A 57,671-nucleotide genomic window follows, 5' to 3' on the forward strand; every position below is an offset into this window, starting at 1 on the left:
CGCCAAGCCCGGCCGGGTCCGGCCGCGTGGTGTGTGTCCGGCAGGTGACGGCGCGGTCCGCGGCCCCGCTGGCAGGTCGCCGTGCGTCCGCCGGAGCGCCGCGGTCCGGCCGTACCCTCGGCACATGAGCGGGCACACGGGGCGGGCGGACGATGCGCACGCGGACGCCGCGGCGCCGGCCGACCGCGTCCTGCTCGCGGGTGCCGCCGACGACCTGCCCGAGATCCGCCTGCTGCTCGACGCCCTGCCCGACACCGCGTACGGCCAGGTCGTCGTCGAGGTGGCCTTCGCCGAGCAGGTCCGCATCCTGCCGGCACCGCCCCGGCTGAGCGTCACCTGGCTCGTCCGGTGCGAGCGCCCGTCGCTCCTGCCGTTGCTCGTCTTCGCCGACCACGGGGAACTCCTCGCCGAGGCCGTCACCGCGTGGGCGTCCGAGTGGGGCGTCTCGGGCGCCGAACCCCGCACCGCCGTCTGGATCGGTTGCGCCGACAGCCCGTGGGTCGAGCGCGCGCGCTCGATCGTCCAGCTCGGACTCGCCGACGCGGGTCAGCAGGTCCAGGTCGAGTCCGGCAGCTGACGCCGGCCTGGAGGCACGTGGCGGTGTGGTCCGCCTGGGCGCCCATCCGCAAGACGCAACGTCGGCGGTTCCTCGCAGCGACGCGACATACCGCTGCGAGGAGCCGCCGACGTTGCGTTTCGCGGAACCGCTGGATCGTCGAGCAGCGGGGCGGGCGTCAGTGGGCGGCGTCGGCGTGCTCGGGGAACAGCACGTCGGGGGCGTCGACCCGGCGGTCCGTGACGGTCGTCGGGCTCTCGAGGTGCACGGCCCCGGACGGCAGGATCCCGGCGCCGCCGAAGCGCTCCATGACCCGCCACTGGGCGACGACGTCCTCGCCGGCGTGCTCTGTGGGCAGCACGGGCCAGAAGCCGAACCCGCCGACGGCCTCGAGCGCCGCGCGGTCGTACAGGACGCAGGCCCCGACCCAGGCGACCCGGTAGGGAACCCAGCCGCCGGGCTCCACGTCGAGGTCCGCGGCGACGTGCGTCGGGTTCGCGGCGTTGTGCAGCGAGAGCCGGTCGAACGCCGGGGTGCCGCGACGGACGACCTCGGGGACGACGGGGCCGTCCCACGGCTCGTACACGGCGGTCTCGTGCGGCCGTCGGTCGTCCAGGTAGGACAGCCCCTGCACGGCACTGCCGACGAACCCGCAGCCCAGGGAGCGGAGCGCGTCGAGCATCCGGCGGACCGAGCCCGGTTCGAGCCAGACGTCGTCGTCGAGGTACAGCACCGCGGGTGCGGTGGCGTGGTCGAGCAGGTGCTGCCGGTGCTCGGCCAGGCCGCGCCGTTCCGGGTGCGCGAGGAGCGTGACGGGGCGGCCCTGTGCCTCCAGGACGCGCAGCATGGCGGCGACCGACGGCGCGGTGGCGGCGTCCTGCCCCGCGGACTGGTCGCTGAGGACGAGGCGGAACGCGACGTCGGTCTGGGCGGCGAGCCCGGCGAGGGTCGTGGCGAGCTCGGCGGGGCGTCCGACCGTCGGGACGAGGACGTCCACCTCCGCGTCGAGCGGGGCGTCGTGCGACGGCCGGGCCCACGCCCCCGACCAACGGGCGGGGGTCACGGCGCCGGGTCGGGCTCGACGGGGGCGGTGGGCGCTGCGGTCGTCGGGGTGGCGTCGTGCCCCGCCGCCGCCTCGCGGATGCGACGGACGACCGCCGTCGTGGAGTGCTCGGGCACGTAGTCGACCATGACGACCTCGCCGCCGTAGGCGCGGACCACCCCGGTCTCCTCGAGCATCTCGGGCGAGTAGTCGCCGCCCTTGACGTAGACCTCGGGGCGGAGCCGTTCAATGAGCGGGATCGGAGTGTCCGTGGCGAACACCGTCACGAGGTCGACGCACGCCAGCGCCGCGAGCACGCCGGCGCGGTCCTCGGCCGGGTTGATCGGCCGCTCCGGGCCCTTCAGCCGGCGGACCGAGTCGTCGTCGTTGAGCGCGACGACGAGCAAGTCGCCGAGCTCACGCGCCTGGCGCAGGTACGTCGTGTGTCCGCGGTGCACGACGTCGAAGCAACCGTTCGTGAAGACGACGCGGCGACCGGCGGCCCGGGCGGCCTCGACGGCGGTCGCGAGGTCGTCGTGGTCCACCACGGTGGCCGCGGGAGCCGTCACCGACTCGAGCAGCGCGGCGGCGGAGCAGACCGACGTGCCGGCCTCGCGGACGACGACGTCCGCGGCGGCCTGCGCGACCGTCACGGCGTCGCGCGCGGGGGCGCGCACCGCCAGCGCGACGGTCGCCGCCGCGCAGAAGGTGTCGCCGGCGCCGGACGCCTGCTGCTCGGACGCGGGGGTCGCACGCGTCCGGAAGCCCTGGTCGGAACCGGGCTCGAGCAGCACCGTGCCGTCCTTGTCGAGCGTGACGACGGCGGCGCGGGCGCCCGAACGGGCGAGCACCTCGGCGCGGGCGTCGACGACGGTCTGCACGCGGGCAGACCCGGTGCCGAGGTCGTGGCCGAGCAGGGCGGCGGTCTCGCCGGCGTTCGGCGTGACGAGGTCGGGGTGCAGGCCGGCCCAGCGGCGGAGGTCGTGCGCGTCCACGACGACGGCCGCGGGGCGGTCAGCGTCGAGCACGGGGACGACGTCCTCGGCCCGTACGCCGAGGTCGTAGTCGCACACCACGGCGGCGTCGGCGCACCGGACGGCCCGCCGGACGGCGTCGGCGAGACGCTGCCCGGTCGCGGCGTCGGGGGTCTCGGCGATCTCGTCGACGCGGACCACCACGCGGTCGCCGCCGACGACGCGCGACTTCGTGGTCGTGGTGCCGCCGGGGACCTCCACGAGGAAGGACGTGTCGACGCCGGCCGCGGTCAGCCGGTCACGCAGGACCCGGCCGGACTCGTCGTCGCCGACCAGCCCGACCATGCGGACGCGGGCGCCGAGGGCGCGGGCGTTCACGGCGGTGTTCGCGGCGCCGCCGGGGACGGCGACGGTGCCGGTGACGCGGACGACGGGCGCCGGGGCCTCGCGGGAGACCCGTTCGGCCTCGCCGACGGTCCAGCGGTCGAGGATGCAGTCGCCGATCACGACGACGAGGGGTTCGCGGTCGTCGACGGTGGCGACGAGGTCGCGGACGAGGCGGACGTCGGCGGTCACCGGGCACCACCGTCGGTGTCGGCGCCGGCGTCTGCCGTCGCGCCGGCGGTGGCTTCGGCGTCGGCGTCGACCGTCGCGTCGGCCCACGTCACGCGCGCCGGGGCCGGTTCGAGGTGCACCACCGTGGTGGTCGTCATCTCGTCGAGCAGGTGCGGTCCGTACCCGAACCCGGCACCGGAGGCGCCGCGCGGTTCGGCGCTGCCGCCGGGAGCACCGCCGAAGACCGCGTTGACCTTGACGGTCCCGACCGGCAGCTCCGCCGCGGCGCGCAGGGCGTGCCCGGTGTCCGCGGTGAGGACGGTGGCCGCGAGTCCGTAGCGGTCGGCCGCCGCCAGCCGGAGGCCCTCGTCGAAGTCCTCGACGACGCGGACCGGGGCGATCGGGCCGAAGGTCTCCTCGGTCATCGCGAGCATCTCGTCGGTGCAGTCGGTCAGGACCGTCGCCGGGTAGAACGTGCCCGCACCGTCCGGGGTGACCCCGCCGGTCCGCACGACGGCGCCGTGGGCGACCGCGTCGTCGACGTGCTCCTGCACGGTGGCGCGCAGCCGGTCGTCGACGAGCGGCCCGAACTCGGCGGCCGGTGCCGCCGTGCGGCGCTCGGCCTCGGCGACGAGCGCGGCGACGAACGGCTCGGCGACGGCGCGGTGCACGTAGACCCGCTCGACGCTCGTGCAGATCTGCCCGGTGTTGGCGAAGGCGCCGAGGGCGACCTGCGCGGCCGCCCAGACCGGGTCGACGTCACCGTCGACCACCACGGCGTCGTTGCCGCCGTTCTCGCGGATGACGTGTGCGCGGGTCGTCGCGGCGGCGGCCGTCAGGCGGTCCCCGGTCGCGGTCGAGCCGACGTGGGCGTAGACGTCGATGCCGTCCTGCTCGAGGAGCAGCTCACCGGTGGCCGCGTCGCCGTCGACGCCGACGAGCACGCCGTCCGGCAGCGCCTCCGCCAGGAGCTCGTTGAGCCGCGCGATGGTCGCCGGGCACCGCTCGCTGCCCTTGTGCACGACCGTGTTGCCGGTGACGACCGCGGCGCCGAGGATCCCGCACGCCACGGCGACCGGGTCGTTCCAGGGCGTCAGCGCGAGGACGACGCCCCGGGGGTGCGGCACGGACCAGTCGGCGGCGCCGAACTGCCCGCGGAGGGCCTCGCCGCGGTGGACCGGTCCGAGCTCGGCGTACTGCACGAGCGTGCCGATGCCGGCCTCGACCCCGCCGAGCGCGTCGCCGGGGACCTTGCCGGTCTCCCGGGTGTTCAGGTCGGCGAGCTCCTGCGCGTGCTCACGGAGGACCGCGGCCGCGCGGTGGAGTGCGGCGCCCCGCTCGGCCGGCGCAGTCCGGGCCCAGCCGGGCGCGGCGGCACGGGCGCGGGCGACGGCGTCGCGGACCTCGTCCGGGGTCGACCGCCGGGTGGTGCTGGCGACCGAACCGGAGACGGGGTCGGTGACGACGATCGCGGCGTCCGCAGCGGAAGTCGCATCGGCGTCCGCAGCGGAGGGAGCAGCAGGAGCGGCGGCGGCGGCGTCGGTCGAAGCGGGGGACGGAGCGGCGAGGGTCATGGTGTCCTTCGGATGCGCGGGCGGGAGGCACCACGCTGCCCGGCTGCTGCTGGGCGGCGGTCCGGGTTCGCTCCAGGCCATCCGCGAAGCGCAACGGCGCGCAGTGCTCAGCGCCGCCCAGCCGGTGCCCGACCGTGTTCCCGGGAGTCCTCCGGTAGACGGGTCGGGTGGAACTGATCGGCAACGGTGGAGAACGCTTCGACGACGTCCGGGAGATCGCGGTGCTCCGCGGCGGTGGACTGGGCGACCTGATGTTCGCGGTCCCCGCGCTCGAGGCCCTCGCCGCCGCCTACCCCGAGGCCCGCATCACGCTGCTCGGTGCACCGCTCGCACCGGCCGTGCTGCGCGGGAGGACGGACGCGGTGCACGCGTTCGAGGAGCTGCCCGTCGCCCCCGGCGTCCGTGACGGCGGTGAAGGTGCCCCGGACCTCGAGGCGTTCGTCGCACGCCTGCACGGTCGCTTCGACCTCGCGGTGCAGGTGCACGGCGGCGGCCGCAACTCGAACCCGTTCCTCCTCCGGCTCGGCGCCCGCCACACCGTCGGCACCGCCACCGAGGACGCCGAGGTCCTGGAGCGCTGGGTCCGCTACGTCTACTACCAGCACGAGGTGCTCCGCGGGCTCGAGGTCGCCTCGCTCGCCGGAGCGGCACCGGTCACCCTCGACCCGCGCGTCCGCGTGACGGACGACGAGCGGGCCGCCGTCCGTGCAGAGCTCGGCGTCGCCGGGCGGCTCGTCGCGGTGCACCCCGGCGCCGTGACCCCCGCCCGTTGGTCGGGGGCGTGGGCCCGGCCGTCGCACGACGCCCCGCTCGACGCGGAGGTGGACGTCCTCGTCCCGACGGTCGGACGCCCCGCCGAGCTCGCCACGACCCTCGCCGGGCTCGCCGCCCAGACCGACGTCGCGTTCCGCCTCGTCCTCAGCGACCAGTCCGCGGGGCAGGACGCCGCCACCGCGCCGTCGGTCGCCGCCATGCTGCGCGTCCTGGAGGCACAGGGCCGCCCCGTCACGCTCCTCGCGCACCCGGAACGGCGCGGCCTGGCCGAGCACCGGCAGCACCTGCTCGACCACGCCACCGCACCCGCGGTGCTGTACCTCGACGACGACGTCTGGCTCGAACCGGGCTCGGTCCGCCGGATGCTCGACGCGCTCCGCTCCCTGGGCTGCGGGTTCGTCGGCAGTGCCGTGCAGGGGCTGTCCTACCTGGACGACCGACGGCCGCACGAGACCGCCGTGTACGAGCCGTGGGACGGCCCCGTCGTCCCCGAGGTCGTCCGTCGCGGCACCCCGGCGTTCGACCGGCTCTCGCTGCACAACGCCGCGAACCCGACGCACGTCGCCGCGGACCTCGACGTGGAGCCCGGCGGCTGGGTTCCCTACCGGGTCGCCTGGGTCGGGGCCTGCGTCCTGTACGACCGCGCGGCGCTCGAGGCCGTCGGCGGGTTCGGCTTCTGGCCCGTGCTGCCCACAGAGCACGCCGGCGAGGACGTCGTCGCCCAGTGGCGGGTCATGGAGCGCTTCGGCGGCGCCGGGATCCTGCCGTCCGGGGCCGTGCACCTCGAGAGCCCGACGACCGTCACGGACCGCCGGGTCGACGCCCCCGACGTGCTGTTCCCCGAGCACGCCGACGCCGCCCACTGACGCCCGCCCCGCTGCTCGACGATCCAGCGGTTCCGCGAAACGCAACGTCGGCGGCTCCTCGCAGCGGTATGTCGCTGCGAGGAACCGCCGACGTTGCGTCTTGCGGATGGGCGCCCAGGCGGACCACACCGCCACGTGCCTCCAGGCCGGCGTCAGCTGCCGGACTCGACCTGGACCTGCTGACCCGCGTCGGCGAGTCCGAGCTGGACGATCGAGCGCGCGCGCTCGACCCACGGGCTGTCGGCGCAACCGATCCAGACGGCGGTGCGGGGTTCGGCGCCCGAGACGCCCCACTCGGACGCCCACGCGGTGACGGCCTCGGCGAGGAGTTCCCCGTGGTCGGCGAAGACGAGCAACGGCAGGAGCGACGGGCGCTCGCACCGGACGAGCCAGGTGACGCTCAGCCGGGGCGGTGCCGGCAGGATGCGGACCTGCTCGGCGAAGGCCACCTCGACGACGACCTGGCCGTACGCGGTGTCGGGCAGGGCGTCGAGCAGCAGGCGGATCTCGGGCAGGTCGTCGGCGGCACCCGCGAGCAGGACGCGGTCGGCCGGCGCCGCGGCGTCCGCGTGCGCATCGTCCGCCCGCCCCGTGTGCCCGCTCATGTGCCGAGGGTACGGCCGGACCGCGGCGCTCCGGCGGACGCACGGCGACCTGCCAGCTGGGCCGCGGACCGCGCTGTCACCTGCCGGACACACACCACGCGTGCGGACACGGCATGATCGGTCACGACCACCCTTCGAAGGAGCACCCATGGCGACGTTCACCCGCGGCTTCGGCGGACGCCGGGACGACCGCGACGACCCCCGGATCCCGCCGGGGCAGACCCTCGTACGGGACTGGCCCGTGCTGTCCGCCGGGGCGACGCCGGACATCGAGCCGGCCGACTGGAGCTTCTCGATCCGGACCGAGACCGGGCTGCACACGTGGACGTGGGACGAGGCGCAGGCGCTCGGCGTCGAGGACGTCACCGTCGACATCCACTGCGTGACGCACTGGACGAAGCTCGACATGCCGTGGCGCGGCGTCCCGCTCGACCGGTTCTTCGCCGACGTCGAGACCTCGCTCGAGTACTGCATGGTGCACAGCTTCGGCGGCTACACGACGAACGTGCCGCTCGACGAACTGCTCGACGGGCAGTCCTGGATCGCGTTCGAGGCGGACGGCGAGCCGCTCGAGCCGGAGCACGGCGGGCCCGCGCGGCTGCTCGTCCCGCACCTGTACTTCTGGAAGAGCGCGAAGTGGGTCCGCGGGATCGTCATGCAGTCCGACGACGAGCCCGGCTTCTGGGAGAACGCCGGCTACAACATGCACGGCGACCCCTGGAAGGAAGAGCGGTACTGGTGAGCGGGTCCTCACCGGTCGACGGCCTGGAGGCACGCCCCACCCCCGCCCCGTCCGCCGCGTCCCGCAGGCGGCCGGCCTGGCACCCGGCGACGGTCGCCGCCGTCGCGCAGGAGACGCCGAACGCGCGCCGCATCGTCCTCGACGTGCCGACCTGGCCCGGCAACGACCCCGGCCAGCACCTCGACCTGCGCCTGACCGCCGAGGACGGCTACCAGGCCTCCCGCTCGTACTCGATCGCCTCCGCCGGCGAGGGCACGCGGGTGGTCCTGGCCGTCGACCGCGTCGAGGGCGGCGAGGTCTCACCGTTCCTCGTCGACGCGATCGAGGTCGGCGACGGACTCGACGTGCACGGTCCGCTCGGCGGCTGGTTCGTCTGGCGTCCAGGGCGCTCCGACCGGCCCGTCCAACTGATCGCCGGTGGATCGGGGATCGTGCCCCTGCTCCCGATGGTCACCGCGCACGCAGACGCCGACGACCCGGTGCCCTTCCGGCTCCTCGCCGCGACGCGCACGCCCGAGGACGACTTCTTCGTCGAGGAGCTCGACGCGGCGCTGCGCTCCCCCGCGCCCCTCGAGGTCACGCACGTCTACAGCCGCCGTGCGCCCGAGGGGTCGGGGATGCCGGTCGGCCGCCTGACCCGCGACGGGCTCGAGCGTGCGGTGTTCCCGCCCGAGGTCGGCGCGCTGGTCTACGTGTGCGGGTCGACGCCGTTCGTCGAGCAGGTGCTGCGGTGGCTCGGGGAGCTCGGGCACGACGTGTCCGACGTGCGGGCCGAGCGCTTCGGCGGCGCCGGATGACCGCTCCCCGCTGACCCGTACCCGCTGACCCGTTCCCGCTGCCACACGACGGAGGCCCCGGTCGACTGACCGGGGCCTCCGTGTCGCGATGCTGACCGTGCTGCTTCGCGTGTTCCGAGCGGATGACGAGATTCGAACTCGCGACCCTCACCTTGGCAAGGTGATGCGCTACCACTGCGCCACATCCGCGTACTCGGATACTCTACCCCGACATCGGCCCGGTTCGCGGATCGCCTGCTCCACCGGGCGCGTCGCTCGCTGCGGCACGTCGGACCAATCCGGTACCCGACGGTCTCCGGATGACTCCTCGGTGCCGAGGACGGCCGCCCTCGGACACCGGGGTCACCCGCCCCGCTGCCCGGTCCATCGCGGTGACCCGAACGCTGCGAGGGACCGGGCAGCCAGGGTGCGGTGTTCCCAGCCCCCGACGGGTTCACTGGGTCCATGAGCTACGTGCACGACAACCCCGGCGGCACCGAGGCCCACGGCGTCGACCTGATCGACGGCGACGCCCCCGCGATCCGCATCCTCGTGCACGGCGACCTGCCGACGACGATCGAGCACGAGGACCGGGTCTGGCTCGCCACCGGCGACGCGCACGACGACGGCGACCCGACGGCTCCCCCGATCGCGATCTACCGGCCGGTCTGACCCGGAGCCAGGCTCCCGTCCGGCGGTGTCCGTCGGAGCCGGCGCCGCCCGATCGACCGGTCAGGCAGCTCCCTGCCGAGGTGCGTCTCCGCGTGTGCAAGTGCGGCTCCGGTCGCCGGCGGGTGCAGCATCGTGTCACCAGGGATGCGGGCGACGAGCCGGGCGAGCGCTGCTCGGAGCCGGTCGGTCGCGTCGTCGACTGGTGCAGGGTCGTGGTTCCCCCGCCGGAAGAGTCGGCCCAGGTCCATCGATCCACCGTGCCGATGGCCGCCGACCGACCACCCGGCTACGTCGCAGGACACAGTTCGTCCTCTGGGCTGACGTGTCGGCATGCGGTCCTCGGCACAGTGGGGTGGTGAGGGGAATCCGGTGGGTCGCGGCTGCAGTCGTGGGGGCTGCGGCCGCGACCGCGCTCACCGGCTGCGGTGCCGGTTCGTGGTGCTCACCGCTCGAGCCGGGTCCGTCGGTCACCGCGGAGTACGCGCCGACGGCGAAGCGTTGCCGGGGGTGGTGGCGGTCACCGCGCGGTACTGGCAGCCGGATGACTCGCACTGCGTGTCCCGGGAGCACCTCGAGACGGCCGCGTGGTCGGCGGACTTCACCGTTCGCGTCCGTGCCGGGTTCAGCCTCGAGCAGGTCCGCTCGGTGCGGGCGGCGCTCGGACCATCGACGGCGACCGTCACGGCGCCCGCCGGGCACGACCTCGCCGCGTGGGAGCTCGACCTGGCGAATCCGTCCGGTGCGACACCAGCGCCGTCCGCGGCGCCGCTGACGGTGGACGAACGGGGCTTCCGGTTGGTGACCGCGGCGGCCGCGCTCCCGAACGTGACGGTCGCACATCAGAAGGCTTCCACGACCGTCCGCGTGCGGACGCCTTCGTCCCTTCCCGTTGCAGCAGCCTGGCTGCGCGCGCACCTGGACGGCGTCGACCCGTCGTCGGTGTACGTCGGGACAGCGAAGACGTGGACGACGTACGTGTCGGTCACCGGCTCGTCACCGGTGTCGGAGACGACCGTCGAGACGGCGGCTCGAGTCGCCGCAGCGCATCCGGATGTCCGGAGGTTCTCCGTCTCCGGGTCCCTGGTGGCTGCGGTCGTCCCGACGGAGCGTCAGGCGAAGGCGGTCGTCGCCGCGTTCGAAGGGACACCCGCTGACTCGGACGAGCAGCGGGTGTCCGCGTGGTGGCCGGACGGGGACGGGACAGAGGTTTCCGGGACGGTCGGCTCCGCTGCCGCTCGACGCGTCGGCTGACGGACGAGCACGAACGACGTCCGCGCGGAGGACGTCACGGCACGGCAGACTCGGCGCATGGCAGTCGAGCGTGGTGGGCGGACCTGGATCATCACCGGCATGCCCGGGGCGGGCAAGCGACCGTCAGTGCGCGCCTCGCCGCTGCGCTGCCTCGCGCGGCCCGTGTCGCCGCGGACGACGTCAGCCGGATGGTCAGGTCCGGCGCGGTGTGGCCGCTGGGACACCCCGCGGACGAGGCCGCACGGCAGGTGGCGTCGTGCCACCGGAACGTCGGCGCGCTGACCACGAACTTCGTGACCGCAGGCTTCGACACGGTCGTCGACTGCGTCCTGCCCGACGCGCACCACCTCGACCACCTCCTCGGCGTGCTGCCGCGGGCCCCGATCTCCGTCGTGGTCCTGGCACCCGGCGGAGCGGCCTGCAGAGCCCGGAACGCCGCGCGGCCAGCGGCGGACCGCTTCGAGTTCGACGGGCACGAGGCGCTCGACCGCTCGATGCTGGACGGGTTCCGGGACCGGGGTTGGTGGATCGACACGGCGTCGCAGTCCGTGGACGAGACCGTTCGACTCGTGGTCGAACACGCGGTCGTGGGAGACCGCGGGCGCATCGCGGTGCACGCCCGGTGACGGCACGCAGATCGGTGCAGCCCTCCGCCGTTCAGGGGATCCACCGGTTGCGCTGCGGGAAACGCGAAAACCCCCGCCGAAGCGGGGGTTTCCATGTGGTGGGCGATACTGGGATCGAACCAGTGACCTCTTCCGTGTCAGGGAAATGTGCCGTCGAACGGCCTGCCCGTCGTGGCTGGCATCTGGCCCGAGATCCGCGCCGGTGCGGGCTTCCGAATGGAACCGACATCAACGGAGATGAACGGCGATGCGTACAGATTCGTGCCAAGAAACGTGCCACGAACTGGCGACGAGACGATGTCGTCCGGCATCACACCGGTGGGCGGCGACGGCCCGCTCGGACGTCCTGCCAGAAGTCGAGAGCCTGCTCTGACGTCCAGTAGTCGTCGAGCAGGGGAACGTCGCAGGGCATCATCCACCCGAGGACAGAGGCAGCTTGCCACGGCGAGAGGATCTCGGCCTGGCGCACGACGGCGGTCCAGGTCGGAGAGAGCGTCAGTCGGAGGACATCCCGAGGCTCGTCGCGCAGTGCGATGCGCTCGTACAACGACACGTCCTTGGTGTCGTCCCGGAGTTCCACGATGACGCCGTACCCGGCACCGAGGGAGAGCACCTGCGCACGCCCGCGGACCGCGGCGTCTTCGGCGTCGGTGTCGCGGCACTCGATGACGAGCAGTTCCCCGCCCGGACCGAGCGAGTGCGCACGGAGCGCCTCGCGCAGGAGGGACCACGGCAACTCGCGCCATTCAGTGCCCGACGCGCCGTCCAACGTGACGAGGACACCACCCCAGTGCTCGATCGTCGTTTCGGGGTGTACCTCGGTCAACGTGTCTTCTCCGTTCCGGATCCCCGTCCTTGACGGACGTCGTCCTCGGAGCACCCATGCGCGGACCAGGGCAACCCACGTCGACTCACCACAACTCGATGACGCCTGCGTCAGCGAGCAGCCGCAAGCACGCATCGGGCGCTCCGCACACCCGCTCGGTGAGACCGCTCGGGAGCGGTCGCTCGCCGAGCTGCGTTCCCGTCAGGTACAGCGGCGGGACTCCGAGCCACCGCAACGGAAGCGGCCCGTCGAAGAGGGTGTCCTTCGGTGCTGCGTAGAGCCGGTGCTGCGAAGCGGACATCCTGTGGGCAACGACGCACCGCCGGACCCGCTCGTAGTGCGCTCGCTCCGCGGCCTGAGCGGCCTCGGCAGTCCGGGAGGCGAAGTCTGCCCGAGTGGTCGCGCCCGGGAACATCCACTGCAATGCGGTCGTCGCATCGTCCACGACCGCGCAGTCTCTGCCGCAGCTGATGATCATCGTGGTCACCGGGATTCCAACCGCGGTCGTGAGGTCCATGGGTTCGGTTTCCAGCTCGGCTCCCGGGCAGCGCGAGAGTCCTGAGGTGAACCGAGAGAAGTGGGTCGTGCTGGCCATGCTCAACACGATGCGGCGGAACCCGAGTTGATCCAGCCCCTGGCTTGCGAAGATCACGGCTGACGCTCAACGGGTTGAGCGGTCTGGCAAGTCAGCCAGTTCCGCAGCCTGCTGCGGAAGTAGGGCCTTCTTTCTTCTTCTTAACTTCTTGAACACAGATATAGATCTGAAGAAGAAGAGGGATACATCTCCCCTCCCACCTCCCCCATACATATAGATCCCTATCCATAGCTCTTACCCTCCGGCCGGAAGGGACGAGACTAGTGCCCTGGACCCCCGCCGATCGGCATGCCCCTGCGGATAGCTCCGACTTCCGGACGTGAAGTCGGCGGGGAAGCCGGCCCCGCTGACCGACTGACGACGACCGGCACCCACAGCTCGTCCTGGTTTCGCCGCATACACGTGGATGAGGTCGTCAACAGGTCGGCCCTTAACACCAGGAGCCCCAGATGACCACCAGCACGAAGAACGTCCCGGTGACCGAGACCATGACCCTCCGCGAGCTCGCCGGCGCCGTCGGTGTCGCGATGGGGAGCGCCTACGCCTGGTCCTCGAAGGGCAAACTGCCCGCCGGCACCTACCGGGACGAAACCGGGAAACTGCGCATCCCCCTCACCAGCGCCGAGCCGTTCATCGAGGAACGCCGATCCGACAAGCGCCGGTTCTACGGGTACGGCATCGAACCCTTCCCGGACGACGTCGAGACCGTGGACCTCGCGTGGATCGCCGCGCAGCTGAACGTGACCCAGCGACGCGTGTGGGTGCTCAGCTCCGAGGGTGCCCTCCCCGACTCTGCCCGCCGCATCGGCAACTCGATCCAGATCCCCATCGACGATGCCCGCCAGTTCGTGGAAGAGCGTCGCACCACCCGCCGCCGACCGTTCCCCCGCCACCGCCACCCCGACCGTTCCTCCGTCGGCCTGGGCTGGATCGCGGATGAGATCGGTGTGCCGCGCCGGTCGCTGTACTACATCATCAACGTCGTGCCGCTGCCGGACTCCGCCTACTACGTGGGCAACGAGTTCCGAGTGCCTCGGCAGGACGCCTTGAGCTGGGTCCGCGCGTTCTGCGACGGACTGGGCGAGGACACCCCGACCGCGCGCCGTACCCGCCGCGTGTGGGAGCGGGCGCTCGGGACCCGCGCATCCTCAGCGCAGTGACGACGCCGCGCTGCCTGTCAGGCGATCTCGTCGACGTAGGCAGGCTGACTGTAGGACCGCCCTTGCCACCGCACCTGCACCGGCCACCACCCGCCCTGCGTGACCACGCCCTGCTCGCCGCTACGGACGAACGACCGGCTCACACCGCCGTGATCCTGAAGAGCTACCACGAGCGTACCTGCCTGCAACATGTCGTCTCCATCCTTGAACCGTTGATCGGTACAGGGGAGGTATGCGCGGAGACTGGCCGTTCGTGGGCGGTGTCGCCGGTGTCACAGGTCCGCGGAGGGCCTATCGAGCTGCTGGGGCACCACGCACACGGGGACGCGGCCGTCGTGCACGAGGTGTTCTCCTACGGACCCGAAGAGACTGCCGGCGACGGCCGACCGGTGGCGTCGTCCGATGACGATGAGTGCCGCGGCTTCTCCGCTGCGCTGCAGGACTGCTGCCGGGCGCCCCTGACGGAGCTCCGCGCGCACGCGCAGGTCAGGGAGTTCTCGGCTCACCCTGCGGATGGCAGCGTCCAGTTCGAGTTGTCCCTCGTGCTCCCAGCGTGGCGCGTCCCGCGCGAGGTACACCCGACCGATCGGCGACACGCTCGTCGGTGGTTCCCAGGCTCGGACGAGGACGAGGTCGCCGCCGCGTTGCCCAACTCTCTCCGAGGCGAACTCGAGTGCGCTCGTGGCCGTCTGGGCTTCGACACCGACCACGACGGAAGGAGCGGGAGTGGGCTGCCACCGTTCGGGTACGACCACCACCGGGCCTTTCACCCCGGCCATGACTCGTTCCGCGACACGACCGGTGACGGACGCCCAGACCCGGTCGCTGCGGCGTCCGCCGATCACCAGGATGTCCGATTCGCCGGTCTCCCCAACGAGTCGACCCAGTGTCGGGCCGTTCATGACTTCCTGCTCGATCCTGAGATCGGGATGCCGCTCGGTGAGCAGATGCCGTGCGATCGTCAGCCGACCCGTTGAACGCTCCGCTGCCTCACCGAACCGCTCGTGGATGGTCACCAGCCGTACTACGTCACCATCCGCGACGTTGTGCGCGATCCACTGGAGCGTGTTCCAGCCCGCCGCGGTCTCGTCGATCGCGACGCTCCAACGCACCTGCTTCAGCATCGTCGGTTCCTTTCTCGTTCCTCGGTCGTCCGCTTCCTTGCGCTCGGCGTGCTCGTCAATGGTCTGACCCCGTGTCCCTGAACCGCATAGCGAGCGCCGAGATCCCGACGACGAGCGCGCCGGCCGTGATCGCGACGGCAGCGGCCACGCTCGGCCCCGTGTGAAAGGGATCCACGACGTGCTCGAACGGGCTCAGTCGGCGCAGCGATTCCGGCAAGCCGGCGATGCTGCCGTACTCGCCGACGAAGGCCGCGGCAGCGTAGAGCGACCAGGCGAGCGCCACGCTCGTGCGCGGCACGATCGCGACGACGAACGCGGACACGGCGAGCATGACGAGCACCGCCGGCAGTTGGCCGAGCGGCGCTGTCGCCCAAGGCGCCGACGTGCCGCCGACCTCCCCCGCGGCGACGGCCGCGACCAGTCCGGACAGCAAAAGCACCACAGCAGCGACCGCGCCGGGGAGTGCAGCGAACGCGAAGAACCACGCCGTGCGGCTGGCACCGCTGACGATCAGGAGATCTGCTCGCGCGCTGGCCTCCTCCCGCCGCAGTCGGAGCGCTCCCTGCACGCACATGGCCGAGACCAGGACTCCGATGGTCTCTGCACCCAGTCGGACGAACGACTCCGACACGTACTGCGCTCCGCCGCCCATGGCCGTGATCGTCCTCGTGACCGCCGGAGATTCGGAAGTGCGCTGGTCGGTGACCACACCCGACAGTGAACCGACGAGCGCACTGAAGGCGAGGATCGCGATCGTCCACGTGACCAGGACCGCCCGGTCGAGGCGGACAGCCAGGCCGAACGCTCCCCGCAGCCACAGGCGGGCATCCGCTCGTCCCGGTCGGTGGCCGATGGTCGCCGACCCGACATCTCGACGGCCCGCCGTGACGACGGCACCCACGCCGGCCGCGACGAAGAGCGTGGGTCCGAGGACGAGGGGCCAGAGCGACTGCTCGCCGAACGGCCGGGTCGCCTGCGCCCAACCGATCGGACTCGCCCAGCTGACCCACGACGGTCGCAGGACCAGCGTGCGCATGTCTGCGGTGCCGGTTGCATCCCCGATGCCCCGGATGAAGTACCACGCCACCAGGACGATGGCTCCCGTGGCGTTGGTGGCGCGTCCAGACGGGAAGAACTGTGCGAGGAGCAGGACGACTCCGGCCGTACCCACCCCGGTGCCCGCGCACGCTGCACCGAACAGCATCGATCCGCCCGGAGGCTCCGCTGTGAGGGCGGTGCCCGATGCAACCGCGACACCGGCGATGGCGTTCCAGGCCACCACGAACAACAGCACACTCACGACTGGTCCGGTCCGGGCCGTCGCGGTGGAGCTCAGAGTGTCCCCGAGACCACTCTGCTCGGCCGCGCGACTGTGCCGGGTGACGAGGAAGACGTTCATCATCCCGACCAGGAAAGCGACGAACGACAGGCTGAGGGCGGTCAAGAACGCCCCAGCAGAGGCGCCGTCAGGTGTCCCTCTGAACACCAGGACGACGGGCGTGGCGAGGAGTACGCGGAGCGTGGCCGCACGAGCGGCTCCGGTGGGGAACGTCGCGGCGACCTGGACGGTGACCAGCGACGTCGTGACCGCGAGCCCCAGGACCCAGCCGACGAGCTGCCACAGGTCTGCCCGGAGGCGTGACCGGACCAGCAGCAGGATCATGACGTGCTCCATGCGGTTGCCGCCGAGACCGACTCGGTCTCGTACTGGTGCAGGAACAACTCCTCCAGGGACGGCGGAGCGATGACGAGACCGGTGACGTCGAGTGCCGCGAGCCGGGGGAGAGCGGCCACGACGTCCGACTCCGCGACGCTGCAGGAGAACCGGGCGCCCGTCACGGAGAGATCGCGCGCTTCGGGCAGGGCGGCGCGCACCTCACGGATCGATCCTGCGGCGTCGAAGGAGACAGTGGTCCGCGTGCGCCGTCGCAGCTCCGCCATCGAGCCCGTCTCGACCACCCGACCGGCGCGGACGATCGAAACGGTCGTGCAGAGCGCCTGTGCTTCGCTCAGGACCTGGGACGACAGGAGCACGGTCGCTCCAACGTCGTGCGACGCTCGGACGTGTCGCGCGAACACCTCCTGCATCAGGGGGTCGAGTCCCGTCGTCGGCTCGTCGAACAGGTAGAGCTCCGCCGGGAGGAGCAGTGCGGCGACGAGGAGAACCTTCTGGCGGTTGCCTCGCGAGTACGCACGGACGCGTTTCGTGGGGTCGAGTGCGAAATCCTCGAGCAGCGCGGCCCGCTTCGCTCGGACGGGACGGGATCGCACCGCGCCGCCGCGCAACGAAGTCAGGAGGTCGATCGTTTCGCCCCCGGTCAGCCCGGGCCACAGAGCCGCGTCCCCGGAAACGGCCGCCATCCGGCGGTGGAGCGACACCGCGTCGCTCCACGGATCGCCACCGAGCACTCGGACGTCCCCGCGCGTCGCCTTACTGAGACCGAGGAGGATCCGCATGGTGCTGGTCTTGCCCGCGCCGTTCGGCCCGAGGAACCCGTGCACCTCCCCCGCGGCGACGTCCAGGTCGAGGCCATCGACTGCTCGGACACGCCCGTAGCGTTTCTCGAGCCCGCGGATCCGGACGGCGGCAGAGCCCGTCAGCCCGGTCGACGACCGATTCACCGGACGACCGCGACAGGCGTGCGGGACGCGCGGACGACCTGCTCGGTCACTGTTCCGGCCCTCGCGCGCCGGTGTCCCGCTCCGATGACGAGCAATGACGCGGCCTCGGCGGATTCCACGATGCGCCGCGCCGGCGGACCCGCAACGAGTCGCCGGACGACGTCCACGTCCGGCGCCTCGGCGAGAGCGTCCTCCACCTGTTCCTCCAGCATGCGCAACCGACGGGTCCGCTCGACGCCGCCCGGGTCCTCGGCACCATTGCCGTGTCGGGGTGACCATGCGCTGACGGCCACGATCGACTGTCTCGTGCGCCGCGCCTCCTGAACCGCGAAGCGCAGCGAAGGACGCGACGAAGCGCCCGGATCCACCGCGACGACGATCCCGTCCCGACGTGCCCCGGGCGCGAGCGGAACGACCACGACCGTGCAGGGGGCCGCGCCTACGAGGCGGTCCGCGAGCGAGGGCCGCGAGCCACGCGCTGCCGGCACCCCGTCCCGGCCCACGACGAGGACGGAGTCTGCGTCCACCGAAGCGAGCAGCACCGCGGTCGGGTGCCCACGGTGCACCTCGACGTCCACCCGAACGGCGTGGTCGGTGTCGATGACGGCGTTGACGGCCGCCCGCACGGAGAAGTCGGCGGTCGACAGGGACGGCGCGGCAGAGTCCGCTGGGACAGCGTGGACGACGATGAGGCGGTTCGGCCCGCCTTCAACGCGATCCAGTGCCCACGCGAGTGCGCCGCGAGCCGCGGACGACCCATCCCACCCGACGACGAATCGTCTGGTCATCGCTGACCCCTTCCCGGAGGCGGTCGGTACCCCCTCCGCTACGAGGCTGCGGGTCCATCCGCCGCGGGAACAGTGTCGAAGGTCCCGGTGCGCCCGGACCGACCCGGCAACCGTCTCGGAATGGAGAAGCCTGCCAACACCGGTAGGACGTTCGACCCTCCACGGCTCGCTGTGGTCGACCTACCGTCGTGGCAGGCGACCACCGCGGTCGCCAGCCGGGCACAGACCGGAAGAACCTGCCGAGGAGCAACCATGACCAGCTACACCGTCGCGGTCGACGACACCGACGCCGGCTCGCGGACCATCGAATGGATCGACGAGAACCTCCGTCCAGGAGACCGCGTTCGGCTCCTCACGGTCAGCGAGCTCTACTCCGAGACGGTGCTGCGGACCGAGCAGCGGCTCGAACAGGCAGAGACGCGGTTGCGTCGGCGTCACCCTGGGCTGATGGTCGAGCAGTCCGTGCCGGAGGGGCCGACGGTGGAGCGACTGCTGCTGGACTCCGAGGACAGCGACGTCCTCGTGCTCGGTGCCCGTCAGGCGCACGTCGTGCTCGCGACGCTCGGCGGCCGGATCGCTGAACGCGTCGTGGCACGTACCACCGTGCCCGTCATCGCCGTCCCCGAGCACTGGCACCACGGTGCGGGCCCGGTCGTGGTCGGCGTCGACGGTCGGACCGCCTCGGCCGCGCTCGCGTTCGCCGCGGACCAGGCTGCTGTCCGTGGCAGCGAACTCGTCCTCGTCCGGGCCTGGGACATCCCGCTGACGATCTCCCCGTACGCGAACATCTACCTCGCGGACGACCGGGAGCTGTGGGAGCACGAGAGCACGCTCGAGCTCCAGGCCGCGAGCCGTGCCGTGGCGGACCGCCACCCAGACCTCGTCGTCCGCGCGGCTCGTCGACACGGCCAGACCGCGGCCGCACTCCTGGAGGAAGCCGGGGCCGATGCCTCGCTCATCGTCACCGGGCGACGACACCGGACCGCCATCGGGGCGTTCCTCGGAGGTTCGGTCGGTGAAGCGCTGATGCACCGCGCCCACTCGCCGGTCTGCATCGTCCCCCAGCCGGCCGCCGCAGTGCCGGCGACGGCCTCAGCCGTACCCTCGCCGGCGGAGGTGCATTGACATGCGAGACGCTGCGGCTCCCGTTCCGCAACACGTCGTGGTCGGCATCGACGAGCACGTCGCGAGTCTGCGCACGATCGACTGGGTGATCGAACGGGACCTTCCGTCCGGTAGTCGCGTAGACGTCGTCACCGTGACGAACGGATGGTCGACTGATCCCCGCGTTGATCGAGCGCTGGTGGAAGCAGCAGCTGCGCGGCTCCGTGGCCGGAGTCACGTGGACGTCGAGACCCTGGTGCGGTTCGGCCTACCCGACCGCACGTTGCTCGAAGCCGCCGCCGACGCTGACGCTGACCTGCTCGTGATCGGCAACCGTCGTCAACACCGAGTCCGTACCGCGCTCGACGGCTGGATGCCCGAGCGCGTGCCGACAGTCGCCGACCTCCCGGTCGTGGTCGTCCCGGAGGACTGGGAACCCGTCGACGGCGATGTCCTCCTCGGGGTCGACACGGCGACCGGGGACGCGGCGTTGCGTTTCGCCGCGGAAGAGGCGCTGCGGAGCCGACGCCGTCTCAGCGCGCTCCGCGCGTGGAAGCTTCCGGTCACGACGGCGACGGGCGCGCTGAGCGTGCTCGAGGACCCGCAGCTGTACGAGGACCACAACCGCGCCATCCTCGCCGACAGTGAGCGGCTCCTGCACCTGCGCTACCCCGGGTTGCGACACCGCCCACTGCTCGAGGAAGGCGACCCCGCGGCACGGCTCCTCGCCCACGCCCCGTTCGCCTCACTCGTCGTCGTCGGCCGTCGACACCGGACAACCCTCGGCGGTGTGTTCACCGGTTCCACCGCCCACGGCCTGATCACACAGGGGCGCACACCGGTGGCAGTGGTGCCGCAGCGGCGACGCGAACTCCTGGACCGATGAGTCTGCCTGGCGTCCTGGGTGCGACGAGGTCGTGGGACCTTGGTCCTACCGCTGACTCCAGCGCTCCTCTACATTGCTCACCGCGGGGCGCCTGATCCGGACCCGAAGCGGATCGAGCGCCCCGGTCCGGTCGAGCGCCTGCACCGCGGTCAGGGACCGTGGACTCCATTCAATCAGCCGTCCTAGGATCGGATTTTCCACACCCGAAGGGACCTCATGGTCGAACCGCTCGCATTCCCGGATGCTCCGCGTTCCGCACTCGAGCGCACCATCGATGAACTGGTCGACCGTGCGCAGGCGGTGCTCCGCACGCAGGGCAGATTGCGGAACCTCCTCGCCGCGAACCGGCGGATCGTCGAGCACCTGGCCCTCGAGGACACGTTGCACGCGGTCGTGGCCGCGGCCCTGGAACTCGTCGACGCGGAGTACGGCGCGCTCGGCGTGATCGCACCGGACGGCGAGGAACTCGAACGGTTAATCCACGTCGGGATGGACGAGGAGCACGTCCGGCGCATCGGACACCTCCCCCGAGGCAAGGGTGTGCTCGGGGCCGTCGTGCAGGACGCGCGCCCCGTCCGGTTGGAGCACCTCGGTGAGGACCCGCGCTTCGCTGGGTTCCCGGCGGGTCACCCGCCGATGGAGGGGTTCCTCGGGGTGCCGCTGCGGGTGCGCGACAAGGTCTACGGCAACCTCTACCTGACGAACCCGCGTCGCGGGCACTTCACGCAGGAGGATCAGGAGCTCGTCGAGGCGCTCGGCGCGACCGCAGGCGTGGCTATCGACAACGCGCGTCTGTTCGAAGAGAGCCGGCTGCGCGAACGGTGGGCGACCGCGACGGCCGACGTCAGTTCGGCGCTCGTCGCGGACGAGTCCATCGAGGACGTCCTCACGATCATCGCCGACCGGGTCCTCGCGTTCGTCGACGCGCACCTGGTCACCGTCGTCCTGCCCGACGCCGACGCCGACGCCGAGTACCTGCAGGTGGCGATCGCGGTCGGTCCTGTCGCGGACCCGGTCCGCGACCGCCGGTACCCCGCCGCCGAATCGCTCGCCGGGCGTGCCATCGACACGGGTGCCGTCGTCGCGGACACGACCGGAACCGCGGTCGCCGGGGTCGAGTGGACGCCCCCGCTCGGGCCGACGATCGCGATCCCGCTCCGGGTGGCCGGCGACGCACTCGGCGCGCTCGTCGTCGCCCGCGGGCCGGGCGGCCCGGTGTTCGCCGACGCCGAACTGGGCATGGCGGGCGAGTTCGGCCGGCAGACCAGCGTCGCACTCGCAGTGGCGCGGGGCCGTCGAGACCGACGGCGCCTGGAACTCGCCGAGGACCGCAGCAGGATCGCCAGGGACCTGCACGACCATGTCATCCAACGGCTGTTCGGATCCGGACTGGCACTGCAGGCGACCGCCCTGCGCGTCCCGGAGGACCTCCGCGACCACCTCGAGGAGCAGGTCAGCGCCATCGACGCGGCGATCGCTGAGGTCCGCACAGCGGTCTTCACGCTCGGCAGCTCCGACCGCCGAGCCGCACGGAGCACCCGGGAACGGCTGCTGGACGTCGTCACAGAGCTCCGCCCAGCACTCTCCCGCCCGCCTCGCATCACCTTCAGCGGTCCGGTCGACATCGACGTTACGGGGGCGCTCGCCCACGACGTCGTCGCCGCGGTTCGGGAGTCCGTCGCCAACGTCGCGCGACACGCCCCGGACGCGGAATGCCGGGTCGAGGTCGCCGTCACCGACGACGCCGTGCAGGTGGTCGTCGAGGACGACGGCCCTGGTCCCGGGTCGAGCGAGCGTCGGAGCGGTACCGCCAACCTGGCCGCCCGCGCGACGATGCGCGGCGGACGCTACGAGCTCGGCCCCGGGGCCGACGGCGGCACCACCGTCGTCTGGGCCGCACCCCTCGGACGAACCGAACGGAAGGAACCATGATGATCAAGGTGTTCCTCGTCGACGACCACGAGATCGTGCGACGCGGCGTCGCCGACCTCATCGACGCGCAACCCGACCTGCAGGTCGTCGGCGAAGCCGCCACCGTGCGGGACACACCGGGACGGGTGGCCGCGACCCGACCCGACGTCGTCGTGCTCGACGTCCGCCTCCCGGACGGCAGCGGCGTCGACGCGTGCCGCTCGGTGCGGTCCGCGCACCCGGAGATCGCGTGCCTGATGCTGACCGCGTACGACGACGAGTCGGCGATGCAAGCAGCGCTGCTCGCCGGCGCGTCCGGGTACGTCGTGAAGGACATCCGCGGGCAGACCCTGGTCGAGGACATCCGGCAGGTCGCGGCAGGTCGCAGTCTCCTCCCGGCCGTCCCGGTGGCGCAGGCGGTCGAACGCATCACCAGGCGGCCGGACGACGACCTGCCGGACCTCACGCTCCGGGAACGGCAGGTGCTCGAACTCATCGCCGTCGGGTTGACGAACCGCCAGATCGGCGAACGGCTCGATCTCGCTGAGAAGACCGTGAAGAACTACGTGTCCGGGCTGCTCGCCAAACTGGGACTCGAGCGCCGGACACAGGCCGCGCTGTACGGCGCCGACCACGGGATACGCAAACCCGACGCACGGTGACACGACAGAGCCCGAGGACGGGATCTCTCGTCCTCGGGCTCTGTCCCTGCGTCCGTTCGGCTCAGATGAGCCACGGCGCCTTGCGAACAGCGGGGAGTCGCTTCCACCAGACACCGAGCCCCCACGTGTCCCCGGCCGAGAGCACGGCGACCACGATCAGCGCGAGCGCGTAGACGATGTGGTAGTCCACGAGCGGGTTCGTCGATGCTGCGTTCGCGGCGAAGGGCCACTCGGCGAGGTACATGAGCAGCATCAGGACGGTCCCAACGACCGCGCTGATGCGCAATCCCACACCCGCCATCACGGCGACGCCGATCCCGAGCATGCCCGCCATGAACAGGACGTCCGTCGTCGGGCTCGCGATGGATGCGAAGAAGCCCTTGAGGGGCCCGCTGACGGCGTCGCTCATGAGGAAGCCCTGGCTCGGTTTCCCGCCGTGGATCCACGCCCCCGCCGACGGCGTGGAGAAACCGAGGCCGAAGGTCTTGTCGAGGAATGCCCAGAGGAAGATGAACCCCGTGGCCAGGCGCAGCCCGCCGAGCGTGCGTCGACCCGCTGAGGTGGTCACGAGGGCGCGTTCCGCGCGAGCCGGCTCGCGGCGGTTGGTCACGGTCTGCCGCGGAGTGTAGTGGATGCGGTGCGTCGTGGTGGTCATGGTGCTCATGTCCCTTCGGACTTCATCGGGGCTCCTTCTGCCCCGCTGATGCCATCCTTCTCGGGGCCCGACGGCTGGAGCAGGGCCGAAGGTCCCGCCGCGAGGAACTCCACGTCGGATCAGAAGACCGTCAGTGCTCGGGCCCGGAACTGGTTCCGCACCCGCTCGAGCAGCGGCTCGCCCGGTGGCTGCACGCCGTGGAGCGTGTACCGCATGCCGAGCCGCTCTCACTTGCTCTCGCCCATCTGGTGGAACGGCAGGACCTCGACGCGTTCGACGTTCGGCCAGCGTGCGACGATCCCGGCCACGGCGTCCACGTTGTCGACCGCCTCGGTGAGTCCGGGGACGAGCACGAACCGGATCCATGCCGGTACGCCCAGCGTGGCCAGTCGGTCGCCGAACGCGATCGTCGGTTCAAGCCGGCGACTCGTGACCTCGCGGTAGGTCTCCGGGAGGCCGGACTTCACGTCGAGCAGCACGAGATCGGTGTCGGCGAGCAGAGCGTCCGATGCGTTTCGTCCCAGGTACCCCGACGTGTCCAGCGCCGTGTGCACGCCGAGTGCTCGGCACTCCGCGAACACGCGTGCGACGAAGTCCGACTGCATGAGTGGTTCGCCTCCGCTCAGGGTGACGCCGCCCCCGGTCGCCGCGAACACGGTCCGGTACAGTCTGATCGTCGCCAGCGCGTCCTGCAGGGGCGTGACGGTGCCGTCGCGCAGGCGCAGCGTGTCCGGATTGTGGCAGTACTGACAACGGAGCGGACAACCGGACAGGAACACGGTGAGTCGCGTGCCCGGACCGTCGACGGCCGTGACCAGCTCCCAGGAGTGGACACTCGCGAGGGTCCCGCGGCGCAGTGCGACGAGCTCGTCGTGACGCTGCTGCGCGATGCGCAGCTCCTCGGCGTCAGACACCGGCGTGGAACGTCCGGCTGATCACGTCGAGCTGCTGCTCCCGGGTCAGGCGGACGAAATTGACGGCGTACCCGGACACCCGGATGGTCAGCTGCGGGTACTCATCCGGGTGCTCCATCGCGTCCAGGAGCGTCTCACGGGACAGCACGTTGACGTTGAGGTGGTAGCCACCGGACGCCGTGTACGCGTCGAGCAACCCGACGAGGTTGTCGATCTGCTCGTCCGGGGTCCGGCCGAGTCCACTGGGGATCACCGTCGTCGTGAGTGAGATGCCGTCCTGCGCGGACTCGTACGGCAACTTCGCGACGCTGAGCGCCGACGCGAGCATCCCGTGCGTGTCCCTCCCGTTCATCGGGTTCGCGCCCGGAGCGAAGGGAGCTCCCGCACGCCGGCCGTCCGGTGTGTTCCCGGTCGCCTTGCCGTAGACGACGTTCGACGTGATGGTCAGCACCGATTGCGTGTGCACCGCGCCCCGGTACGTCGGGTGCAGCCGGACGAGTTCCATGAAGCGTTCCACAATGCGGACGGCCAGGGCGTCGGCTCGGTCGTCGTCGTTGCCGTACGTCGGGAACTCCCCGTCCACCGCGTAGTCGACCACCAGGCCCGTGTCGTCGCGGACCGGTCGTACCGTCGCGTACCTGATCGCCGAGAGCGAGTCGGCCGCGACGCTCAGACCGGCGATTCCGCACGCCATGGTGCGAAGCACCTCGCGGTCGTGCATCGCCATCTCGAGCCGCTCGTACGCGTACTTGTCGTGCATGAAGTGGATGCAGTTCAGCGCGTCCACGTACGTCTCGGCGAGCCATCCGAGCAGTTCGTCGTACCGGTTCCAGACCGTGTCGAAGTCGAGCACCTCGCCGTCGACCGGAGTCGATGCTGGTGCGATCTGCTCACCGGTCACCTCGTCGCGTCCGCCGTTGATCGCGTAGAGCAGCGCCTTGGCCACGTTCACACGTGCGCCGAAGAACTGCATCTGCTTGCCGACACGCATCGGGGAGACACAGCACGCGATAGCCGCGTCGTCGCCCCACGTGTGTCGGATAAGCTTGTCGGACTCGTACTGGATCGCCGAGGTGTCGATGGACACGCGTGAGCAGAACCGTTTGAACCCGGCTGGCAGTTCTGCGCTCCACAGCACGGTCAAGTTCGGCTCGGGGGCCGGACCGAGGTCGTACAGCGTCCGCAAGAACCGGAACGCGGTCTTCGTGACGAGCGTCCGGCCGTCTTCGCCGATGCCGCCGATCGTCTCGGTCACCCAGGTCGGGTCACCGGAGAAGAGGGCGTCGTACTCGGGCGTGCGGAGGAACCGGACGATCCGGAGCTTGATGACGAGGTCGTCCACGAGTTCCTGCGCGTGCAGTTCGTCGAGGATGCCAGCGGTGAAGTCCCGCTCGAAGTAGACGTCGAGGAAGGCGGTGTTGCGACCGATCGACATCGCCGCACCGTTCTGTTCCTTGACTGCTCCGAGGTACGCGAAGTACAACCACTGCACCGCCTCGTGGGCGGTACGGGCAGGCCGACGAACATCGCAGCCATACGACGCGGCCATCGTCACCAGCTCCTGGAGGGCGCGGATCTGCTCCGCGTTCTCCTCGCGGTCCCGGATCACGTCCTCCGTCGAGAACCGCGCGTCCAACTCGGCGCGCTCTGCGCGCTTCGCGGCGACCAGCGCGTCGACACCGTACAGCGGGACGCGGCGGTAGTCGCCGATGATGCGCCCGCGACCGTACGAGTCAGGTAGGCCGGTGATCAGATGGCTGTGTCGCGCACGCTTAACCGACGGCGGGTAGACGTCGAACACTCCGTCGTTGTGCGTCTTGCGGTACTTCGTGAAGACGGTCTCGAGGTCTGCCGGTACCGGGTACCCGTAGGTCTGCAGCGCGCCGGCGACCATCCTCCAGCCGCCGAAGGGCATGATAGCCCGCTTCAACGGTGCGTCCGTCTGCAGCCCCACGATGAGCTCGTCGTCCCGGTCGATGTAGCCCGGTCCGTGCGCAGTGATCGACGCCGGCGTGGTGGCGTCCACGTCGTACACGCCCCGCTCCCGCTCCGTAGGGAACATAGCGGTGAGCTTCGACCAGACCCGGAGCGTCCGTGCGGTCGGCCCGGCGAGGAATTCGTCGTCACCCTCGTACGGCGCGACGTTGCGCTGGACGAAGTCGCGGACGTCGATCCGATCGCACCAGTCGCCGGGAGCGAACCCGGACCAGGCCGGCTCGGGCGTACCGCGCGCTTCGCCGTCGTCACGGGCGCCGCTGGGACGGAGGGTTTCCTGGATGGTCATTGTCTGCTCCTCGGTTCCGGTCTCGTGACCGGCAGTGGGTCGGTCGTCTCCCGACGAGTCGATCGTGCAGCGCTCGGAGGCGTCGGGGCAGGGTCGTTGGTCCCGCCACGCCGCGCCACGGGACGGCGAACGAGGAGGGGCCCGCCGGTCGAAGACCGGCGGGCCCCTCCTTCCGTCCGTGGTGGGTGTCAGGGGTGCACGAGGATCTTGACGTGGTCCTCGTTGTGGTGGATGAGCTGCTCGAAGCCCTGCTCGACGAGGTCGTTGAGCGCGATCCGGCCGGTGATGAATGGCGCGAGGTCGAGCGCCCCGGACCGGACGAGTTCGATGGTCGCAGCGTGGTCGTTGGCGTAGGCGATCGTGCCGCGCAGGTCGATCTCCTTGACGACGAGCTTCTCGAGGTCGACCACGGGTCGGTGGCCCCAGATCGACACGTTCACGACGACCGCGCCGGGACGGACCGCGCTGAGCAGGGTGTCGAGGACGACGTCGACGCCCGCGCACTCGAATGCGACGTCGGCGCCGCGGCCGTCGGTGAGCGCACGGACCTGCTCGGGGACGTCGACCTCGGTCGGGTCGAGCACGTGGTCGGCGACCCCGGTGCGGGTCGCCATGGCCTTCCGTGCAGCACTGACCTCGCTGAGGATGACGGTGAGCCCCTCCGCCTTGCAGATCGCCGCGGTCAACAGGCCGATCGGTCCGCCACCGCCGACGAGTGCGACGTCGCCGGAGCGCGCCCCGCTGCGGATGAAGGCGTGGTGGCCCACCGAGAGGGGTTCGATGAGTGCAGCCTGGTCGAGCGGCAGGTCGCCCACCGGGTGGACCCACCGTCGCTCGACAGCGATCCGCTCGGCGAGGCCGCCCCCGCGGCCGGCGAGACCGATGAAGTTCATGTCCGGTGACAGCTGGTACTCGGTGCCCGGGTCGGCGGGCACGTCGTCGCGGATGATGTACGGCTCGACGACGACGTGCTCGCCGATCTGCAGGTCCGTGACGCCGGCCCCGAGCGCCGCGACCGTGCCCGACATCTCGTGTCCGAGCGTCACGGGCGCCGCTTCGCCCGAGATGGGGTGCGGGTGCCCCGCCGGCGGCACGAAGATCGGTCCGTCGAGGTACTCGTGCAGGTCGGTGCCGCAGATGCCGCACCAGGCGACGTCGATGAGGACCGTCCCGGGGGCCGCCTCGGGCGCTGGGACCTCCTCGATCCGGATGTCGCCGCGGTCGTGGTAGCGGGCTGCCTTCATGGTGATCATGTCCTCTCCTCGTGGGTGGGTGGTCATTCGTTGTCGCCGCCGGTGGCCGCGGCGGCCGAAGCCACCGGTCCCGATCCGCCGACGCCGACGTTGGCCGCGCGTACCGTGGCGGGGTGTGCGGTGGTCGCGGAATCGGTCCACGTCCAGTCGGCGACGTCGGGCGCGTCCTCGCCGTGCGCTCGCGTGTACGCCCGCGCCGCCACTCGGGCGTCCTGCATGCGTTGGCGGAGTCCGGCGTAGCGGGACCCGAGCCCGGGCACGCGATCGAGGACGTCGATCACGAGGTGGAACCGGTCCATCTCGTTGAGCATCACCATGTCGAACGGCGTCGTGGTCGTGCCCTCCTCCTTGTAGCCGCGCACGTGCAAGTTCGCGTGGCCGTGACGGCGGTAGGTCAGGCGGTGGATGAGCCACGGGTACCCGTGGTAGGCGAAGACGACGGGCTTGTCGGTGGTGAACACTGCGTCGTACTCCGCGTCGGAGAGGCCGTGCGGGTGCTCTCCCTCGGAGACGAGGCGCATCAGGTCGACGACGTTCACGACGCGGACGCGCAGGTCCGGTACCTCGTCCTGCAGGATCGACACGGCCGCGAGGGTCTCGAGCGTCGGCACGTCACCGGCGCACGCGAGCACCACGTCGGGCTCCTCGCCGGGGACCTCGTTGCCCGCCCACTCGAAGATCCCGAGTCCGCGGGTCATGTGCGCGATGGCCTCGTCCATCGACAACCAGTTGAACGTCGGCTGTTTGCCGGCGACGACGACGTTGACGTAGTCGACGGAGCGCAGGCAGTGGTCGTAGGTCGACAGCAGCGTGTTCGCGTCGAACGGCAGGTAGACGCGGACCACGTCGGGCTTCTTGTTGACGACGTGGTCGATGAACCCAGGGTCCTGGTGCGAGAGCCCGTTGTGGTCCTGCCGCCACACGTGCGACGAGAGCAGGTAGTTGAGCGAGGCGATCGGCCGTCGCCACGGGATCGTCTTGCTGACCTTCAACCACTTGGCGTGCTGGTTGAGCATCGAGTCGATGATGTGGATGAACGCCTCGTAGCTGGTGAACAGGCCGTGTCGACCGGTAAACAGGTACCCCTCGAGCCAGCCTTGGCACTGGTGCTCGCTGAGCATCTCCATGACGCGCCCAGCCCGGGCGAGGTGCTCGTCCGACGGGAGGTACTCCCCGTCCCACTGCTTGTCGGTGACCTCGAGCACGGCTCCGAGGCGGTTCGACGCGGTCTCGTCCGGGCCGAAGATCCTGAAGTTGTCCGGGTTCAGGCGCACGACCTCGGCCAGCCACTCGCCGAGCACCCGCGTCGACTCGTTGACCGAGCCGCCGTGCGTCGGCACCTGGACCGCGTAATCACGGAAGTCGGGGAGCACGAGGTCCCGCTTGAGCAGGCCGCCGTTCGCCACCGGGTTCGCGCTCATGCGGCGGTCCCCCTCGGGTGCGAGCGCGGTCGCGAGCGCCACGGGTGCACCCGTCTCGTCGAACAGTTCCTCGGGACGGTAGGAACGGAGCCAGCGCTCCAGGACACGGAGGTGCTCGTCGGTGTCGCGGGCGTTCGCGAGGGGAACCTGGTGGGCACGCCAGTTGCCCTCGGCAGGCTTGCCGTCGATCTCCGGCGGGCACGTCCAGCCCTTCGGCGTCCGGAGGATGATCATCGGCCAGGCCGGTCGACCGTCGAGCGTGCCCGCGGCGGCCTGTTCCTTGATGTCGGCGATCTGATCGAGGACCTGGTCGAGGGTGTCCGCCATGCGTGCGTGCACGGCGTGGGGGTCCTCGCCGTCGAAGCCGCCGGAGACGATGTACGGCGTATGTCCGTAGCCGCGCATCAGGGCGAGGAGCTCGTCCTCCGGGATGCGCGCGAGGACCGTCGGGTTCGCGATCTTGTACCCGTTGAGGTGCAGGATCGGGAGGACCACCCCGTCGTGCAGGGGGTCGATGAACTTGTTCGAGTGCCAGCTCGTGGCGAGCGGGCCGGTCTCGGCCTCGCCGTCCCCGACGACCGCGGCGACGAGGAGCCTGGGATTGTCGAAGGCGGCGCCGTACGCGTGCGAGAGCGCGTACCCGAGCTCGCCGCCCTCGTGGATGGAGCCGGGGGTCTCGGGAGCCGCGTGGGACGGGATCCCACCCGGGAAGGAGAACTGCCGGAAGAGCTTCCGGACGCCGTCCTCGGTCTGCGGGATCCCCGGGTACACCTCGCTGTACGTGCCGTCGAGGTACGCGTTCGCGACCATGCCGGGCCCGCCGTGTCCGGGGCCGGTGACGTACAGCGTGTCGAGGTCTCGGTCCTGGATGACGCGGTTGAGGTGCGCGTACACGAAGTTGAGTCCCGGGGTGGTGCCCCAGTGTCCGAGCAGGCGCGGCTTGACGTCGTCGCGGGTGAGCGGACGGCGGAGCAGCGGGTTGTCGAGTAGGTAGATCTGCCCCACGGACAGGTAGTTCGCCGTCCGCCACCACGTGTGCAGCTCATCGAGCACCCGGTCGTCCACCGATCTGCCGGAACCGCGCCGGAATGCTGCTGCCTCCGATCCGGTGGGCGTTCTGGTGATCGTCGTGGTCATGTCGCTCATGCGTCTTCCTCGCTCCCCGTCCGTGGCCGAACGGTCGCGGACCAATCGATCCTCGGCGCCGCTGGGTGCCGCGCGCAGGGTCGAAGGTCCCGCGTGCACGACGGGACCTTGGACTCTGCGGTCTTCGGCGATCGTGAGCGAGGTTGGAGCACATGCACGCAGACGACCATCATCACCGCGTTCCCGAGGCCGAGTGGGAGCGCCTCAAGCGGGAAGCGCGCGACCGCGCCCAGCGACAGACCGAATCGGAGTCGCCGCGCTGCGCTGACGGTGAGCCGAGTGATGTGCGCGGGACGAAGGTCCCTGGCGCCCAAGCGTTGAGGGCAGCAGGGTCGACCGCATGAACGACTTGCTCAGCACCCTGGTGCTGTCCCGGTGGCAGTTCGGCCTCACGACGATCTACCACTTCCTCTTCGTCCCCATCACCATCGGCATGGTGTTCGTGGTCGCGGTGTTCCAGATCGCCTGGGTCCGCACCGGCCGCGCGCACTACCTGCAGCTGACCCGGTTCTTCGGACGCGTCTTCCTGATCAACTTCGCGATGGGTGTCGTGACGGGCATCGTGCAGGAGTTCCAGTTCGGCATGAACTGGTCGACGTACTCTCGGTTCGTCGGTGACGTCTTCGGGGCGCCGCTCGCGCTCGAGGGCATCCTCGCCTTCTTCCTCGAGGCAGCGTTCATCGGCATCTGGATCTTCGGCTGGGACCGCCTGCCCAAGGGCGTGCACCTCGCCAGCATCTGGCTCACCGCACTCGGGACGCTCTTGTCGGCCTACTTCATCATCGCCGCGAATGCCTTCATGCAGCACCCGGTCGGCTTCCGGCTCGACGCGTCCCGCGGTCGAGCAGAGTTGACCGACATCTGGGCGGTCGTCACCAACAAGGTCGCACTCGCAGCGTTCCCGCACACGATCGCAGCATCGTTCATGGTCGCCGCGGCCGTCGTGATCGCGGTCGCCGGCTGGCACCTCGCCCGGAACCAGCACCTCGAGACGATGCTCCCGGCGATCAAGTTCGGCCTCTGGACAATGGTCACCGCCGGGGCCGTGACGCTGCTCACCGGCGACCAGCTCGGCCTCGTCATGGTGGACACGCAGCCGATGAAGATGGCTGCAGCCGAGGCGCTCTACAACACGGCCACCGGCCGGGACGCGTCGTTCTCGATCTTCACGCTCGGCACCCCGGACGGAGTCCACGAGCTGTTCTCGATCCGCATCCCGTACCTGCTGTCCTTCCTGTCGACTCACACCACGCACGGCACCGTCGAGGGCATCCGCGAGCTCCAGGCGCAGTACACGCAGGTGTACGGACCCGGCGACTACTCCCCCACCATCTGGGTCACCTACTGGGCCTTCCGCTGGATGATCGGCTTCGGAGCCGTCTCCGTCCTGCTCGCGATCGCTGGTCTGGTGCTGCTCCGCCGCGGACGGGTGCCGCAGCGCCAGTGGGTGTGGCGGATCGCGGTCTGGTCGGCGCCGCTCCCGATGGCCGCCATGACCGTCGGCTGGATCTTCACGGAGATGGGCCGCCAGCCGTGGCTCGTGTTCGGGCTGCTGAAGACGAGCGCTGGTGTGTCCCCGAACGTGACGGGGGTCGAGGTCCTCATCTCCCTCGTCGTGTTCACCCTGCTGTACGGCGCGCTGGCGGTCGTCGAGTTCCGCCTGCTCCGCCGCGCCGCCCAACGCGCCGACGACCTCACCCCGCCCGAGGACCCAGCGCAGGACGCTCCTGAGACGATCGCGACGGTGTACTGAGATGGACCTGCCCGTTCTCTGGTTCGCGATCGTCGGACTCTTCTTCGTCGGGTACTTCGTCCTCGACGGGTTCGACTTCGGTGTCGGCATGTCCCTGCCGTTCCTCGGCAAGGACGACACCGACCGCCGCGTGCTCATCAACACGATCGGCCCGGTCTGGGACCTCAACGAGACCTGGGTCATCGTCGCCGGCGCCTGCCTGTTCGCGGCGTTCCCGGAGTGGTACGCCACGATGTTCTCCGGCTTCTACCTCGCGCTCCTGCTCATCCTCGCCGCGCTCATCGCCCGCGGGGTGTCGTTCGAGTACCGCCACCAGCGGAAGCACCCCGAGTGGAAGCGCCGCTTCGACCTCATGATCGTCGTCGGCAGCGCCGTCCCGGCGTTCCTGTGGGGCGTCGCGTTCGGCAACGTCGTCCGGGGCATCCCGATGGACGCCGACCACAACTTCACCGGCACGGTGTTCGACCTGCTCAACCCGTTCGCGCTGCTGACCGGTCTGGCGACCCTGCTGGTGTTCTTCACCCACGGCGTCGCGTTCGTCGCGCTGAAGACCGAGGGGGAGATCCGCGAGCGCGCGAAGCGCCTGGCGACCCGGGCGGGCGTGCTGACGATCGTCGTCGGCGCCGCGTTCCTGGTGTCCATGGCCTTCGTCCGGGCGACCCCGGCGAGCCTCGTGCTGTCGGTCGTCGCCGCGCTCGCGCTCGTCCTCGCCGTGCTCTGCAACGCCTGGGGCAAGGAGGGCCGCGCGTTCACCCTGATGGCCGTCACGATCGCCGCGGTGGTCCTGGCGATGTTCACGGCGATCTTCCCCGACGTCATGCCCGCCTCCAACGACCCGGCGAACAGCCTGAACGTGACGAACGCGTCGAGCGGGCAGTACACGTTGACCGTCATGAGCTGGGTGGCGCTGGTCTTCGTGCCCCTCGTGCTCGCCTACCAGGCGTGGACGTACTGGGTGTTCCGCAAGCGCGTTACCCGCACCCACATCGAGGGGGCGACGGCGTAACCGTCGACGGTCTGACGCCACCACGGTCGGTCTGGAGGCGCGCTGCGGGCCCGCACCGCGCCTCCAGACCGTGCCTGGTCGCCGCGTGGACATGGCAGGACGTTGTGCCCTGCCGCCGGTCGCGTCAGGGCGCGATCCTCTCCGCATGAGCACGACGATCCAAGTGAGCACGACGACACCCGCGGTCGTGGACCTCGGAGTCCGCGACCTGATCCTTCGCTCCTGGCGCTCGGAACGGTGCCTGGATGCCTCCACACTCGACGCCGCTGTCGACGTCGGCGGCAACCAGATCGTCCTGACCGGTGATGTCGGGTCGTACACCGATCGGCTGACGGCCCACGAGATGGCGGTCGCACAAGCCGGTGGCCTGCTCCCGGTGCGGAACCAGATCGTGGTGCGGCCGATCGAGTGCGATCCGACCGAGCCGGATGCCGTCCTCCGGGTCAGGGTGGAGCGCGCTGTCCGCGAAGCCGCGCCGCATGCCGACGTGACGATCTCCGCGAGCGACCACGTCGTCCGGTTGTCGGGTTGGCTCAGCGGCGACCACGAGCGGCGGCGCGTGCATGCCGCGGCGGCGCGGAGCCGCGGCGTGCACTTCGTCGATGACCGCACCACGATCACCGGGAGTGACCTGAGTCCCGGGCGGACCTTGGTCCCTTTCCCCCGTTCGCGGGCCATGGAACCGTCGTCGTCATGAAGAACCAGATCGCTTCCCCACCGCCTCGTCACGGTGCCGTCGGGGACCCGACCGAGCACCCTCCGAGCGTGACCATCGAGCTGTGCCCGACGGAACCACTCGACGTCGAGACGGTGCTCGGCATCGGTGCGACGCTCCGCGCCGCCGACCGACTGCACCCACGTGAGCGCTGAGCGCGCGATCATGAACCCTCGAGTGACGACTCAGCCAGCCCCAGCGGGAGCCGCGGCCGCCGCGCGTCGCGCCTGGTTCGAGCTCGAACCAGGCGCACGCGCGCGACTCCTCAGCGAGATCAGCCACCTCGCGGTGGCGGGGACGAGTGCCAGTCGAACGCCGTGCGGAGGCACCGATGCGGCAATCCTCGACTCCCCCGCCGCCCGCAGCGACCGGGCCCTGATCGTCATGGCCGATCTGCTCCGAACAGCGTCCGTTCCTCGGCGACGAACAATGCGCTGCGCGCAGGTCGTGGTCGACAGCGGGTTCCCGCTCGAGCGCGCCGTCGTGTCCGTCGCCGCGGCGCTGATCGTGGGCGAAACGGTCACCCTGGGGTTCGCCGGCGGCTTGGATCGAGCGTCGGCGGCCTACGTTCGGTCACTGGCCGCACTGCTGCCCGGGCGCGTCCTCTGCGTCCGCTTCGGTGATCGGCTCGTGTCGGGTGGGCACGACCGGGTGAGCTGGTTGTCACCGTCCTGCTGCGCGGAGTCCTCGCCGTTCGACCTGCGCCTGCTCGATCAGATCACCTCGATGCTGCATGCCGACGCACCGCGGCGTGCTGCCGTCCGCATCGAGGCCCGTGGGACCTCTGACCCTGCCCCGCGACGAGTAGGCGCGACAAGGTGACTCCACGGGCGCCGATCGGCGGGACACCGGGTCCCGGCCACGCCCGTGAGGAGGTCATCCCATGAAGGCAGCAGTCGTCCACCAGCTCGGTCAGCCCCTCGTCGTCGACGACCGGCCGCTCCCCGCACCCGGCGCCGGACAGGTCCTCGTCCGGATCGAGGCCTCCGGCCTCTGCCACACCGACATCCACGCCGCACGCGGGGACTGGCCGGTCAAGCCGACGCCGCCGTTCGTCCCCGGCCACGAGGGAGTCGGCATCATCGAGGAGCTCGGTGACGGCGTCACGAACCGACAGATCGGTGACCGGGTCGCGCTCCCGTGGCTCGGTCACGCCTGCGGCCACTGCCGCTACTGCGTGGAAGGCCGCGAGACCCTCTGCGAGCAGCAGCAGAACACTGGGTACTCCATCGACGGCGCCTTCGGGCAGTTCGCCGTCGCCGACGCGGACTACGTCGTCCCGGTCCCCGCCGGCGTCGCCCCAGAGGACGCAGCCCCGCTCACCTGCGCCGGCGTCACGACCTACAAGGCACTCAAGGTCGCCGGGATAACGCCGTCCGAGACCGTCGCGGTCTTCGGCGTGGGCGGGCTCGGGCACCTCGCGGTGCAGTACGCACGGGTGTTCGGCGCGCAGGTCATCGGCGTCGACGTCGAGCCGGCCAAGCTCGAGCTCGCCCGCGACCTCGGTGCGGACCGCGCCGTCGACGCGTCCTCCGGCGACGCCGCCGCCCAGATCCAGGAGCTCGGTGGCGCGGACGTCGCCGTCGTGCTCGCAGCGTCGGCCAGCGTGTTCGAGCAGGCGTTCGCCTCCCTGAAGCGGGGAGGACGCCTGGTCTGCGTCGCGCTGCCGGCGGACGGCACGATGAGCATCCCGATCTTCGACACCGTCCTCAAGGGGATCTCGATCATCGGGTCGATCGTCGGGACTCGGCAGGACCTCGCCGAGGTCTTCGCCCTGCACGCCGCCGGACGCACCCGGGTCGTGTCGGTCCGCCGCCCGCTCACCGACGTGAACGAGGCTATGGCCGACGTCCTCGCAGGCCGGGTGCCGTCCCGGATCGTGTTCGACATGCCGCCCGTCCAGCGCGAGCAGATCGTCGCCGAGGACGAGTCCACGCCGGCTCGAACGCGATGATCGGCACGGGCCTCGCGGTCCACGACGACCGGACGCTCGACGCGTCCGAGTGCTGGTCGCTCATCAGACGCGGCCGGAGCGGCCGGCTCGTCCGCGGCGCCCTGTTGCAGGCGGAGGCGGTCGTCGTGGACCCCGCATGCGGGTGCCTCGTCCTCGAGGGACATCGCCTCGGAGAGCTCGGTTCGGGTGGGCGAGCTGTGTTCGAGACGGGTGCCCAAGGTCCGACTGGCGGCTGGAGCGTCATGGTCGTCGGCTGCACCGAACCGCTCCTCGACCGGGCCGGACGCGGAGGACCGCTGCAGCGTTGGCGCTTCGACGTACAAGAACTCAGCGGGATCGTGTTCACGTCCGGGGCGCTCCAGGCAGCCCGGGCGGACGCCGTCCGTACCTGACCGGCAGGTGCTGCAGGAGGGACGCGCAGAACGGCCCGGTGCGAGCAGCACCGGGCCGTCTCCCTGCTCCGGTCAGATCCTCCCCGCACCGACGGGCGTCGCGGTGATCGATTCACCACGGCGCACGTCCGTCCTCCGTACGACGCGCTCCCACGGACGGGCGTCGGCGATGTCGAGCAGTTGGGCACCGAGCCCGAGGACGATGGTCACCACGGTCACGAGGACTCCGAGGACGGGGATGTGCAGCGCCACGACGAGGACCGCACCGCCCAGGAGCGCCGTGACGACCGGTCCGCGCCGATCACGGAGGACCAGGCGTCCGACCATGAACGCGCTGCACGGGAACGCCGCGAGGGTGAGGAGCAGCAGGACCAACGAACCGGCCAGCGCGAGGGGTGCACCGATGACCGTCACGAGCAGGAGGAGCAGGGCAGGCGGAGCGGCGACTGCTGCGACGAAGCCGACCAATGCGGCCTTCCAGGGCGCCGCGCGGAGCCGGTCGGCCACCCGGAGGAGCTGCCGAGGGACGAGGAGCCCGGCCGCCAGCGTGATCAGGCTGAGTGCGATGAGTGCGTACAGCAGGCTGACCAGCCAGGACGCGAACGTCTCGCCGGCGGTTCGGCGATCGGTCGTCGGGTTCGGACGGACGTGCTGCACCGACCCGTCGACATGGTCCGCACGGATCTGCGCGATGTGGTCGCTGACGTAGACGACGTCGCCGCCGATCGTCCCGGCGACGGTCAGCCGGTCCACGCTGAGTCGCGCGTCGCGGCTGAGGTCGCCCGCGACGGAGACGGTGTTCGCTGCCGCGACGAGGTCTTCCCCGACGGAACCGGACTGCACGATGCTGACGGTGGATGCCGCGATGCTGGCACTGCGCCGGATCGGCCCGCTGAGGACGACCGCCTGCGCTGCGAGCCGGACGTTTCCGTCGACGTCGCCTGTGACGGTCACGGTCTGCGCAGCCGCGATGACGTCCCCGGTCACCCGCCCACTCACCGTCACGTTCTGACCGGCGGCGTACACGTCCCCGTCGACGCTCCCCGCGACCTCGACATCGGTGCCGCTGAGGAACTGGGGGCCGCTGACGCGCTCGGTCGCGGCGATCCTGGACGGGTCGTCGTGTGTCGTCGTGACGGCTGCGGCGGCGCCTCCGGTGATGGCGGTCAGGGCGACGACGATGCCGAGGGCGAGTGCGGAACGCGGAAGGTGCCGGCGCGCGGAGTGCTGGGTTCGGTGTCTGGTCATCATGGCGGCAGTGTCGCGGGCTGGCGGTCGGCACGACAGGGTCGGAGGTCCTCGATCGGCGCCGGGACCGAGCACCGGTCGGCGGGACCTTCTGCCCTGCTGGCTCCGTCCGCCCTCACCTAGCGTGCGGGGATCGGATGCGGCTGGAGCCGCAGGTGGGCGCAACCGGTGTCCACTGCGAAAGGAGTGACCATGACCGCCTACACCGTCGCGATCGACGACACGACTGCTGCGTGGAGGACCGTCGACTGGATCATCGATGCCGTCGACCCCCGGTCCGACAGCGTGCGGCTGCTCACCGTGAGCGAGTTCTACGGCGAAGCACTCGCACGGTCCGAGGAACGCCTCGCGGCAGCCGAGCAGCGCATCCGCTCGGCGTGTACCGGCCTCGCGGTCACCTCCGACGTGACCGGCGGACCGACCGCCGACCGTCTCGTGTCCGATGCTGCGCGCGGCGATGTGCTCGTGATCGGCGGCAACCAGGTGCACACCTTCAGCGCGGCCGTCAGAGGACGCGTCGCCGAGCGCGTGGTCGCGCATGCCGTCACTCCGGTCGTCGTCGTTCCGGAACACTGGGAACGTGCTGACGGCCCGGTCGTCGTCGGCGTGGACGGAGTATCCGCCGCCGCTGCCCTGTCCTGGGCTGCTGACCGAGCCGCCCGCGACCATCGCGAACTCTGCTTGGTGCGCGCCTGGTCCGTCCCGAGCTCGGTCGAGCCGTACGCCGCCGTGTACCTCCAGGCAGACCGGGACCTCTGGTCGGAAGAAGCCGACCTCGAGCTCCGAGCTGCGCTGCGTGCGGTCGGAGCCGCGCAACCAGGGCTCCACGTCACCGGCGAAGCCGTAGAAGGCAACGCCCGCGACGTGGTCCTCCGTTCGTCCCGGGGTGCGTCGTTGGTCGTGGTCGGGCGTCGTCACCGGACTGCGCTCGGGGGGTTCATCACGGGATCGGTCGGTGAACGCCTGATGCACAACGGTCACGCGCCGGTGTGCATCGTCCCTGAACCGGCGCGGACCGGTACGGGCACGGAGTCCGAACGTCGGTCGGAACGACTGCACGAGGTGCGGTGATGCGGGACGGCAGCGTCGTCGCGGCCGAACACGTGGTGGTCGGCATCGACGAACACGAGGCGAGTGACCGAGCGGTCGACTGGGTCGCGGTCCGGCGGGTGGTGCCAGGAAGCCGGGTCGAGCTCGTCACCGTCGCCGACGGGTGGGTAGGCGACCGACCAGCCCTCGACCGGCGGCTCGACCGCGCCGCCGAGCGCGTGTCTGTGGCGCACCCCAGGGTGGGCGTCGCAACGTTCCGACTGGCGGGGTCGCCGGATCGGATGCTCGCGGACGCGGCATCGACCGCTGACCTGCTCGTGATCGGGAACCGGCGTCAGCACCGTGTCCGGACGGCACTTGATGGGTGGATGCCCGAGCGCATGCCCACGCTCGCCAGCGGTCCGACCGTCGTGGTCCCCGAGGACTGGCGTCCGTCCCACGGAGACGTCGTCCTCGGGGTCGACGACGCGACCGGTGACGCTGCCCTCCGCTTCGCCGGCGTAGAGGCGATCCGTGAGCACCGGCGGCTCAGCCTGGTGCGCGCGTGGAAGGTCGCCGTCCCGGCCCGCGTCGGCACGTTGAGCGCCCTCGAGGAACCCGGACTCGTCGAAGCGCACGCCCGGGAGGTGCTGGGCGACGCCGAACGGCTCCTCCACACCCGGTTCCCCGGCCTGCAGCACCGTCCGATCGTGGAGGAGGGCGACCCAGCCGACGTCCTCAACAGGTACGCCGAAGATGCGTCGATCGTCGTACTCGGACGACACCACACATCGATGCTCGGAGGTCGCTTCTTCGGCTCCACCGCGCACGAGCTCATCACCGGGTCGCGGACGCCGGTGTGCATCGCGCCGCTGCGGACACCGGACCCGCGCCGATGACGAATCGCACGGCCCCGCCGGCGACAACCGTCGACGCCGCGGAGGGACTCAGTTCGGCAGCCGCGTCTGCGCGTCTCGTTGAGGACGGGCCGAACGCCGTGGGCACATCGGCGCCGAGTCTCATGCGCACGATCGGCGGACAGTTCCGCAACGTCGTCCTCCTCCTCCTCCTCGTTACCGCGGTCGTCTCCGCCGTGCTCGGACAGGTGCAGGACGCCATCGTGATCGCGGTCATCCTGCTCACGAGCGTCGGGCTCGGTGCGGTCAACGAGTACCGATCCGCCCTGGTCTCATCGGCGATGACCGACCGGCTGCGGCACACCGCTCGGGTGCTCCGCGACGGAGTCTGGACGACCGTGGACGTGCGCGACATCGTCGTCGGTGACCTCGTCCGCCTCGGAGTCGGCAGCGTGGTGCCCGCCGATGCGACCCTGGTGTCGGCGCAGGATCTCGAACTCGACGAAAGCGTCCTCACGGGAGAGTCTCGCCCAGTTGAACGACGCTCTGACCAGCTCGTGCTCCAAGGGGCGGTCGTCGTATCAGGTTCCGGCGATGCGCGGGTCAGCGCCACCGGCAGGGCGACGGAGTTCGGCGGCATCGCGGCCGGTCTGCGTTCCCGAGCACCCGAGACGGCGTTCCAGGCCGGCTTGGCGCGATTCTCAATGCTGCTGGTGTGGGTCGCCGTGTCGTTGATGGTCCTCATCGTCGTAGCCGGAGTCGCGTTCTCTCGGCCGCTGCTGACGACGGTCCTGTTCGCGCTGGCGATCGCCGTCGGGGTGACGCCGCAGCTGCTCCCGGCTGTGGTGAGCACCGCGCTCGCCTCAGGCGCCCGACTCCTCAAACGGTCGGACGTCCTCGTGAAGCGCCTGGTGTGCGTCGAGGATCTCGGTGGCGTCGACGTCCTCGTCACCGACAAGACCGGCACGCTCACCTCCGGCGGCCTCCGTTTCCAGGATGCGTTGGATCCCACCGGCCGACCGGCCCCGACGCTTCTGGGCGTGGCCCGCGCCACCGTCCCACCCGACGTCCCCGACGGAGGCACTGCTGGGTCCGTCGCTGACGCCTTGGACCGCGAGATCCTCGACGCGTCGGTCGACGTGGCGATCGGAACCTTGCCGGTCGTCCTCGCGACCCGACCGTTCGACCACGAACGGATGACCTCGTCGGCGCTGGTCCTCGAACACGACGGCAGCCGACGCTTGATCGTCAAGGGCGCTCCGGACGTGGTGCTGGCGCAGTGCACCGACGTCGCATCTGCTGGCCATGAGACCCTGCAGCGGCTGCTCGCCGCCGGTCACAGAGTGATTGCCGTCGCGACGGCAATCGTGTCGGGATCGACGATGACTGCGGACCCGCTCGGAGTGAACGATTCGTTCGTCCTCGAGGGGTTCCTCGTCTTCGAGGATCCGCCCCGCCCGGGCGTCGCTGACGCAATCTCCGCGTTACGCGATCTCGGCGTGCAGGTCGTCGTCGTGACCGGTGACGACCCGGTGGTCGCCGCCGGTCTCGCTCGCGACGTCGGCATCCCCGTGGGTTCCCCGATGCTCGGGAGCGAAATCGGTCCCACGGGGAGCGGGCCGTCAGCTGCCCGGGTGCTCGACGCCGGCGTCGTCGCCCGGGTCCGCCCGGCGGACAAAGCGGGCGTCGTGCGCGCACTCCGCGACGCCGGGAAGACCGTCGCCTTCCTCGGGGACGGTGTGAACGACGCCCTCGCGCTGCACGCCGCAGACGTCGGTATCTCGGTGCTCTCGGCGACCGACGTCGCCCGGGACGCAGCCGACGTCGTGCTGCTCGACAAACGCCTCGATGCTGTCGCCACCGCCGTCCGGACCGGTCGCCGCGTGTTCGCAAACACCCTCAAGTACGTGATGATGGGCACTTCGTCGAACATCGGCAACATGCTCAGCGCTGCCGTCGCCGCGAGCTTCCTGCCGTTCCTCCCGCTCCTGCCCGCGCAGGTTCTCCTGAACAACCTCATCTACGACCTCGGCCAGCTGGCAATCCCGTCAGACCGTGTGGATCCGGAACGACTCACTGCTCCCGCGCGCTGGGACGTCGGAGCGGTCCGTCGGTTCATGCTCGTCTTCGGTCCGGTCAGTTCAGTGTTCGACTTCGTCACGTTCGCGGTCCTCCTCGGCGTGGTTCACGCCAGCCCGGCGGAGTTCCGAACGGTCTGGTTCGTCGAGTCGCTCCTCACCCAGTCGCTGGTCGTGTTCGTCGTGCGGACGAACCGCGTGCCGTCCTGGCGCAGCCGGCCGGGTCGGTGGCTCGCCCTCGGGGCGCTCGGTTCAGCGGCCGCCGGCGTCGTGCTGCCGCTGAGCCCGATCGGCGCGCTCGTCGATTTCTCGCCGCTCCCCGGCACCCTGCTCATGGTCATCGCCGTCATCGCCGTCGTCTACCTGCTCCTCGTCGAGGGTCTCAAGGCGTTCGCGTTCCGGTACGTGTTCCGGAACGACTCCGGGGCGCACCGCACCGCACACCACGTCCGCCGGCTCGCCGCCCGATTCGGTCGGGCTCGGTGAACGCAGGCTCGGCGCGGCCCGCATCCGTGGGACTTCCGGCCCTCCGCACGAACGACGGTGTGTCGCATGCTGATCCGGACGGGCGACGAACCGGATCGAGCACCTCGTTCCGCCCCGCAGACCAGGAAGGCAGAGCCATGGACGCAGCGGCGACCGCACCATCGGACGGAGCACAGGATCCGCAGGCGCACGGACCCAACCAACCCGACATGACACCTCTGGACGAACTCGTCGTCACGCTCGACGCGGATCAGTGCTGGGAACGGCTGCACCGTTCCCGGATTGCCCGCGTTGCGTTCCGGACCGAGGAGTCCTTGGAGGTCATCCCGGTGAACTACGTCGCCGAGACCCGGCAGCTGGTCTTCGCGACGTCGAGCAACGTCATCCTCGACGCTGTCCAAGCAGGGCGCGAAATCGTCATGGAAGTGGACGAGCACGACGGCTGGACCGCGTGGAGCGTGGTGGCGAGGGGAATCGCACACATTCCCGACACCCGACACGTGACGGCGCAGCGGATCCGTTCGATGCTGGCCACGCCGAAGCGGGCCACCGTCGTGCTCGAACCCACCAGTGTCACTGGTCGCCTCTTCGACCAAGCCGCTCCGTGACACCCGCTCCTGGCGGTGACGCGCCACCGGACGGGAGGCGTGGTGCGGCGCCGCACCGCGCCTCCCGTCCGTCACGACTGCGCTGGGTCCTGATCATCACCGCGCCGTTCCTGGTCGCCGTGGCCGTCGTCGTGGCCGCGCCGCACGCGGACGACGCGTTCCTCGTCCTCAGCGAACTGCCGCCGAGCGCCTCGATCGTCGCTGGAGCAGCGCTGTTCGCCGAGGCGGCGTCCCTGACGGCGGCGTCACGCGCCACGCGTGTTGTCCTGGGGCCCGTCGCGCCGGCCTTTCGGCACGTCCTCGCGGTCGACCTCGTCGCCCAGGGGGTCCGCAGCGTGCTGCCTGGCGGCGCAGCGACCTCCGCAGGTTTGCGCATCTCGCTCCTGCATCGCTTCGACGTCCCGGTCCCGATCGCGGCATCCGCGGCCACGACCGGTGTCGTCGTGTCCAACACTGTGCTCGGCGCACTCTTCATCAGTGGTGTGGCGCTGACCGCCTGGCACGGCCGTCCCTCCCCTGGTGTCACCCTCCTCGTCGGAGCTGTGCTCGCGCTCGCCGTCGCTGTCGGTCTGGGTTGCGCGCTCGTCGCTCGCCGAAGCGATGGGGTTCGGAAGGGTGCCGTGCGGTTGACGGCGCCGCTGCGGCGAGCCGTCGGGCATCCGTCGGAAGCAACCATCGTCGGCTACGTCGACGGACTGGCCCTGGGGATGAGTCGGCTCCGATCGGCACGGACGCTCGCGACCCTGCTCACGTGGGTCGGGTGCAACTGGGCTGCCGACCTCGTGGCGTTCGGGCTCATGCTCGTTGCTGCGGGCGCTCGACTCCCGTGGCCGGTCGTCGTCCTGGCATACGGCATCGCGAACGTCCTGGCCACCGTTCCGATCTCGCCCGGGGCGCTCGGGCTGGTCGAGGGAGCCGCGGTGACCACGCTCCACGTCGCAGGGGTCCCGACGTCGGTTGCGCTGCTCGGCGTCCTCGGCTGGCGCGCCGTCGAGTACTGGCTACCGATGCTCGCCGCGCTGGTCGTCGCACCGTTCTTGCTCGCCTCGACCCGCCGTCGCGGTGGAGCATCGTCTTGGTCTCGGCTGCGTTCTCGCCAACTCACACCTCGCCGCTCGTACCGAGGGCCTACCCGATGACGAACACCGCCGCCGGAGCGAGCGCGAGGAGCACGACGAAGCATCTGGACCTTGACTGCACCCGGACCGATCCGGGCGGCACGAGGATCGCCGGCGGGAGCAAGACCAGCCGGCAGAGGATGCTGCCGCCGGTGTGGTCGCTCTCGCGTCTGACGTCTCGCGACGTCGTCGGGGAGCGTGACCCGGGCGCCGTGGCGAGTGGACAGAGCTCCTGGAACGAGCCCGCGGTCGCGGTGCAACGTCGGAGAAGACGAGAGCCTGCGCACAACCAACTGGCACCCCAGCGGTGCGTGATGGCTGCAGGGGAACGAGGCGAATGCATGCCGAGCGGACGGCCGAATGCGTGCGTCAGCATGTGCTGTCACCTAGGACGTTCTGGAGTTCTAGAGCGGGCCGGCGGTGAAGCGACCTGATCGATCGGGAGCATGAGGATCGTGCCCCGCCGGCGCGACTGACGGGACGGGACGACAGTCGAGTGTCGGGCTCGAGTCGGCCGGTGTGTCCCGGGACCTGAGCCAGAGACACGGGACGTGCGACACGGGACACGGGACACGGGACACGGGACAAGATCGCGAGCGGGACAACCGAACTCGTCCGACGCTTCCGCCCGCTTGGGACAGATCACACGGGGACTTGGGGGTGTCAGGCGAAGGCCGGTGCTGCCGAGGATGCAAGGGAAGGGGCGCGCGTTCCGGGCATGCCCAGTTGGGCGATTCTGGGCCGACGCTGAACTGGTCGAGCCACAGGTTTCGTCGCCTTTTTCTCGGCCAGTTCCTGCGCTGCTGCTTCTTCATCTCAAGTGTCAACTGCTGCCCCGTGCGTGTCTGCGGATCGGTCACGCTCTGACCGCTCTTCGGCGCCGAAGTGGAACACCCCGGCAACGGTCCGCGAGCGGCCGAACAAGGTACGGCGGTGTCGCGCCCGCACGCGCCACGGCGCACGGTCCGCGCATACTCCGAACTGTGCACGCAGAAGAAGCCGCTCGTCGACGGGTCACCCTGAAGGAGGCCTGCCGTTCTGTTGAACGACTCGTGCTGCTGCTTTCGGAGAACGGCGGCCACGAGGAGCTCGCGCTCGAAGCGATCCGCCGCTCACGTCGCGTCGAGCGCATCGCCGCAGAGGCGGATACTCGTCCGTCCATGACCGCAGCACAGCAGACGCTGGATCGAGCCCTGGCGCTCCTCCGGGGCGGCGCACACCGAGGAGTCGCTTCCATCGAGTTCTTCATCGCCGTGGTTGTGAGCCTCGACTCAGAATCGACTGCACAGTCGCCCTCGCCCTTCCTCCAGCTGCACGAAGACGCTCGGCGCCTGACGGCAGAACTCGCGCCGCTCCTGCACAGCGCGGACGAGGCCGACCCGATCGTGCAGGCGTTGCTGACCGCCCAGGGAGAACTGTGGTCCGTCGCGTCGACTGACATCGAGAGAGTCGCCGCGACGCGCAGACGTCTCAGGACGCAACGCGCGGCCCTCCGATTGGTTCCCGGCTGAGGGAGGGCACGTGCGACAACGTCCGGTCGCGCCGCTGCGCCGTCAGTCGTGACGAGTCGCGTGCGCACGGCCATGGAGAAGCGGGTCGAGTTCGCTGCTCGTGAGCACGGTGATACCAAAGAGACGCGCCATGGCGAGGACTGCGTCGTCGTTCGAGATGATTGCCCATTCGTCGCCGAACAGGCCCTCTTCCTCTTCGTGGACGGCGTCCAGAGCGCATGCCACGAGCATCGGATCCGCGTTGCCCTTGCCGCTGTACAGGTTGACCAGACGAACGTCGTCGACCGGCACACGTTTCATGACCCGCTGCAGGTGGTGCAACACCCGTCCCGTCGTCCGGTACTCCAGCTCGGTCAGGGACACGATGTCCGGGAGGAAGCGAGCTTCGTGCAGCACCTCTGAGGGGATACGACAGTGCTCCCTGATGAACGGCGTGGAGCGTTCCTCGACCGTGAGTCGCGAGAGGGCGTTGTTGTCGAGGAGGTACCGGTACCCCATCATCCGAGCGCCTCCCGGAAGTCGCGGATCTGGTGTGGCTTGATCTTGTTCGCACAGACCACTCGGCAGAAGTCGCCTGGGGAGACGCGTCCGGCGTCGAGTGCCCGGAGCATGCGCGCCGAGAACTCCCTGCCGTTGTACGTGCGGACGCCGTTGACCGGCTTGGGCTGCTGTGCTCGGCTGGGTGGCCGAGCAGCGAATTCTCGCCCTAGGGCGTTGAGATGTGACGCGGCGACGGCGGGGCTCACGAGACGGAGACGCCGCGCTCGGACGACCAGGGCGCTCGGCGTGACGTTGAATCGATCTGCGGACGCCTTGAGGTCCTCGAGTGTCGCCAGCGCGAGCCCTCGAACTGCCTGCTCCGGCATCAGGATCTCCCCGACGATGTCGTACTCGCGTCCTGGCCCGACGGCCGGACTACTGCCGTCGTACGTCACCGGGGCGAAGATGCCCCGCGCGACGAGGACGGCAAGCAACGTCAACGTGAAGAGCTGCCGTCCTTCGGGCTCCTGCGCATCGCCGTGGTCCCCGCGAGCGAGAAAAATGTAGGGGACCTTTTTGTCCTTGATGGTCAGCCCGCTGAACTTCACCTCGATGAGCTGTGGCATGAACCCACGGACGCTCAACGAGACGAAGACCTGGTGTGCCTCCAGGCGCTCGATCAGGATCTCGAGCGCGCGCTTCTTCGTCCGCGCTCGAGTGAGCGTGTCGTGCTGCAATCCGAGAGCATCGACGAGCACCTTCGCGTTCGCTGCCGCTGACCCTCGCGACCTCTTCAGCAGACCCACGATCCGGTTGTCCTCGAGATCCGGATCGTGCTTGCGAAGGAGCATCTGTTTCCGGATGAGGTCCTTCACGATGAGCTCGACGTCCTTGACGTCGACGGTCGTCCGTGAATTGAGCGCGAACGTCTCCTTGCTGACCCCTTGGAGGAGCTTGTCCGTCTTGGTCGCGATCTGCGCACGGACGTGATCGTGGGGAGCGAAGAACAGCGGGTACGGGATGTCCGCCTTCCTCGACAGTTCGACGAGCTCACCAAACGTGATCTCCGAGCGGTCCAGCGCTTGCCGGTACGGAGCGCGGCCACTGACGACCGAGTTCTCGAAGAGGTCCTCGAAGACCCGGCGGTCGATCATGGTGCGGGTGCCGTTCAGCGCCACGGCGATCGGACGGACTGAGCCGAGCTGGTGCAGTCGTGGTTGCTCCGCGCGCATCCCTCGACGGTCACTCATTCTCGCGGCGGCCGCGACCCCGTGTTCGAGGTACGAGGCCGGCCAGTGCGCGCTCTTTCCGATTGCTGACCGAAAGTGCTGGGCCGCGCACATCAGCTCGCAGACCACCCGCCGTCCGACGGAAGAACCGCTCCGGGGCTATCAAAGGGACGGGCTAGCGGTGAGAGACCGCGCCGCACTCCGGCGCGAGCCCTCGATGTCGCTCAGCTCTGTGCTTCAGGAGCGGACTCGGACAAGCCGTCCCGTGATGGTCCCGTGGTGCGGGCGACGGAAGGAGGGGAGTCGCCCATGAGCTTCTCCCATCGATCCCGGATGTTCTCTTCTTGGGCGCGACTCATCAGCAGCGGGATGCGAACGCCCTCGAATGTCTGATCTATGAACCGCTCCAAGAGCCCCGCGATCTTCTCGTAGTAGTCCGCGACTTCCTTCGCATCATCGAGTGTCCAGACGGCGTGCTCAGACGTCGTTGCACCGTTCCGGGAGGTGACCGGTCGACTGCTCCGCTCGCCGTAGTGCTCACCGGGCGTCTTCATCCGGTACCAAACCGAGTGCACAAGGAAGTTGCGCTGCGGCCGAGCCGCGCTGATCGCTTTGTCGATCGCGATGAGCTGTTCGAGCTGCGCCTCGGTGATCTTCTTGTTGTAGCGGGCGGCCCGCAGGCACATCTGTTGAAGCCGCGAGACGTCCTCGCCTGCCGTGAGCACCCGACCGTAAGGCGACTCGATGAGAAGTGCGAACAACTCGCGCAGGTTCTGCTCGACCCGCGCGGACTCCGCCGCCGTGCGGCCGATCGCCGCGTACATCGCCTGAGTGGGCCGCTCTGTGCGAGCCACCTCAAACTTCTTCTCGCTCGAAGAGCACGCCGAGCGGACCGATGACAGACGGGCGCACCATCTGCGCAACCGTCCATCCCTTTGCTGCGTAGCGGTTGATGGTCTCGTTGAAGACTGCGACGTGCTTCGCCTCGTTGCCAGACCCGTTGATGGTGACGTACTCGTAGCGCTTCATCTTGCCCTCTCAACCCGTGTCGACGTTAGCAACCAGTGCGGACGCGTCTACTTTGCCAAGACACAACACGACTACTCTGCTGGGACGGGACCATCCTTCCCTACGCACGGTTCCCGTCCCCCGCGCACGGCGGGGATTCCTGGGAGGTGACGACGCAGTGCCCCGACGCTCTCGGTCAGCACGAGTATCCCGATGCAAAGAGGAAGCGCCATACGGACCGGACGCCACTCCGCGCGATCCGGTCGACCGCACTGGCTTCTGTCAAAGTCACTGGCATCTCATCCTTGGTGATCACGGAGAGAATTCGTGCGCGGCAGGTCTGCCGCAGACAGTCCTGCTACCGATGACGGCGTCATCGACGGTCATCGGGGCAGCGGCTACGACGTGAGTTCCGGAACCGTAACGCATGGCCGCAACCGGCCCGTTCGGAGAACGATTCGCTCAACGAGAGCACCAGGGGCCCCGGCGTCGAGCCTCGCTGAACGCCTGAAGTGACGGAGGTCTTCCGTGAAAACCGAGCCCGTCCCATCAGCGGAGGACGACTCGCCGACGTGACCTGGGCTTAGCCTCCTTCACCACGGCTGATGTGGCGTTCGCGCATAGACGGTGTGTCACCCACTCCGGGAGGCAACGAGCTGACGAAGCCCGTTACGTCCAGCACCGAAAGCGAACTGCCCATGCCCACGTCCTTGAGCCGCCTGACCGCGGAATCGGAGACCCGCGAGCTCACCCAGAAGTATGCGGCTCTCCTCAAACCGGCTGAAGCCGCATCGTTCCTCCTCACGACCGTCGTGACGCTCGCCCAGTGGCGCTACCTCCGCCGCGGTCCCGCGTACATCAAGGTCGGCCGCTCCGTGGCCTATCGCCTCGGTGACCTGCTCGACTATGTCGAGCAGACGCGCGTATCGCACAACGGAGTGGCTGCCTGATGGCCACGATCCGTGAATACGAGACGGCGAAGGGCAAGCGGTTCGAGGTCGGGTACACGAAGCCGGACGGCGGAAGGACGCGGAAGCGTGGGTTTCGGACCAAGCGTGACGCGAAGGTCTGGTCCGCGGCGAACCTCATCGCAATGAGCAAGCCGAACTACCGCACTCAGTCCGACCTGTCGCAGAAGCTCGGCCCGTTCATCGACGAGTTCCTCGCTCGACGCGCGACGCTCGCCGCTACCACGGTCGCGAACCGTGCGGCCGTTGCGGGCAAGTGGATCACGCCGTACTGGAGCGAGACGTCCCTGGAGGCGCTCACGAAGAAGTCGGTGCGAGCCTGGGTGGAGTCCATCCACGCCGCCGGCGCCGGTGCGCAAACGATCCAGAAGGCGCACCAGATCCTAGGGGGCGTCCTCGAGGAGTGTGTCGAGCAGGGCCTACTGACCGGGAACCCGGCGCGAGGAGTCAAGCTGCCCACGGTGGTGACGCGCGAGCACGGTTACCTCAGCGCCCCGCAGGTCGCGCACCTCCTCGACGAAGCGCAGGAGCGCGACCGGATGCTCATCGCCTTCCTGGCGTTCTCAGGACTGCGGTTCGGCGAAGCCGCGGCTCTCACGTTCGCCGACCTCGACTTCGCGAACAATGTCGTGCACGTCCGCAGGTCCGCGACCGAAGTCAGGGGCGAGCTCGTGCTCGGTCCGCCCAAGAACGGCAAGGCTCGACAGGTTCCGGGAGTGCCGCAGGTCATGGAGCCGCTCCGACGACGCTCGGCAGGGCGTGAGGCACACGACCTCGTCTTCACCGGGCCGGCGGGCGGCATGCTCAGGCTCTCGACCTGGCGGCGTCGAGTCTTCGCTCCAGCCGTCCGGCGTGCGATCGCAAGCTGGCCAACGAGCAACTTCGCGCGCGGAGCGGTCGTGCAGCACTTCCCGAAGCTCACCCCGCACGACCTGCGGCACACTGCCGCGAGCCTCGGGGTTTCCGCGGGCGCCACCGTGCCCCTCGTGCAGGGCATGCTCGGTCACGCCAAGCCGAGCATCACGCTCGATGTCTACACCGGACTCTTCCCGGCCGACTTCGACCCGCTAGTCACCAAGCTCGGCGACCTCGCCTCTGGAGCGGGCATCGCGGACCGGCTCTGACCGCCCTCTCCCCCTTCATCCTTCGCGCCGAGTGCCGGCCTGTTCGATTCGTCGACAGGCCGGCATTCGGCTTTCATGCTTGCTTCCAGTAGCTGACAGCACGGCTGCGCACCGCCCGCGGAGCATCGGAACCGAGCGACGCGCGCGCGGGAAGGACTCATGCGTCGGGTTCGACTTCCCGGATCATCCTTACTCGAAGGACACGTCTCGAGCGCTACTCGAAGAGCCCGTGCATCAGGTCGGGGACGCCTTGTCCTGCCGAACCGGACCGCCGCCCGGCGACGTCCTTGCGTCGAGCCAGGTAGTACCTGCCGTGCCTCGGCTACGAGCACCAGGGCCTGATTCCATCGGGCTCTTTGCGACGTCGCTCGCATCACGGGCACGCGCCGACTGTCGCGCATCGACGACATGGTGCGATCAGGACGCGTCGATCGACCGGATCTCTTGACGCGTCGCCTACCCGACATCGGGCGAGACGTAGGGCGGTGGAAGCTTTCGCAGATCGTGCCAGAACCGTGCCACGACACCTGATCCGAGCCTTGGGCAACGCGTGGAGAAACACGAAAACCCCCGGATTTCCGGGGGTTTTCGGCTGGTGGGCGATACTGGGATCGAACCAGTGACCTCTTCCGTGTCAGGGAAGCGCGCTACCGCTGCGCCAATCGCCCAGGGGAGTGTGGAGCTGGAGGTGGGGACGGGATTCGAACCCGCGTGGACGGCTTTGCAGGCCGCTGCCTAGCCTCTCGGCCACCCCACCATCGAGGTTCACGTCTCCGTGAGTACCCGAACGGTGGGATACCCTCTGGTGAGTCGTGGTCGTCCGGGGACTCCCACACTCGAGCGGATGACGAGATTCGAACTCGCGACCCTCACCTTGGCAAGGTGATGCGCTACCACTGCGCCACATCCGCATTTTGAAGCGGCCCGAAGCCCGCCTCTGTCTCTCCGCTGTCGCGGCGACGAGAAGAACTCTATACGAACCGGACGGCATCCGCCAAAATCCTCCCCGTTCACCGGGCGTGTCCCCCGTGTTCATGCGGATCCAGGCCAGTCCGACGCCATCCGACGACCCTTGATGGCGCAGCAACCGTCGAGTCGGGAGCGGGAACCCGACGCCTTCTGCTCCATCGTTCACCGGTGAGCATCGGAGACGTCCCGCCGAGCACGCCGTCGAGCAGTGCAGCCGTGCGCGCGACCGACCGCGCCACACCCGGGCGGCGGCACGTGTTCGGCACACCCGCCAACGTCCGCTACTATCGACAGGCACCCAAGTGCAGGGGGCGATTGGCGCAGTTGGTAGCGCGCTTCGTTCACACCGAAGAGGTCATCAGTTCGAGTCTGGTATCGCCCACGTGTCCATCTAGGGCCTGAAGAACACCACCAACGAAGAGCCCGGCGCAACAGCGTCGGGCTCTTCGTCTTCCCGCACCGAAAGACAGCAGCGCCCCATGACCGACGTCGACCTCGAGTTCACCCGCGTCCGTGCGGTCCTCGACCGCCCGACGCTCCGGCTCATGTCCCGCCCGACGAGCGCCGCCGTCCTCGCCGTGTTCCGAACGGTGTTCGACCGCGACGTCCAGTACGTCCCCGCCGACCGCATGCACCTGCAGGTCGAGGAGCACGTCGCGCGCCTGCAGGCGACGGGCGCGCGCGTGCCCGCGAGCGACCAGACCTCGGGCGAGCCGGCGGACACCGCCGCGCGTCCGAACGGCCGTGCGCTCTGCCGTGACTGGGTGGCGGCGCAGTGGCTCGTCCGCTCGAACTCCCCCGACGGCGACGAGCAGTACTCCCTGACGAGCCACGCCCTCGAGGCGCTGAGCATGGTCGACGCCCTGGCCGCCGACCGGGCCCTCATCAGCGAGAGCCGGCTCGCCATGATCGTCGACGCCGTGCACCGATGGGCGGCGCGCGCCGAATCAGACCCCGACGTGCAGGTCCGACGGCTCGACGCGCAGATCGCCGAGCTGCAGGCCGAGCGGGACCGTCTGGCGAACGGCGACGCGGTCGTCACGGTCGACGACCACCGGATGCGCGACGGCTACACGAACATCTCCGACCTGATCCGCCAGCTGCCGAGCGACTTCAAGCGCGTCGAGGAGGCGGTCGCCGCGATGCACCGCTCGATCGTCGAGGACTTCCGGCAGGAGGTGCGCCCGATCGGCGAGATCCTCGACGACTACCTCGCCCGCACGGACGACCTCATGCAGGCGACGCCCGAGGGCCGTGCGTTCGAGGGCGCGTTCGAGCTGCTCCGCGACGACGCCCTGCTCCTGCGGCTCCGGGACGACATCGCCACGATCCTGGCGCACCCGTTCGCGGACACGCTCGGGTCCGGGGAGCGCCGGGCCTTCCGCAACACGGTCGGCATCCTCCGCCAGGGCATCGAGGACGTCCTCGCCCAGCGCCGGCAGCTGACGGCGACGTTGCGCGACCAGATCGTCGCGCACGACGTCGTCCGGGACCGCGAGCTCGACGCCGTGCTCCGCTCCGTGAACCGCGGCCTGGCGTCGTGGATCGAGCAGGGCAGCGCCCGCGACCGCGTCCCGCTCGGCCTGCTCCCCGCGACGGCCGAGGTCGGCACGCTCCGCGAACGCTTCCACGACCCGGACAACGACGCCGTCCCGCCGCCCATCGAGGAGCCGGACGACGACGTCTTCGAGGAACTCGACGTCGAGAGCCTCCGTCGGCACGGCGGCCCGCTCCTCGCGGAGCTGCGCGCCGCGCTCCGCGACGCCGCGGACAGCGCCGACGCCTTCCACGCGCTCCCGCCGGAGCAGCGCCGGCCGGTCGAGCTGTTCGGCCTGGCGCACCTGCTCACCGGGAACGACGACTTCGAGACCGCCACGCACGTGGTACCGCACCGCACGGTGCGTCCCGACGGCGAGACGGTCACCTTCCACATGCCCACGGCGTCCCTGACCGGCGCGCCGGCGGACACCCAGCACGACCACGACAACGGCCAGGAGGCACGGTGAGCGACACGACGACGGCTCCCGTCGACAGCGTGGACCGCGACGAGACGGACCTCGACGGCGTCGACACGACCCGTGACGACGAACGCGACGAGACCACGTTCGCCCTCTTCGAGGGCGACGAGGGACGGCTCGACGAGCCGCAGCGGCGTGCGCTCGTCGCGCTGCTCCGCAGCACGTACGTCAGCGCCCGCACGCACGCCGACGAGTGGCGCGCGGTGCTGGACGGCGAGCACCAGCTCCGCTCACGGCTGAACGACCTGTTCCTCGAACTGCACGTCGACCGGGACCGCGAGGTCGCCTGGAAGCGCCAGGCCCGCTCGGAGAGCCAGCGCCGGGCCTTCCCGACGCTGCTGCGCGACGTCCCGTACACGCGCGAGGAGACGATCGTCCTCGTCTACCTGCGGATGCGGCTGCGCGCCGACCCCCGCCCGGGCCTGGACCAGGTCGTCGTCGACCGGTCCGAGATCACCGGGCACGTCGCCGGGTTCCTCCCGCCGACGACCGACCGCACCCGGGACGAGTCCCGCGTCGCGAAGGCGATCGACCGCCTGGTGACCGCCCGGGTCCTCGTGAAGACCTCGGACCCGGACCGCTTCCGGGTGGCCAGCGTCGTCGAGGTGCTCCTGCCCCTCGAGCAGCTCCGCGAGCTCGAGCACTGGCTGCGCGACGCGACCGCCGCTGGTGGCGAGCCGACGGACGGCGCCGGGACGGGCCTCCCGGCCGAGCCCACCGACACCGACGACGAAGGCGAGCCGAGCGCATGACCGACACCGCGACCGACCCCTCCGGCACGCCCGCCTGGGGCATGGACGCGCTCTTCGACACCGTCGCGCAGTGGCGCGCGGAGTCGATGCAGGTCGTCAACTGGGGCGGCTTCCACGGCCACCGGCACGTCGAGCTGTCCGGCACCGCGACGCTGATCTCCGGTGCCTCCGGCACCGGCAAGTCGACCCTGATGGACGCGTACCTGGCGGTCATGATGCCGTCGGACGTGCCGTTCAACGGCGCGTCGAACGACGCGACCACCGGGCGCGCCCGCAGCGCCGACCAGCGCAACCTGCTCACCTACCTGCGCGGCAAGGTCGACACGCGACGGGACCCGGAGACCGGCGCCCTGCGCGACGTCAACCTGCGCGGGGACGACCAGACCACCTGGGGCGCGGTCGCGGTGACGTTCCGGAACGACGACGAACGGCGCTTCACCGTGCTGCGGACGTACGTCGTGCCGAAACGGGCGCGCGGCGTCGGCGACATCCAGATGACGATGGCGACCGTCGACGACACGTTCGACCTGCGCCGGCTCGAGGAGTTCGTGCCGTCGCGCTTCCACCACCTCGAGCTGACCAGCCGGGTGCCCGGGCTCGTCGTGCGGGACACCTACCAGGAGCTCGCGTACACGCTGCAGACCCGACTCGGGATCGGCGACTCGGGCGGCGGCAACCGGGCGATGCGCCTGCTCGCCCGCATCCAGGCCGGCCAGCACCTGCCGACCGTCGACGCGCTGTACAAGTCCCTGGTGCTCGAGACGCCTGGGACGTACGACGCCGCCGACCGGGCGCTCGCGCACTTCTCTGCCCTCGACGAGGCGTACGAGGCGATGGACACCGAGGAGCGCAAGGTCCGCATCCTCGAGCCGATCGTCGACCTGCACGCCGAGATCGAACGGTCCCGCGCGGCCGCGGCGGCACTCGACGGCATCGCCCCCGGTGCCGAGGTCTCCCCCTTCGCGCACTGGACGGCTTCGCGCAAGCGCGCCCTGCTCGACGCCGAGGTCGACCGGAACACCCGCGAGCGCACGGCAGCCCGCGCCGACGTCGCCGCGACCGAGGCCCGGCACGCGGCCGTCGAGATCGAGCTCCGCGAGGCCGAGGGGCGCCTGCGCGACCAGGGCGGCAACGCGCTCGCGCAGCTCGAGGACCGCATCGACCGCGGCACGCGCGAGCGGGACACCATCGCCCGGACCCGGGCCACGTTCGAGGAGCGCACCGCGCCGCTCGGGCTGACCCTCGACACCGAGTCCGCGTTCGGCGCGGCGCAGCGGACCTCGCGCGAGTTCCTCGGCTCGGTCGCCCGGCAGCGCGTCGCCCTCGACGAGCGCCGCGACGCGCTGACCCGCGAGGAGTACCCGCTGCTCGACCGCGAGCGGACCCTGCGGCAGGAGCGGCAGTCGCTCGAGCACCGGCAGGGTGCGATGCCGCTGCCGATGCACGAGGCACGCCTGGCGATGGCGCGCGCGGCCGGGATCGACCCCGAGTCGCTGCCGTACGTCGCGGAGCTGCTCGACGTGCTCCCCGGCGAGGAGCAGTGGCGCACGGCGATCGAGTCCGTCCTGGCGCCCGTCGCCCGCACGCTCCTGGTCGACCAGGACCGGCTCGCCGACTTCAGCCAGGCGATCGACGCCCTGCGGCTGCCCGTCCGGGTGCAGTTCGAGGGCGTCCCGACCGGCCCGCACCTCGACCTCGACGGCGACCCCGCGATGGTCTCCGGCAAGCTCACCATCAAGGACTCCCCCTTCAGCACGTGGGTGCGGGAGCGCATCGAGTCGGACCGGATCGACGCCCGCTGCGTCGATACCGCCGCCGAGCTCGGTGGCGGCGGCCGCCGGGTCACCCCGTCCGGACAGCTCCGTGACGGCAAGCGCGGCGCGCACGGCGACCGGCGGCAGTCGAACGTCATCGGGTTCACGAACGAGGCCCGCGTGGCCGCGGTCGAGCAGGAGCTCGCGGCGATCGCGCAGGACCTCGCGACCCTCGAGGCCCGCCGCACGGACGTCGCCCAGGACCTCGCCGCGCTCGACGTCGTCCGCGCCGCCCACCAGCACCTGGTGGACGCGACGTGGGACGGCATCGACGTCGCCGGTGCGGACGAGTCGCTCGCGCGGCTCGACGCCGAACGCCAGGCCCTGCTCGCCGCGGACGACGGCCTCCGCACGCTCCGCGAGTCCGTGGCCCGTCTCCGCCGGTCCCTGGACGAGGCCGCCGACCGGCGCGCGGGTGCCCGGCAGCAGGTGACCCGCCTCGAGGAGCGCCACGCGGTGCTCGTCGACGGGCAGGACGCCGCCGCGGAGATCCTCGAGCGCTTCGAATCGGCACCGGGGAGCGTGCCCGACGACGCGCAGGCGCAGCTGCTGGCCGAGACCTTCGAGGAGGTCGGCGCCCCCGAGGGCATCGACGGCTTCGACGACGCCACCCGTCGCCTGCGCCGCCGACTCGAGGAGCGGCTCACCCAGGCGCTCGACGGTGCTGCGGCGGCCTCGAACGCCCTGACCGTGACGTTCCAGCGGTACCAGGACGCGTGGCCCGACCCGAACCTCGGCACCGGCGTCGCGTCGTGGCCGGACTACCACGCGATCCTCGAGGAGATCGTCGCCACCGGGCTGCACGCCCGGCGCACCGAGTGGCGTCGGCGGCTGTCGCAGTGGAGCGGCGAGGACCTCGTCCCGCTCGCCGGCGCCTTCGACCGGGCGGTCGTCGAGATCGAGGAGCGGCTCGAGCCCGTCAACGAGATCCTCCGCGAGCTGCCCTTCGGTGCGAACCGGGACCGTCTGAAGATCCAGATCCGCCGGGTCACGCGCGAGGACGTCACCGCGTTCCGCCGGGAGCTCCGCGCCCTGTCGGCCTCGCTCGACACCGAGCTGACCGACGACGTGCTCGAGACCCGCTTCCGACGGCTCCGCCGCTTCATGGCCGTCATCCGACCGGAGCCGGGCGGGTCCCGCGGGCGCACGACGCAGCGCGACGCGGTGCTCGACGTCCGCCGGCACATGGAGATCACGGCCGTCCGGTACGACGTCGACGGCAACGACCTGGGCGTGTACTCCTCGCTCGGCGACAAGTCCGGCGGCGAGACGCAGGAGCTCGTGGCGTTCATCGTCGGGGCGGCCCTGCGCTACCAGCTCGGCGACGAGACCCGTCCGCGGCCCCGGTTCGCGCCGGTGTTCCTCGACGAGGCGTTCATCAAGGCGGACTCGGAGTTCGCGGGGCGGGCCGTGACGGCGTGGCTCCGACTCGGGTTCCAGCTCGTGGTGAGTGCGCCGCTCGACAAGGTCACCGCGCTCGAACCCTCGATGGAGCGGCTGCTGTCGATGCGGAAGCACCCCGACACGGGCCACTCGTCCATCACGGAGATCGCCCGGGCGTAGGGGCAGGCGCAGGCGCAGGCGCAGGCGCAGGCGCGGCGCGGCGCGGCCGCGCGTGCCACATGTGGCACGCTCGCCGTCCCCCGCCGACACTTTGCGCCCACCGGGCAACACGCACGCGGCACGTCGTGCACGCTCGCGGAGCCGCGCTCGGGGTCCGGGGGCGTCCGGGGTCGTCCGGGGGTCCGGGCGCGCGGGCGTGCACGGTACGGTGAGCGGGTGTTCGGACGACGACCTCCCCGCCCCCGGCCCGACGACGCCTCCGGCAACGGGAGCCGCAACGGGAGCGGGAGCGGCATCGGGATCGGCGCCCTCGTCCGGGTCGTCCCGTCGGAGCGCGGCGGGGACCGCTGGGTCGGCGAGCCCGTCGGGGTCGTCGTGGCGCCGGGCGGGAACCAGCTCGGCGGCGTCCAGCGCACGTGGGTGGTCGCCTTCGACGAGCCCGTACACACCGAGGACGGCCGCGGCCCGTTCGAGCGCGCGACCGTCCTGGGTCGTCAACTGGTGCCGGTCGAACCGGCGGAGTGACCCCGGGCCGCGACGGGTCCCGGGGCGGCGAGCGGCCTAGTACTCCTCGGAGCCGCTCTTCATCATCGCGGCGACGGCCATGCAGAAGCCGATGCCCCCGAG

General features: G+C 70.6%; 49 protein-coding genes and 5 tRNA genes. 30 read left to right on the forward strand and 24 right to left on the reverse strand.

Annotated features, from left to right (window positions below; all coding sequences use genetic code 11):
• The first annotated feature begins 124 nt into the window (after positions 1-124).
• Positions 125-577 (forward strand): SIP domain-containing protein, encoded by a 453-nt coding sequence (locus tag HUN59_RS12190; RefSeq protein ID WP_174778491.1) that lies wholly within the window; start codon positions 125-127, stop codon positions 575-577.
• Between the two features lie 157 nt (positions 578-734).
• Here the strand turns inward: HUN59_RS12190 and HUN59_RS12195 are convergent, their stop codons facing one another.
• The 3 genes from HUN59_RS12195 to HUN59_RS12205 are packed head-to-tail and all read right to left on the reverse strand — an operon-like array spanning position 735 to position 4,701.
• Complete coding sequence (locus HUN59_RS12195) at positions 735-1,619, reverse strand: glycosyltransferase (protein ID WP_174778490.1); 885 nt, start codon at positions 1,617-1,619, stop codon at positions 735-737.
• Positions 1,616-3,148: a D-glycero-beta-D-manno-heptose 1-phosphate adenylyltransferase gene (rfaE2, locus tag HUN59_RS12200; RefSeq protein WP_254629865.1), complete on the reverse strand. Its 1,533-nt coding sequence runs from the start codon at positions 3,146-3,148 to the stop codon at positions 1,616-1,618. Before rfaE2 ends, HUN59_RS12195 begins: the two co-directional genes overlap by 4 nt.
• Positions 3,145-4,701 carry an aldehyde dehydrogenase family protein gene (locus tag HUN59_RS12205; protein WP_174778489.1) on the reverse strand — a complete coding sequence of 519 codons (1,557 nt, stop codon included), beginning with the start codon at positions 4,699-4,701 and terminating at the stop codon, positions 3,145-3,147. The genes rfaE2 and HUN59_RS12205 overlap by 4 nt, the downstream gene beginning before the upstream one ends.
• Before the next feature lie 167 nt (positions 4,702-4,868).
• Between HUN59_RS12205 and HUN59_RS20105 the strand changes: the two genes are divergently transcribed.
• Entirely contained in the window at positions 4,869-6,341 is a 1,473-nt protein-coding gene (locus HUN59_RS20105; protein ID WP_368076161.1) for a glycosyltransferase, read from the forward strand.
• A 152-nt stretch (positions 6,342-6,493) separates the two neighbouring features.
• On the opposite strand, the gene HUN59_RS12215 is transcribed toward HUN59_RS20105, so the two are convergent.
• Positions 6,494-6,946, reverse strand: a complete 453-nt coding sequence (locus HUN59_RS12215; RefSeq protein ID WP_174778491.1) for an SIP domain-containing protein — start codon at positions 6,944-6,946, stop codon at positions 6,494-6,496.
• 148 nt (positions 6,947-7,094) lie between these two features.
• Here HUN59_RS12215 and HUN59_RS12220 point away from each other — a divergent pair, with 148 nt between their 5' ends.
• Positions 7,095-7,688 carry a molybdopterin-dependent oxidoreductase gene (locus HUN59_RS12220; RefSeq protein WP_114851152.1) on the forward strand — a complete coding sequence of 198 codons (594 nt, stop codon included), beginning with the start codon at positions 7,095-7,097 and terminating at the stop codon, positions 7,686-7,688.
• Positions 7,685-8,485, forward strand: coding sequence for an FAD-binding oxidoreductase (locus HUN59_RS12225; protein ID WP_174778492.1), 801 nt, complete (start codon positions 7,685-7,687; stop codon positions 8,483-8,485). Before HUN59_RS12220 ends, HUN59_RS12225 begins: the two co-directional genes overlap by 4 nt.
• A gap of 117 nt (positions 8,486-8,602) precedes the next feature.
• Here the strand turns inward: HUN59_RS12225 and HUN59_RS12230 are convergent.
• Positions 8,603-8,674, reverse strand: a tRNA-Gly gene (locus HUN59_RS12230).
• 255 nt (positions 8,675-8,929) lie between these two features.
• Between HUN59_RS12230 and HUN59_RS12235 the strand changes: the two genes are divergently transcribed.
• The 3 genes from HUN59_RS12235 to HUN59_RS12245 all read left to right on the forward strand — a co-directional run bounded on the left by HUN59_RS12235 (position 8,930) and on the right by HUN59_RS12245 (position 11,013).
• A complete protein-coding gene (locus HUN59_RS12235; RefSeq protein WP_058740417.1) occupies positions 8,930-9,136 on the forward strand; it encodes a hypothetical protein in 207 nt (68 codons plus the stop codon).
• Between the two features lie 507 nt (positions 9,137-9,643).
• Complete coding sequence (locus HUN59_RS12240) at positions 9,644-10,387, forward strand: hypothetical protein (protein ID WP_174778493.1); 744 nt, start codon at positions 9,644-9,646, stop codon at positions 10,385-10,387.
• On the forward strand, positions 10,318-11,013 hold the full coding sequence (locus HUN59_RS12245; RefSeq protein ID WP_254630064.1) for an AAA family ATPase: 696 nt from the start codon (positions 10,318-10,320) through the stop codon (positions 11,011-11,013). The genes HUN59_RS12240 and HUN59_RS12245 overlap by 70 nt, the downstream gene beginning before the upstream one ends.
• Positions 11,014-11,323: 310 nt before the next feature.
• Here HUN59_RS12245 and HUN59_RS12250 read toward each other — a convergent pair whose 3' ends face one another.
• On the reverse strand, positions 11,324-11,839 hold the full coding sequence (locus HUN59_RS12250) for a hypothetical protein (protein ID WP_022903220.1): 516 nt from the start codon (positions 11,837-11,839) through the stop codon (positions 11,324-11,326).
• 85 nt (positions 11,840-11,924) lie between these two features.
• Positions 11,925-12,491: a hypothetical protein gene (locus tag HUN59_RS12255; protein ID WP_174778495.1), complete on the reverse strand. Its 567-nt coding sequence runs from the start codon at positions 12,489-12,491 to the stop codon at positions 11,925-11,927.
• A gap of 392 nt (positions 12,492-12,883) precedes the next feature.
• On the opposite strand from HUN59_RS12255, the gene HUN59_RS12260 reads away from it, so the two are divergent.
• Entirely contained in the window at positions 12,884-13,594 is a 711-nt protein-coding gene (locus tag HUN59_RS12260; RefSeq protein WP_022902696.1) for a hypothetical protein, read from the forward strand.
• Positions 13,595-13,866: 272 nt separating this feature from the next.
• Here the strand turns inward: HUN59_RS12260 and HUN59_RS12265 are convergent, their stop codons facing one another.
• The 4 genes from HUN59_RS12265 to HUN59_RS12280 are packed head-to-tail and all read right to left on the reverse strand — an operon-like array spanning position 13,867 to position 18,128.
• Positions 13,867-14,718, reverse strand: a complete 852-nt coding sequence (locus tag HUN59_RS12265; protein WP_114851142.1) for a universal stress protein — start codon at positions 14,716-14,718, stop codon at positions 13,867-13,869.
• 55 nt (positions 14,719-14,773) lie between these two features.
• Positions 14,774-16,381 carry an ABC transporter permease gene (locus HUN59_RS12270; RefSeq protein WP_174778496.1) on the reverse strand — a complete coding sequence of 536 codons (1,608 nt, stop codon included), beginning with the start codon at positions 16,379-16,381 and terminating at the stop codon, positions 14,774-14,776.
• Entirely contained in the window at positions 16,378-17,340 is a 963-nt protein-coding gene (locus HUN59_RS12275) for an ABC transporter ATP-binding protein (protein WP_254629866.1), read from the reverse strand. The genes HUN59_RS12270 and HUN59_RS12275 overlap by 4 nt, the downstream gene beginning before the upstream one ends.
• Entirely contained in the window at positions 17,337-18,128 is a 792-nt protein-coding gene (locus tag HUN59_RS12280; protein ID WP_114851140.1) for a universal stress protein, read from the reverse strand. The genes HUN59_RS12275 and HUN59_RS12280 overlap by 4 nt, the downstream gene beginning before the upstream one ends.
• A 252-nt stretch (positions 18,129-18,380) precedes the next feature.
• Between HUN59_RS12280 and HUN59_RS12285 the strand changes: the two genes are divergently transcribed.
• The 4 genes from HUN59_RS12285 to HUN59_RS12300 all read left to right on the forward strand — a co-directional run bounded on the left by HUN59_RS12285 (position 18,381) and on the right by HUN59_RS12300 (position 22,691).
• Positions 18,381-19,253: a universal stress protein gene (locus HUN59_RS12285; RefSeq protein WP_167510069.1), complete on the forward strand. Its 873-nt coding sequence runs from the start codon at positions 18,381-18,383 to the stop codon at positions 19,251-19,253.
• 37 nt (positions 19,254-19,290) lie between these two features.
• Positions 19,291-20,118: a universal stress protein gene (locus HUN59_RS12290; protein WP_174778497.1), complete on the forward strand. Its 828-nt coding sequence runs from the start codon at positions 19,291-19,293 to the stop codon at positions 20,116-20,118.
• Positions 20,119-20,334: 216 nt separating this feature from the next.
• Positions 20,335-22,050, forward strand: a complete 1,716-nt coding sequence (locus HUN59_RS12295) for a sensor histidine kinase (protein WP_174778498.1) — start codon at positions 20,335-20,337, stop codon at positions 22,048-22,050.
• On the forward strand, positions 22,050-22,691 hold the full coding sequence (locus tag HUN59_RS12300) for a response regulator (protein ID WP_174779477.1): 642 nt from the start codon (positions 22,050-22,052) through the stop codon (positions 22,689-22,691). Before HUN59_RS12295 ends, HUN59_RS12300 begins: the two co-directional genes overlap by 1 nt.
• A 61-nt stretch (positions 22,692-22,752) precedes the next feature.
• Here HUN59_RS12300 and HUN59_RS12305 read toward each other — a convergent pair whose 3' ends face one another.
• The 5 genes from HUN59_RS12305 to HUN59_RS12325 form a co-directional block, all read right to left on the reverse strand.
• The gene (locus HUN59_RS12305; RefSeq protein WP_254629867.1) at positions 22,753-23,346 is read right to left on the reverse strand and encodes a DoxX family protein; all 594 of its coding nucleotides are present in this window, start codon (positions 23,344-23,346) and stop codon (positions 22,753-22,755) included.
• A 227-nt stretch (positions 23,347-23,573) separates the two neighbouring features.
• The gene (pflA, locus tag HUN59_RS12310) at positions 23,574-24,260 is read right to left on the reverse strand and encodes a pyruvate formate-lyase-activating protein (RefSeq protein WP_174778499.1); all 687 of its coding nucleotides are present in this window, start codon (positions 24,258-24,260) and stop codon (positions 23,574-23,576) included.
• A complete protein-coding gene (pflB, locus tag HUN59_RS12315) occupies positions 24,253-26,544 on the reverse strand; it encodes a formate C-acetyltransferase (RefSeq protein WP_174778500.1) in 2,292 nt (763 codons plus the stop codon). Before pflB ends, pflA begins: the two co-directional genes overlap by 8 nt.
• A gap of 188 nt (positions 26,545-26,732) precedes the next feature.
• Positions 26,733-27,788: a 2,3-butanediol dehydrogenase gene (locus tag HUN59_RS12320; RefSeq protein WP_174779479.1), complete on the reverse strand. Its 1,056-nt coding sequence runs from the start codon at positions 27,786-27,788 to the stop codon at positions 26,733-26,735.
• A gap of 32 nt (positions 27,789-27,820) precedes the next feature.
• Positions 27,821-30,355: a phosphoketolase family protein gene (locus HUN59_RS12325; protein WP_174779480.1), complete on the reverse strand. Its 2,535-nt coding sequence runs from the start codon at positions 30,353-30,355 to the stop codon at positions 27,821-27,823.
• Between the two features lie 349 nt (positions 30,356-30,704).
• Between HUN59_RS12325 and HUN59_RS12330 the strand changes: the two genes are divergently transcribed.
• From HUN59_RS12330 to adhP, 5 genes are all read left to right on the forward strand, one after another.
• Positions 30,705-32,117: a cytochrome ubiquinol oxidase subunit I gene (locus HUN59_RS12330; protein WP_174778501.1), complete on the forward strand. Its 1,413-nt coding sequence runs from the start codon at positions 30,705-30,707 to the stop codon at positions 32,115-32,117.
• Between the two features lies 1 nt (position 32,118).
• Positions 32,119-33,123 (forward strand): cytochrome d ubiquinol oxidase subunit II, encoded by a 1,005-nt coding sequence (gene cydB / locus HUN59_RS12335; protein ID WP_174778502.1) that lies wholly within the window; start codon positions 32,119-32,121, stop codon positions 33,121-33,123.
• Positions 33,124-33,268: 145 nt separating this feature from the next.
• On the forward strand, positions 33,269-33,820 hold the full coding sequence (locus tag HUN59_RS12340) for a BON domain-containing protein (RefSeq protein ID WP_174778503.1): 552 nt from the start codon (positions 33,269-33,271) through the stop codon (positions 33,818-33,820).
• A 162-nt stretch (positions 33,821-33,982) separates the two neighbouring features.
• Positions 33,983-34,660, forward strand: a complete 678-nt coding sequence (locus HUN59_RS12345; protein WP_174778504.1) for a hypothetical protein — start codon at positions 33,983-33,985, stop codon at positions 34,658-34,660.
• 61 nt (positions 34,661-34,721) lie between these two features.
• On the forward strand, positions 34,722-35,792 hold the full coding sequence (adhP, locus tag HUN59_RS12350; protein WP_174778505.1) for an alcohol dehydrogenase AdhP: 1,071 nt from the start codon (positions 34,722-34,724) through the stop codon (positions 35,790-35,792).
• 464 nt (positions 35,793-36,256) lie between these two features.
• Here the strand turns inward: adhP and HUN59_RS12355 are convergent, their stop codons facing one another.
• The gene (locus HUN59_RS12355) at positions 36,257-37,435 is read right to left on the reverse strand and encodes a polymer-forming cytoskeletal protein (protein ID WP_174778506.1); all 1,179 of its coding nucleotides are present in this window, start codon (positions 37,433-37,435) and stop codon (positions 36,257-36,259) included.
• Positions 37,436-37,624: 189 nt separating this feature from the next.
• Here HUN59_RS12355 and HUN59_RS12360 point away from each other — a divergent pair, with 189 nt between their 5' ends.
• The 6 genes from HUN59_RS12360 (at position 37,625) to HUN59_RS12385 (ending at position 45,119) form a co-directional block, all read left to right on the forward strand.
• Entirely contained in the window at positions 37,625-38,503 is an 879-nt protein-coding gene (locus HUN59_RS12360) for a universal stress protein (RefSeq protein WP_174778507.1), read from the forward strand.
• On the forward strand, positions 38,503-39,360 hold the full coding sequence (locus HUN59_RS12365; protein WP_174778508.1) for a universal stress protein: 858 nt from the start codon (positions 38,503-38,505) through the stop codon (positions 39,358-39,360). The genes HUN59_RS12360 and HUN59_RS12365 overlap by 1 nt, the downstream gene beginning before the upstream one ends.
• Positions 39,357-41,882 (forward strand): cation-translocating P-type ATPase, encoded by a 2,526-nt coding sequence (locus tag HUN59_RS12370; protein WP_174778509.1) that lies wholly within the window; start codon positions 39,357-39,359, stop codon positions 41,880-41,882. Before HUN59_RS12365 ends, HUN59_RS12370 begins: the two co-directional genes overlap by 4 nt.
• Positions 41,883-42,091: 209 nt before the next feature.
• Complete coding sequence (locus tag HUN59_RS12375) at positions 42,092-42,490, forward strand: pyridoxamine 5'-phosphate oxidase family protein (protein ID WP_174778510.1); 399 nt, start codon at positions 42,092-42,094, stop codon at positions 42,488-42,490.
• Positions 42,487-43,629 carry a lysylphosphatidylglycerol synthase transmembrane domain-containing protein gene (locus HUN59_RS12380; RefSeq protein ID WP_174778511.1) on the forward strand — a complete coding sequence of 381 codons (1,143 nt, stop codon included), beginning with the start codon at positions 42,487-42,489 and terminating at the stop codon, positions 43,627-43,629. Before HUN59_RS12375 ends, HUN59_RS12380 begins: the two co-directional genes overlap by 4 nt.
• Positions 43,630-44,591: 962 nt before the next feature.
• Positions 44,592-45,119 carry a hypothetical protein gene (locus HUN59_RS12385; protein ID WP_174778512.1) on the forward strand — a complete coding sequence of 176 codons (528 nt, stop codon included), beginning with the start codon at positions 44,592-44,594 and terminating at the stop codon, positions 45,117-45,119.
• Positions 45,120-45,161: 42 nt separating this feature from the next.
• Here the strand turns inward: HUN59_RS12385 and HUN59_RS12390 are convergent, their stop codons facing one another.
• The 4 genes from HUN59_RS12390 to HUN59_RS12405 form a co-directional block, all read right to left on the reverse strand.
• Positions 45,162-45,620: a hypothetical protein gene (locus tag HUN59_RS12390; RefSeq protein WP_141861474.1), complete on the reverse strand. Its 459-nt coding sequence runs from the start codon at positions 45,618-45,620 to the stop codon at positions 45,162-45,164.
• Positions 45,617-46,777, reverse strand: a complete 1,161-nt coding sequence (locus HUN59_RS12395; RefSeq protein ID WP_174778513.1) for a hypothetical protein — start codon at positions 46,775-46,777, stop codon at positions 45,617-45,619. The genes HUN59_RS12390 and HUN59_RS12395 overlap by 4 nt, the downstream gene beginning before the upstream one ends.
• A gap of 275 nt (positions 46,778-47,052) precedes the next feature.
• Positions 47,053-47,682 (reverse strand): hypothetical protein, encoded by a 630-nt coding sequence (locus HUN59_RS12400; RefSeq protein WP_174778514.1) that lies wholly within the window; start codon positions 47,680-47,682, stop codon positions 47,053-47,055.
• A gap of 1 nt (position 47,683) precedes the next feature.
• Entirely contained in the window at positions 47,684-47,857 is a 174-nt protein-coding gene (locus tag HUN59_RS12405; protein WP_114851120.1) for a DUF4177 domain-containing protein, read from the reverse strand.
• A gap of 677 nt (positions 47,858-48,534) precedes the next feature.
• On the opposite strand from HUN59_RS12405, the gene HUN59_RS12410 reads away from it, so the two are divergent.
• The gene (locus HUN59_RS12410; RefSeq protein ID WP_217483547.1) at positions 48,535-48,786 is read left to right on the forward strand and encodes a hypothetical protein; all 252 of its coding nucleotides are present in this window, start codon (positions 48,535-48,537) and stop codon (positions 48,784-48,786) included.
• Positions 48,786-49,928, forward strand: a complete 1,143-nt coding sequence (locus HUN59_RS12415) for a site-specific integrase (protein ID WP_174778515.1) — start codon at positions 48,786-48,788, stop codon at positions 49,926-49,928. The genes HUN59_RS12410 and HUN59_RS12415 overlap by 1 nt, the downstream gene beginning before the upstream one ends.
• Positions 49,929-50,521: 593 nt before the next feature.
• Here the strand turns inward: HUN59_RS12415 and HUN59_RS12420 are convergent.
• The 3 genes from HUN59_RS12420 to HUN59_RS12430 all read right to left on the reverse strand — a co-directional run bounded on the left by HUN59_RS12420 (position 50,522) and on the right by HUN59_RS12430 (position 50,839).
• Positions 50,522-50,596: transfer RNA gene (locus HUN59_RS12420), tRNA-Val, on the reverse strand.
• Positions 50,597-50,611: 15 nt separating this feature from the next.
• Positions 50,612-50,685: transfer RNA gene (locus tag HUN59_RS12425), tRNA-Cys, on the reverse strand.
• Between the two features lie 82 nt (positions 50,686-50,767).
• A tRNA-Gly gene (locus HUN59_RS12430) sits at positions 50,768-50,839 on the reverse strand.
• A gap of 367 nt (positions 50,840-51,206) precedes the next feature.
• Between HUN59_RS12430 and HUN59_RS12435 the strand changes: the two genes are divergently transcribed.
• From HUN59_RS12435 to HUN59_RS12455, 5 genes are all read left to right on the forward strand, one after another.
• A tRNA-Val gene (locus tag HUN59_RS12435) sits at positions 51,207-51,279 on the forward strand.
• A 97-nt stretch (positions 51,280-51,376) separates the two neighbouring features.
• Positions 51,377-52,903, forward strand: coding sequence for a DUF3375 family protein (locus HUN59_RS12440; protein ID WP_174778516.1), 1,527 nt, complete (start codon positions 51,377-51,379; stop codon positions 52,901-52,903).
• Positions 52,900-53,667 carry a DUF4194 domain-containing protein gene (locus tag HUN59_RS12445; RefSeq protein ID WP_174778517.1) on the forward strand — a complete coding sequence of 256 codons (768 nt, stop codon included), beginning with the start codon at positions 52,900-52,902 and terminating at the stop codon, positions 53,665-53,667. The genes HUN59_RS12440 and HUN59_RS12445 overlap by 4 nt, the downstream gene beginning before the upstream one ends.
• Complete coding sequence (locus tag HUN59_RS12450) at positions 53,664-57,044, forward strand: ATP-binding protein (RefSeq protein WP_174778518.1); 3,381 nt, start codon at positions 53,664-53,666, stop codon at positions 57,042-57,044. The genes HUN59_RS12445 and HUN59_RS12450 overlap by 4 nt, the downstream gene beginning before the upstream one ends.
• Positions 57,045-57,260: 216 nt before the next feature.
• Positions 57,261-57,569, forward strand: a complete 309-nt coding sequence (locus HUN59_RS12455) for a hypothetical protein (protein WP_217508169.1) — start codon at positions 57,261-57,263, stop codon at positions 57,567-57,569.
• Positions 57,570-57,671: the final 102 nt, after the last annotated feature.

The sequence above is a fragment of the Curtobacterium sp. Csp2 genome (assembly GCF_013347165.1).

Excerpts from the sequence above, each read along its gene's own strand:
- HUN59_RS12190 (WP_174778491.1), top strand. The coding sequence starts at position 125 with ATGAGCGGGCACACGGGGCGGGCGGACGATGCGCACGCGGACGCCGCG.
- HUN59_RS12205 (WP_174778489.1), bottom strand. The coding sequence starts at position 4,701 with ATGACCCTCGCCGCTCCGTCCCCCGCTTCGACCGACGCCGCCGCCGCC.
- HUN59_RS12215 (WP_174778491.1), bottom strand. The coding sequence starts at position 6,946 with ATGAGCGGGCACACGGGGCGGGCGGACGATGCGCACGCGGACGCCGCG.
- HUN59_RS12220 (WP_114851152.1), top strand. The coding sequence starts at position 7,095 with ATGGCGACGTTCACCCGCGGCTTCGGCGGACGCCGGGACGACCGCGAC.
- HUN59_RS12235 (WP_058740417.1), top strand. The coding sequence starts at position 8,930 with ATGAGCTACGTGCACGACAACCCCGGCGGCACCGAGGCCCACGGCGTC.
- HUN59_RS12260 (WP_022902696.1), top strand. The coding sequence starts at position 12,884 with ATGACCACCAGCACGAAGAACGTCCCGGTGACCGAGACCATGACCCTC.
- HUN59_RS12265 (WP_114851142.1), bottom strand. The coding sequence starts at position 14,718 with ATGCTGAAGCAGGTGCGTTGGAGCGTCGCGATCGACGAGACCGCGGCG.
- HUN59_RS12270 (WP_174778496.1), bottom strand. The coding sequence starts at position 16,381 with ATGATCCTGCTGCTGGTCCGGTCACGCCTCCGGGCAGACCTGTGGCAG.
- HUN59_RS12280 (WP_114851140.1), bottom strand. The coding sequence starts at position 18,128 with ATGACCAGACGATTCGTCGTCGGGTGGGATGGGTCGTCCGCGGCTCGC.
- HUN59_RS12285 (WP_167510069.1), top strand. The coding sequence starts at position 18,381 with ATGACCAGCTACACCGTCGCGGTCGACGACACCGACGCCGGCTCGCGG.
- HUN59_RS12295 (WP_174778498.1), top strand. The coding sequence starts at position 20,335 with ATGGTCGAACCGCTCGCATTCCCGGATGCTCCGCGTTCCGCACTCGAG.
- HUN59_RS12300 (WP_174779477.1), top strand. The coding sequence starts at position 22,050 with ATGATCAAGGTGTTCCTCGTCGACGACCACGAGATCGTGCGACGCGGC.
- HUN59_RS12305 (WP_254629867.1), bottom strand. The coding sequence starts at position 23,346 with ATGACCACCACGACGCACCGCATCCACTACACTCCGCGGCAGACCGTG.
- pflB (WP_174778500.1), bottom strand. The coding sequence starts at position 26,544 with ATGACCATCCAGGAAACCCTCCGTCCCAGCGGCGCCCGTGACGACGGC.
- HUN59_RS12320 (WP_174779479.1), bottom strand. The coding sequence starts at position 27,788 with ATGAAGGCAGCCCGCTACCACGACCGCGGCGACATCCGGATCGAGGAG.
- HUN59_RS12325 (WP_174779480.1), bottom strand. The coding sequence starts at position 30,355 with ATGACCACGACGATCACCAGAACGCCCACCGGATCGGAGGCAGCAGCA.
- HUN59_RS12330 (WP_174778501.1), top strand. The coding sequence starts at position 30,705 with ATGAACGACTTGCTCAGCACCCTGGTGCTGTCCCGGTGGCAGTTCGGC.
- cydB (WP_174778502.1), top strand. The coding sequence starts at position 32,119 with ATGGACCTGCCCGTTCTCTGGTTCGCGATCGTCGGACTCTTCTTCGTC.
- HUN59_RS12340 (WP_174778503.1), top strand. The coding sequence starts at position 33,269 with ATGAGCACGACGATCCAAGTGAGCACGACGACACCCGCGGTCGTGGAC.
- adhP (WP_174778505.1), top strand. The coding sequence starts at position 34,722 with ATGAAGGCAGCAGTCGTCCACCAGCTCGGTCAGCCCCTCGTCGTCGAC.
- HUN59_RS12355 (WP_174778506.1), bottom strand. The coding sequence starts at position 37,435 with ATGATGACCAGACACCGAACCCAGCACTCCGCGCGCCGGCACCTTCCG.
- HUN59_RS12360 (WP_174778507.1), top strand. The coding sequence starts at position 37,625 with ATGACCGCCTACACCGTCGCGATCGACGACACGACTGCTGCGTGGAGG.
- HUN59_RS12365 (WP_174778508.1), top strand. The coding sequence starts at position 38,503 with ATGCGGGACGGCAGCGTCGTCGCGGCCGAACACGTGGTGGTCGGCATC.
- HUN59_RS12370 (WP_174778509.1), top strand. The coding sequence starts at position 39,357 with ATGACGAATCGCACGGCCCCGCCGGCGACAACCGTCGACGCCGCGGAG.
- HUN59_RS12375 (WP_174778510.1), top strand. The coding sequence starts at position 42,092 with ATGACACCTCTGGACGAACTCGTCGTCACGCTCGACGCGGATCAGTGC.
- HUN59_RS12390 (WP_141861474.1), bottom strand. The coding sequence starts at position 45,620 with ATGATGGGGTACCGGTACCTCCTCGACAACAACGCCCTCTCGCGACTC.
- HUN59_RS12405 (WP_114851120.1), bottom strand. The coding sequence starts at position 47,857 with ATGAAGCGCTACGAGTACGTCACCATCAACGGGTCTGGCAACGAGGCG.
- HUN59_RS12410 (WP_217483547.1), top strand. The coding sequence starts at position 48,535 with ATGCCCACGTCCTTGAGCCGCCTGACCGCGGAATCGGAGACCCGCGAG.
- HUN59_RS12415 (WP_174778515.1), top strand. The coding sequence starts at position 48,786 with ATGGCCACGATCCGTGAATACGAGACGGCGAAGGGCAAGCGGTTCGAG.
- HUN59_RS12440 (WP_174778516.1), top strand. The coding sequence starts at position 51,377 with ATGACCGACGTCGACCTCGAGTTCACCCGCGTCCGTGCGGTCCTCGAC.
- HUN59_RS12450 (WP_174778518.1), top strand. The coding sequence starts at position 53,664 with ATGACCGACACCGCGACCGACCCCTCCGGCACGCCCGCCTGGGGCATG.